Annotated in this window: 57 protein-coding genes, 1 tRNA gene and 2 pseudogenes (1 of these 60 running past the window's edge); 29 read left to right on the top strand and 31 right to left on the bottom strand. The window is 62.0% G+C overall.

Annotated features, from left to right (window positions below; translation table 11 throughout):
- Positions 1–239, top strand: the final stretch of a protein-coding gene (locus B3P22_RS09320) for a DUF934 domain-containing protein (RefSeq protein WP_296270754.1). The gene continues 259 nt to the left of window position 1, outside the view; only the last 239 of its 498 coding nucleotides appear in the window; its start codon lies beyond the left edge, outside the window; the stop codon is at positions 237–239.
- A gap of 135 nt (positions 240–374) precedes the next feature.
- Positions 375–776 carry a transcriptional regulator gene (locus B3P22_RS09315; RefSeq protein ID WP_275545163.1) on the top strand — a complete coding sequence of 134 codons (402 nt, stop codon included), beginning with the start codon at positions 375–377 and terminating at the stop codon, positions 774–776.
- A 130-nt stretch (positions 777–906) separates the two neighbouring features.
- Here the strand turns inward: B3P22_RS09315 and B3P22_RS09310 are convergent, their stop codons facing one another.
- Complete coding sequence (locus B3P22_RS09310) at positions 907–2586, bottom strand: DEAD/DEAH box helicase (RefSeq protein ID WP_296270753.1); 1680 nt, start codon at positions 2584–2586, stop codon at positions 907–909.
- A gap of 330 nt (positions 2587–2916) precedes the next feature.
- The gene (locus B3P22_RS09305; RefSeq protein WP_296270752.1) at positions 2917–3690 is read right to left on the bottom strand and encodes a spermidine synthase; all 774 of its coding nucleotides are present in this window, start codon (positions 3688–3690) and stop codon (positions 2917–2919) included.
- A 286-nt stretch (positions 3691–3976) separates the two neighbouring features.
- On the opposite strand from B3P22_RS09305, the gene B3P22_RS09300 reads away from it, so the two are divergent.
- The 3 genes from B3P22_RS09300 (at position 3977) to B3P22_RS09290 (ending at position 6890) form a co-directional block, all read left to right on the top strand.
- Entirely contained in the window at positions 3977–5323 is a 1347-nt protein-coding gene (locus B3P22_RS09300) for a class II 3-deoxy-7-phosphoheptulonate synthase (protein WP_296270751.1), read from the top strand.
- A 159-nt stretch (positions 5324–5482) separates the two neighbouring features.
- Complete coding sequence (locus B3P22_RS09295; protein ID WP_296270750.1) at positions 5483–6238, top strand: M48 family metalloprotease; 756 nt, start codon at positions 5483–5485, stop codon at positions 6236–6238.
- Between the two features lie 262 nt (positions 6239–6500).
- Positions 6501–6890 (top strand): lysozyme inhibitor LprI family protein, encoded by a 390-nt coding sequence (locus B3P22_RS09290; RefSeq protein ID WP_296270749.1) that lies wholly within the window; start codon positions 6501–6503, stop codon positions 6888–6890.
- On the opposite strand, the pseudogene B3P22_RS09285 reads toward B3P22_RS09290, so the two are convergent.
- The 4 genes and pseudogenes from B3P22_RS09285 to B3P22_RS09270 all read right to left on the bottom strand — a co-directional run bounded on the left by B3P22_RS09285 (position 6887) and on the right by B3P22_RS09270 (position 9757).
- A pseudogene (locus B3P22_RS09285) lies at positions 6887–8079 on the bottom strand (winged helix-turn-helix domain-containing protein). The gene B3P22_RS09290 and the pseudogene B3P22_RS09285 overlap by 4 nt on opposite strands.
- A 14-nt stretch (positions 8080–8093) precedes the next feature.
- Positions 8094–8540, bottom strand: coding sequence for a DUF3291 domain-containing protein (locus tag B3P22_RS09280; RefSeq protein WP_296270748.1), 447 nt, complete (start codon positions 8538–8540; stop codon positions 8094–8096).
- Between the two features lie 25 nt (positions 8541–8565).
- Positions 8566–9510, bottom strand: a complete 945-nt coding sequence (locus tag B3P22_RS09275) for a DMT family transporter (protein ID WP_296270747.1) — start codon at positions 9508–9510, stop codon at positions 8566–8568.
- 52 nt (positions 9511–9562) lie between these two features.
- Entirely contained in the window at positions 9563–9757 is a 195-nt protein-coding gene (locus B3P22_RS09270) for a DUF1127 domain-containing protein (protein ID WP_296270746.1), read from the bottom strand.
- A 97-nt stretch (positions 9758–9854) separates the two neighbouring features.
- On the opposite strand from B3P22_RS09270, the pseudogene B3P22_RS09265 reads away from it, so the two are divergent.
- Positions 9855–10710, top strand: a pseudogene (locus B3P22_RS09265) (LysR family transcriptional regulator).
- Here B3P22_RS09265 and B3P22_RS09260 read toward each other — a convergent pair.
- Positions 10705–11472, bottom strand: coding sequence for a sulfite exporter TauE/SafE family protein (locus tag B3P22_RS09260; protein ID WP_296270745.1), 768 nt, complete (start codon positions 11470–11472; stop codon positions 10705–10707). The pseudogene B3P22_RS09265 and the gene B3P22_RS09260 overlap by 6 nt on opposite strands.
- 99 nt (positions 11473–11571) lie before the next feature.
- Here B3P22_RS09260 and B3P22_RS09255 point away from each other — a divergent pair, with 99 nt between their 5' ends.
- The gene (locus tag B3P22_RS09255) at positions 11572–12534 is read left to right on the top strand and encodes a LysR family transcriptional regulator (protein WP_275545174.1); all 963 of its coding nucleotides are present in this window, start codon (positions 11572–11574) and stop codon (positions 12532–12534) included.
- A gap of 94 nt (positions 12535–12628) precedes the next feature.
- Here the strand turns inward: B3P22_RS09255 and efp are convergent, their stop codons facing one another.
- From efp to B3P22_RS09230, 5 genes are all read right to left on the bottom strand, one after another.
- Positions 12629–13201: an elongation factor P gene (efp, locus tag B3P22_RS09250; RefSeq protein ID WP_197855771.1), complete on the bottom strand. Its 573-nt coding sequence runs from the start codon at positions 13199–13201 to the stop codon at positions 12629–12631.
- Between the two features lie 34 nt (positions 13202–13235).
- Positions 13236–14375 carry an elongation factor P maturation arginine rhamnosyltransferase EarP gene (earP, locus tag B3P22_RS09245; RefSeq protein ID WP_296270744.1) on the bottom strand — a complete coding sequence of 380 codons (1140 nt, stop codon included), beginning with the start codon at positions 14373–14375 and terminating at the stop codon, positions 13236–13238.
- Positions 14376–14482: 107 nt separating this feature from the next.
- Complete coding sequence (locus B3P22_RS09240) at positions 14483–14689, bottom strand: hypothetical protein (protein WP_275545176.1); 207 nt, start codon at positions 14687–14689, stop codon at positions 14483–14485.
- A gap of 380 nt (positions 14690–15069) precedes the next feature.
- Complete coding sequence (locus B3P22_RS09235; protein ID WP_183894914.1) at positions 15070–15471, bottom strand: type II TA system antitoxin MqsA family protein; 402 nt, start codon at positions 15469–15471, stop codon at positions 15070–15072.
- Between the two features lie 2 nt (positions 15472–15473).
- Complete coding sequence (locus B3P22_RS09230; RefSeq protein WP_296270743.1) at positions 15474–15770, bottom strand: type II toxin-antitoxin system MqsR family toxin; 297 nt, start codon at positions 15768–15770, stop codon at positions 15474–15476.
- Between the two features lie 357 nt (positions 15771–16127).
- Here B3P22_RS09230 and B3P22_RS23850 point away from each other — a divergent pair, with 357 nt between their 5' ends.
- From B3P22_RS23850 to B3P22_RS09220, 3 genes are read left to right on the top strand one after another with little or no spacing between them, the layout of a single operon-like run.
- Complete coding sequence (locus tag B3P22_RS23850) at positions 16128–16433, top strand: DUF389 domain-containing protein (RefSeq protein WP_419096302.1); 306 nt, start codon at positions 16128–16130, stop codon at positions 16431–16433.
- A gap of 17 nt (positions 16434–16450) precedes the next feature.
- Complete coding sequence (locus tag B3P22_RS09225; RefSeq protein ID WP_296270742.1) at positions 16451–16927, top strand: hypothetical protein; 477 nt, start codon at positions 16451–16453, stop codon at positions 16925–16927.
- 45 nt (positions 16928–16972) lie between these two features.
- Positions 16973–17527, top strand: coding sequence for a hypothetical protein (locus tag B3P22_RS09220; protein ID WP_296270741.1), 555 nt, complete (start codon positions 16973–16975; stop codon positions 17525–17527).
- A gap of 14 nt (positions 17528–17541) precedes the next feature.
- On the opposite strand, the gene B3P22_RS09215 is transcribed toward B3P22_RS09220, so the two are convergent.
- From B3P22_RS09215 to B3P22_RS09205, 3 genes are all read right to left on the bottom strand, one after another.
- Positions 17542–18309 carry a hypothetical protein gene (locus B3P22_RS09215; protein ID WP_296270740.1) on the bottom strand — a complete coding sequence of 256 codons (768 nt, stop codon included), beginning with the start codon at positions 18307–18309 and terminating at the stop codon, positions 17542–17544.
- Between the two features lie 24 nt (positions 18310–18333).
- Entirely contained in the window at positions 18334–19050 is a 717-nt protein-coding gene (locus B3P22_RS09210) for a hypothetical protein (protein ID WP_296270739.1), read from the bottom strand.
- A 96-nt stretch (positions 19051–19146) separates the two neighbouring features.
- Positions 19147–19422 (bottom strand): helix-turn-helix domain-containing protein, encoded by a 276-nt coding sequence (locus B3P22_RS09205; RefSeq protein ID WP_071557459.1) that lies wholly within the window; start codon positions 19420–19422, stop codon positions 19147–19149.
- A 127-nt stretch (positions 19423–19549) separates the two neighbouring features.
- Between B3P22_RS09205 and B3P22_RS09200 the strand changes: the two genes are divergently transcribed.
- The gene (locus tag B3P22_RS09200; protein ID WP_296270738.1) at positions 19550–19738 is read left to right on the top strand and encodes a DNA-binding protein; all 189 of its coding nucleotides are present in this window, start codon (positions 19550–19552) and stop codon (positions 19736–19738) included.
- 192 nt (positions 19739–19930) lie between these two features.
- Here B3P22_RS09200 and B3P22_RS09195 read toward each other — a convergent pair.
- Both B3P22_RS09195 and B3P22_RS09190 read right to left on the bottom strand, forming a co-directional pair.
- Positions 19931–20020, bottom strand: a tRNA-Ser gene (locus B3P22_RS09195).
- A 92-nt stretch (positions 20021–20112) separates the two neighbouring features.
- Complete coding sequence (locus B3P22_RS09190; RefSeq protein WP_296270737.1) at positions 20113–20331, bottom strand: hypothetical protein; 219 nt, start codon at positions 20329–20331, stop codon at positions 20113–20115.
- 184 nt (positions 20332–20515) lie between these two features.
- Here B3P22_RS09190 and B3P22_RS09185 point away from each other — a divergent pair, with 184 nt between their 5' ends.
- A complete protein-coding gene (locus tag B3P22_RS09185) occupies positions 20516–21205 on the top strand; it encodes a crotonase/enoyl-CoA hydratase family protein (protein ID WP_296270736.1) in 690 nt (229 codons plus the stop codon).
- A 100-nt stretch (positions 21206–21305) separates the two neighbouring features.
- Here B3P22_RS09185 and B3P22_RS09180 read toward each other — a convergent pair whose 3' ends face one another.
- Positions 21306–21698 carry a hypothetical protein gene (locus B3P22_RS09180; protein WP_349681629.1) on the bottom strand — a complete coding sequence of 131 codons (393 nt, stop codon included), beginning with the start codon at positions 21696–21698 and terminating at the stop codon, positions 21306–21308.
- 153 nt (positions 21699–21851) lie between these two features.
- On the opposite strand from B3P22_RS09180, the gene B3P22_RS09175 reads away from it, so the two are divergent.
- The 13 genes from B3P22_RS09175 (at position 21852) to cobA (ending at position 37178) form a co-directional block, all read left to right on the top strand.
- Entirely contained in the window at positions 21852–22166 is a 315-nt protein-coding gene (locus B3P22_RS09175) for a transcriptional regulator (protein ID WP_197855793.1), read from the top strand.
- 361 nt (positions 22167–22527) lie between these two features.
- A complete protein-coding gene (locus B3P22_RS09170; RefSeq protein WP_296270734.1) occupies positions 22528–23811 on the top strand; it encodes a CmpA/NrtA family ABC transporter substrate-binding protein in 1284 nt (427 codons plus the stop codon).
- Between the two features lie 12 nt (positions 23812–23823).
- A complete protein-coding gene (gene ntrB / locus B3P22_RS09165; RefSeq protein ID WP_296270733.1) occupies positions 23824–24675 on the top strand; it encodes a nitrate ABC transporter permease in 852 nt (283 codons plus the stop codon).
- A gap of 129 nt (positions 24676–24804) precedes the next feature.
- On the top strand, positions 24805–25596 hold the full coding sequence (locus tag B3P22_RS09160; RefSeq protein ID WP_296270732.1) for an ABC transporter ATP-binding protein: 792 nt from the start codon (positions 24805–24807) through the stop codon (positions 25594–25596).
- Positions 25597–25689: 93 nt separating this feature from the next.
- A complete protein-coding gene (locus B3P22_RS09155) occupies positions 25690–26379 on the top strand; it encodes a polysaccharide lyase family 7 protein (protein ID WP_296270781.1) in 690 nt (229 codons plus the stop codon).
- Between the two features lie 48 nt (positions 26380–26427).
- Positions 26428–26871: a thioesterase family protein gene (locus B3P22_RS09150; protein WP_296270731.1), complete on the top strand. Its 444-nt coding sequence runs from the start codon at positions 26428–26430 to the stop codon at positions 26869–26871.
- A 147-nt stretch (positions 26872–27018) separates the two neighbouring features.
- Positions 27019–27174, top strand: a complete 156-nt coding sequence (locus tag B3P22_RS09145) for a hypothetical protein (protein WP_275545202.1) — start codon at positions 27019–27021, stop codon at positions 27172–27174.
- 423 nt (positions 27175–27597) lie between these two features.
- Complete coding sequence (locus B3P22_RS09140; RefSeq protein WP_296270730.1) at positions 27598–28809, top strand: nitrate/nitrite transporter; 1212 nt, start codon at positions 27598–27600, stop codon at positions 28807–28809.
- A gap of 4 nt (positions 28810–28813) precedes the next feature.
- The gene (locus B3P22_RS09135) at positions 28814–30478 is read left to right on the top strand and encodes a bifunctional protein-serine/threonine kinase/phosphatase (protein ID WP_296270729.1); all 1665 of its coding nucleotides are present in this window, start codon (positions 28814–28816) and stop codon (positions 30476–30478) included.
- A 302-nt stretch (positions 30479–30780) separates the two neighbouring features.
- On the top strand, positions 30781–33237 hold the full coding sequence (gene nirB / locus B3P22_RS09130; protein ID WP_296270728.1) for a nitrite reductase large subunit NirB: 2457 nt from the start codon (positions 30781–30783) through the stop codon (positions 33235–33237).
- On the top strand, positions 33234–33560 hold the full coding sequence (gene nirD / locus B3P22_RS09125; RefSeq protein ID WP_296270727.1) for a nitrite reductase small subunit NirD: 327 nt from the start codon (positions 33234–33236) through the stop codon (positions 33558–33560). The genes nirB and nirD overlap by 4 nt, the downstream gene beginning before the upstream one ends.
- Positions 33561–33658: 98 nt before the next feature.
- A complete protein-coding gene (locus B3P22_RS09120; RefSeq protein WP_296270726.1) occupies positions 33659–36379 on the top strand; it encodes a nitrate reductase in 2721 nt (906 codons plus the stop codon).
- A 55-nt stretch (positions 36380–36434) separates the two neighbouring features.
- Entirely contained in the window at positions 36435–37178 is a 744-nt protein-coding gene (gene cobA, locus B3P22_RS09115; RefSeq protein ID WP_197855804.1) for a uroporphyrinogen-III C-methyltransferase, read from the top strand.
- A gap of 107 nt (positions 37179–37285) precedes the next feature.
- Here cobA and B3P22_RS09110 read toward each other — a convergent pair whose 3' ends face one another.
- From B3P22_RS09110 to ppsA, 8 genes are all read right to left on the bottom strand, one after another.
- Positions 37286–38266, bottom strand: a complete 981-nt coding sequence (locus B3P22_RS09110) for an OmpA family protein (protein WP_197855805.1) — start codon at positions 38264–38266, stop codon at positions 37286–37288.
- A 107-nt stretch (positions 38267–38373) separates the two neighbouring features.
- A complete protein-coding gene (gene sigX, locus B3P22_RS09105) occupies positions 38374–38964 on the bottom strand; it encodes an RNA polymerase sigma factor SigX (RefSeq protein ID WP_275545208.1) in 591 nt (196 codons plus the stop codon).
- Between the two features lie 82 nt (positions 38965–39046).
- Positions 39047–39871 (bottom strand): mechanosensitive ion channel family protein, encoded by an 825-nt coding sequence (locus tag B3P22_RS09100; protein WP_013715734.1) that lies wholly within the window; start codon positions 39869–39871, stop codon positions 39047–39049.
- 1 nt (position 39872) lies between these two features.
- The gene (locus tag B3P22_RS09095) at positions 39873–40124 is read right to left on the bottom strand and encodes a CrfX protein (RefSeq protein ID WP_172825358.1); all 252 of its coding nucleotides are present in this window, start codon (positions 40122–40124) and stop codon (positions 39873–39875) included.
- Between the two features lie 49 nt (positions 40125–40173).
- A complete protein-coding gene (locus B3P22_RS09090; RefSeq protein ID WP_296270725.1) occupies positions 40174–41160 on the bottom strand; it encodes a zinc transporter ZntB in 987 nt (328 codons plus the stop codon).
- Positions 41161–41164: 4 nt separating this feature from the next.
- Positions 41165–41653, bottom strand: coding sequence for a ribonuclease E activity regulator RraA (gene rraA, locus B3P22_RS09085; RefSeq protein ID WP_197855808.1), 489 nt, complete (start codon positions 41651–41653; stop codon positions 41165–41167).
- A gap of 184 nt (positions 41654–41837) precedes the next feature.
- Positions 41838–42824: an alpha/beta fold hydrolase gene (locus B3P22_RS09080; protein ID WP_296270724.1), complete on the bottom strand. Its 987-nt coding sequence runs from the start codon at positions 42822–42824 to the stop codon at positions 41838–41840.
- Positions 42825–42989: 165 nt separating this feature from the next.
- On the bottom strand, positions 42990–45362 hold the full coding sequence (ppsA, locus tag B3P22_RS09075) for a phosphoenolpyruvate synthase (RefSeq protein ID WP_197855810.1): 2373 nt from the start codon (positions 45360–45362) through the stop codon (positions 42990–42992).
- Here ppsA and B3P22_RS23725 point away from each other — a divergent pair.
- Entirely contained in the window at positions 45309–45536 is a 228-nt protein-coding gene (locus B3P22_RS23725; protein ID WP_349681628.1) for a hypothetical protein, read from the top strand. The genes ppsA and B3P22_RS23725 overlap by 54 nt on opposite strands.
- 87 nt (positions 45537–45623) lie before the next feature.
- Positions 45624–46442 (top strand): posphoenolpyruvate synthetase regulatory kinase/phosphorylase PpsR, encoded by an 819-nt coding sequence (ppsR, locus tag B3P22_RS09070; RefSeq protein ID WP_296270723.1) that lies wholly within the window; start codon positions 45624–45626, stop codon positions 46440–46442.
- 65 nt (positions 46443–46507) lie between these two features.
- Here the strand turns inward: ppsR and prpF are convergent, their stop codons facing one another.
- The 5 genes from prpF to B3P22_RS09045 form a co-directional block, all read right to left on the bottom strand.
- The gene (gene prpF / locus B3P22_RS09065) at positions 46508–47695 is read right to left on the bottom strand and encodes a 2-methylaconitate cis-trans isomerase PrpF (protein ID WP_296270722.1); all 1188 of its coding nucleotides are present in this window, start codon (positions 47693–47695) and stop codon (positions 46508–46510) included.
- A gap of 175 nt (positions 47696–47870) precedes the next feature.
- Positions 47871–50480: a Fe/S-dependent 2-methylisocitrate dehydratase AcnD gene (gene acnD / locus B3P22_RS09060; protein WP_296270780.1), complete on the bottom strand. Its 2610-nt coding sequence runs from the start codon at positions 50478–50480 to the stop codon at positions 47871–47873.
- A gap of 14 nt (positions 50481–50494) precedes the next feature.
- Positions 50495–51652, bottom strand: coding sequence for a bifunctional 2-methylcitrate synthase/citrate synthase (prpC, locus tag B3P22_RS09055; protein ID WP_296270721.1), 1158 nt, complete (start codon positions 51650–51652; stop codon positions 50495–50497).
- A 123-nt stretch (positions 51653–51775) separates the two neighbouring features.
- Positions 51776–52663: a methylisocitrate lyase gene (gene prpB / locus B3P22_RS09050; protein ID WP_296270720.1), complete on the bottom strand. Its 888-nt coding sequence runs from the start codon at positions 52661–52663 to the stop codon at positions 51776–51778.
- A complete protein-coding gene (locus B3P22_RS09045) occupies positions 52660–53382 on the bottom strand; it encodes a GntR family transcriptional regulator (protein WP_296270719.1) in 723 nt (240 codons plus the stop codon). The genes prpB and B3P22_RS09045 overlap by 4 nt, the downstream gene beginning before the upstream one ends.
- A gap of 304 nt (positions 53383–53686) precedes the next feature.
- Between B3P22_RS09045 and B3P22_RS09040 the strand changes: the two genes are divergently transcribed.
- A complete protein-coding gene (locus B3P22_RS09040) occupies positions 53687–54223 on the top strand; it encodes an ATP-dependent zinc protease (protein WP_296270718.1) in 537 nt (178 codons plus the stop codon).
- A 5-nt stretch (positions 54224–54228) separates the two neighbouring features.
- The coding region (locus B3P22_RS09035) for a UUP1 family membrane protein (protein ID WP_296270717.1) at positions 54229–55073 on the top strand (845 nt) is incomplete at its 3' end.

The raw sequence follows: 55073 nt of genomic DNA, 5'->3' as shown, positions 1-55073 counted from the left end.
GCCGCCACTCCTCCAGCGCCTACCTACTGCGCACCCGCTATGGCTACACCGGAGAAGTGCGCGCCATCGGCGACGTGCTGCGCGACCAGCTGTTCGCCCTGCGCCGCGTCGGCTTCGATGCCTTCGCCGTGCGTGCCGACAAGGACCCGTACGATGCGTTGAAGGCCTTCGAGGACTACAGCGAGGTGTACCAGGCTTCGGCAGACCAGCCACAACCGCTGTTCCGCCGCCGCGCCTGATCGCGGAGAAGCACCTGAAAACGCCCCGACTGGTTCGGGGCGTTTTGCTTTGCATGGACCGCTCGGCAGTTGAGTCGAACCGTACCGCGTCAGTGAAGTCGGATTCCATAAGCCCATCGCTTAGGGAGATACGCCATGAAACATGACTGGGACCTGATCGAACGCCTGCTGCACGAGGCACAGAACTCCGCCGGCAAACCCTTTGCCCCGCGTCGCTACGCCGAAGACCTGGCCGAAGAGCATGAGAGTGCCGGCGAACACGTGGACGACCTCGACCATCTGCGTGCCGAGGCCGCCCGTTACGAGTCGCGTCTGCTGCACAACGGCTTCATCGAACCGCGCCCGGAGGAAGAAGGCGGCAATGGCGAGAACTTCATCCTCACCCCGCGCGGCGCGCAATTGCTGAGCATGCTCGATAGCAGCATCCCCGGCAGCGAGCACCCGCGCGAAGTGCTCGACGAGGCTGGCGAGGCGGCGCTTACACCCGAGGTGTTCGACCGCCTAGCGCCCAAGGCGAATCTCAGCGAAAGCGGCTGACCGTCCATTGAAACGAGCTGGGCGCCCTTGCGGCATGACCCAGGTTTTCTCCGCACAAATGAAAACGCCGCGCCCTGATCAGGGGCGCGGCGTTTTTTGATCCAGCTGCAAGGCATCAGCCTTGCCGGGATCAATCCTCGCGGTAGCGACGCAGTTTCAGCGCCTTGCCGGCCACGCGGGTGTCTTTCAGCTTGCCGAGCAGACGGTCCAGACCATCTTCCGGCAGCTCGACCAGGCTGAAGGTCTCACGAATCTGAATGCGACCGATGGCGTCGCGAGCCAGGCCGCCTTCGTTGAGGATGGCGCCCAGCAGGTTCTTCGCGGCGATGCCATCACGCGTGCCCAGTGCAGTACGGCAGCGCACACGGCCTTCGGCCAGCGGCATCGGCGCACGACGCTCGCGGTATTCACCACGCTCGCCGCCACGATCATCACGCTCGCGACGCTCACGCGGCGCACCACCAACACCCGGCACCAGCGGCTGTTCGCGCTCGACGCTGGCCAGATCCAGCGCCTGGCCATTGGTGGCCTTCTTCAGCAGCGCAGCGGCGAGTGCGCGCGGGCTGCAACCGATGTCGGCAGTCAGGCGGTCGAGCAGAGCACCATGGCTGGCTTCGGCATCAGCGACCAGCGGCGCCAGGCTGCTGGTCAGTTTCTTGATGCGTGCATCGAGCACTTGCTGGGCATTCGGCAGCTTGACTTCGCCGACCTTCTGTCCGGTCACACGCTCGATCACCTGCAGCATGCGGCGCTCGCGCGGGGTGACCAGCAGCAGTGCACGGCCATCACGACCGGCGCGACCGGTACGACCGATACGGTGTACGTAGGACTCCGGATCGTACGGCATGTCGACGTTGAACACATGGGTGATACGCGGCACGTCGATACCACGGGCGGCGACGTCGGTGGCGACAACGATATCCAGACGACCATCCTTGAGCGACTCGATCACGCGCTCGCGCTGGTTCTGGGCAATGTCACCGTTCAGCGCAGCGGCCTTGAAGCCCTTGGCTTCCAGAGCGGAGGCCAGGTCCAGAGTGGCCTGCTTGGTGCGCACGAAGGCGATCAGCGCGTCGAAATCCTCGACTTCCAGCAGGCGCAGCACGGCGTTGGTCTTTTGATCGGCATGGATCATCAGGTGCGCCTGCTCGATGCGCGAGACGGTCTGAGTCTTGGCGGCGATCTTGATGTGCTGCGGCTCGCGCAGGTGCTTCTCGGCAATGGCGCGGATCGAATGCGGCAGAGTGGCGGAGAACAGCACGCTCTGGCGGCTTTCCGGCATGGCTTCGAAGATGATCTCCAGATCGTCCATGAAGCCCAGCTTGAGCATTTCGTCGGCTTCGTCGAGTACCAGGTGCTGAATGGTGGACAGCACCTTCTCGTCGCGACGCAGGTGGTCGACCAGGCGGCCCGGAGTGGCGACGATGATCTGCGCGCCCTGACGGATGGCCTTGAGCTGCGGGCCCATCGGCGCGCCGCCATAGACCGCGACGACATTAACGCCCGGCATCTGCTTGGAATAGGTTTCGAAGGCGGTGGCCACCTGCAGGGCCAGCTCGCGGGTCGGCGCCAGGATCAGCACCTGCGGCTCACGCTTGGCCGGGTCGATCTTGCTCAGCAGCGGCAGGGCGAACGCGGCGGTCTTGCCGGTGCCGGTCTGCGCCTGGCCGATCATGTCGTGGCCGGCGAGGATCACCGGAATGGCCTGCGACTGGATCGGAGACGGCTCTTCGTAACCGACGGCGGTCAGAGCGGCGAGAATATTGGGGTGAAGTCCGAGCGCGGCGAAGCCGCCGATTTCCTGGGTCATGGGTCTGCCTCAAGTGCATCCGCAAAGACCCATGTTCCAAAGCTGCGCATGCCGTGTAAGACCTTATGGGTCACCCTGGCAGCCTGGTCGGCGGGGATTTGCGAAAACGTGATGAAAGTGAATCGTCAAGGATAGTCCGCTGGGGACTGGCTGCCGGAAGTTAATTTCCCGGGCGAGTTGCACTACCTGAACGTGGCCAGTGAATTGGCCGGCGCGCATCATACCGGAAATTCCTGACCAAGGTGCTGTTTTTTATGTCCTGCGCCTTCCTGGGCTGCGCCCTGCCAGTGCTTCCAGGCACTTTTTGCAGGTTTCAGACCATGCGACGCGTCACGTCGCCGGGCGCAATGTCTCGATCAGCGATTGCAGCGAGTAACCCAGGCGCGGCGCCAGTTCGCCAGCGCGCGCCTGCAGACGCCCCATGTCCAGGCACTGGTCGAGGTCGGCCGGAATCAACAGCACCACGTTGCCCTCCTTCACCGGGCACTCCCAGTAGTGCCGGTGATAGAGCCCGCGCAGCAAGGCCGCACCCAGTGGCTTGCCGTCGTTGCCAGCCCATTGGTTGATGATCAGCCAGCCGCCCGGGTTGAGCTTTTCGCGGCAATGCTCGAGAAAGCGCCAAGCCAGATGACCGACGCCAGGCCCCTGGTCGGTGTACAGATCGAGGAAGATCAAGTCGGCGGTTTCCGCACTGTCGAGCAGCTCGGTGGCATCGCCGATGCGAATGGTCAGGCGCGGATCGTCGTCCAGCCCGAGGAACTCCATGGCCAGGCGCGGCACATCCGGGCGCAGCTCGATGGCCTCGACATCCTCCAATGGCAGGAACTTCAGGCAGGCCTGGGTCAGATTGCCGGCGCCAAGGCCGAGGAACAACGCGGTTTCCGGCGCATCGTGGCATAGCGCGCCAAGTAACATGGCGCGGGTGTAGTCGTATTCGAGCCAAGCGGGATCGCCCTGGAACACGCAGCTCTGCTCGATGGCATCACCGAACTCCAGGAAGCGGTAGGCACCGATCTGCACCACGCGAATTACCCCGAAGGCATCGTGCACTTCGGCCAGCAGAACCTCGTCCTGCAACTCGTCGTCTGGCGGCAACCCTGGCATCGATACCTCTCCACAAACATATCCCACAGCATAGAAGCCGGGCTAAAGCGCCGATTGTCATTGAAGAAACGGCCCGGGGTCACGTGATAATTCGACGTCGGCCGCATGGCTGCGGTTATTGCAATCCTGATCCGCCCGTATACCGGTACGCACCGAAGCCATCATCGGCTCCGATCAGGGCATTCCTAACCCGAGTCGATATGGCCGCAGCAGCGCGAAGCCAGTCACGTAGCAGCTCTAATCAGTTACCATGCGCCTCCGCCTGATCAATCGCTAGAGACGCAGCATGTCGCACGCCTGGAGTCCCGATAGCTGGAGGGCCAAGCCCATCCAGCAGCAGCCCGAATATCCCGATGCCGCGCACCTCGCCCGCGTCGAACAGACCCTGGCCGGCTATCCGCCGCTGGTGTTCGCTGGCGAGGCGCGCGAGCTGCGCCGCCAGTTCGCCGAAGTGACTCAGGGCCGCGCGTTCTTACTGCAGGGCGGCGACTGCGCCGAAAGCTTCACCGAGTTTTCCGCCGCGAAGATTCGCGACACCTTCAAGGTGCTCCTGCAAATGGCCATTGTCATGACCTTCGCCGCCGGTTGCCCGGTGGTCAAGGTCGGGCGCATGGCCGGCCAGTTCGCCAAGCCGCGCTCGTCCGGCAGCGAAACCATCGACGGCATCACCCTGCCCGCCTACCGCGGCGATATCGTCAACGGCATTGGCTTCGACGCCGCCAGCCGCGCGCCCGACCCGGAGCGCCTGCTACAGGCCTATCACCAGGCCACTGCCAGCCTCAACCTGCTGCGCGCCTTCGCTCAGGGCGGTTTCGCCGATGTGCACCAGGTGCACCAGTGGAACCTCGACTTCATCGCCAATTCGGCGCTGGCCGAGAAGTACCACCAGCTCGCCAATCGCATCGACGAAACCCTGGCATTCATGCGCGCGGTCGGCATGGACAGCGCGCCACAGCTGCGCGAAGTGAGCTTTTTCACCGCCCATGAGGCGCTGCTGCTGAACTACGAGGAGGCCTTCGTACGCCGCGACAGCCTCACCGGCCGCTGGTACGACTGCTCCGCGCACATGCTGTGGATCGGCGACCGCACCCGCCAGTTGGACGGCGCGCACGTCGAATTCATGCGCGGCATCGAGAACCCCATCGGCGTCAAGGTCGGCCCGAGCATGGACCCGGACGAGCTGATTCGCCTGATCGATACGCTCAACCCGGACAACGATCCGGGTCGCCTGAACCTGATCGTGCGCATGGGCGCCGACAAGGTCGAAGCGCACTTCCCGCGCCTGCTGCGCAAGATCAAGGAGGAAGGCCGCGAGGTGCTGTGGAGCTCCGACCCGATGCACGGCAACACCATCAAGGCCAGCAGCGGCTACAAGACCCGCGACTTCGCGCAGATCCTCGCCGAGGTTCGACAGTTCTTTGCCGTGCATCAGGCCGAGGGCACCTACGCCGGCGGCATCCATATAGAAATGACCGGACAGAACGTCACCGAGTGCATCGGTGGCTCGCGCCCGATCACCGAAGACGGGCTGTCCGACCGTTACCACACTCACTGCGACCCGCGCATGAATGCCGACCAGTCCCTGGAGCTGGCCTTCATGATCGCCGAGACACTCAAGCAGGTACGCCGCTGACCCGCTGCGCCCTGGCTGCTGGCCAGGGCGCGAACCGGCTCGCACTTCTTACGCTATCCGGCATAATGCCGCCCCCAACGCGAGCACCGTGCAGGTGCCGAAGATGCTACCCAGCCGGAAAGGACTCGCGGCCAACACCCCCAACAAGGACGATGATCCATGCAACTGCGCACCACCCTCTCCGCTTTCGCCCTCTCCAGCGCCGCTCTGCTGGCCGGCTGCCAGAACATGTCCCCTGACGCCATGCTGCAATCCGGTCTGATGGCCGTGCAGGCCGCAACCCTCAGCGACGCCGAAGTGCGCAGCATGTCCGACCAGGCCTGCGCCGAGATGGACGCCGAAGCCAACATTGCCAGCCCGAACAGCCCGTACAGCAAGCGCCTGGACAAGATTGCCAACAACCTCGGCCACGAGATCAACGGCACGCCGATCACCTACAAGGTTTACCAGGCCGATGAAGTCAACGCCTGGGCCATGGCCAACGGCTGCGTACGCGTCTACAGCGGCCTGATGGACCTGATGACCGACAACGAAGTGGAAGGCGTACTCGGCCACGAGATCGGCCACGTCGCCCTCGGCCACAGCAAGAAGGCCATGCAGACCGCCTACGCCACCACCGCCGCGCGCAATGCTGCAGCCGCTTCGGGCAATGCCTCCGTCGCGGCCCTGTCCGCCTCGCAACTCGGCGCCCTGGGCGAACAACTGATCAACGCGCAGTTTTCACAGAGCCAGGAAAACGCCGCCGACAACTTCTCCTTCGACCTGCTGACCCAGCGCAACATCCCGCGCGAAGGTTTGGTTACCGCGTTCGAGAAGCTGGCCAAGCTGGGCGGCGGCGAAAGCAGCATGTTTTCCTCGCACCCGGGCTCCAGCGACCGCGCCAGCAACATGCGCACCCGCCTGGCCGCCAAGTAAGCGCGAAGCCCTTCAAGCTTGTCGCCAGTACGTACCGTTATAGTGAGTCATCTGGATTGTAAAAGCTTCGCGGACGAGTCCGCTCCCACACAGTGAACCGTGCCAGCCCAGCGGCTGCCAAGAAGCACCTTCAGTGGGAGCGGGCTTGCCCGCGAAGCTCTTTGACTCACGAACAACACCCGGCATTGCTCTGTGCAACCCTGCATAGCATCCACGGCGTTGTCCTTAACTGAACGGCTGGCTGTTCCATCGAGGAATTCTCATGCAAAGCCTGCATAAACTGCTGATGCCGGTGCTATTGGCCCTGCCACTCAGCACCTGGGCCGACTACGAGCAGCAGTATCAGGCCTGCCTGGACGCCAGCGGGATGATCAACAATGCCAGCGTCGCCGGCTGCGCCGAGGGCGTATCGGAAACGGTAAAGAAGGAGATGAACCGCATCTACCAGCAGTTGTTCCTGAAACTGCAACAAAGCGCGCCGGAAGATGCCGAGCAACTGCAAGCGACGCAGAAGGCCTGGCTGATTTACCGCAATGGCCAATGCGATCTGCAGGGCAAGCACGTCGGCTCGCCGATGTACTACACCTGCCCGATGGAACTGAACATCCAGCGCGTCGAGGAGCTGAAATTTCTGCTGGAGAACGGCGGCTAGCCCAGCAGTCCGCGCAGATTGACACTCGGCGCCAACCACACCTCATCCAAGCCCAGCCAGTGCGCCAGCGCACGCAGTGAATCGCCTAGCGCCAGGCGCGCCTCCTCGCTCAACACAGCCTCCTCCACATGCACCGCATGCACGGCTAGTCGCCCGGCCGCGCGCTCGCTGCGCAGGTCCACCCGCGCCACCAGGCGTTCGTGATGCAGAAACGGCAGCACATAGTAGCCATACACACGCTTGGCCTGCGGGGTATAGATTTCCAGACGGTAGCGGAAGCCGAAAAGGCGCTCGGTGCGCTCGCGCTCCCAGATCAGCGAATCGAAGGGCGACAGCAAGGCGCTATGGCGCACACGCCGTGGAATCCTCGGCTCGCCCCGGCAATAGGCAGGCTGCCGCCAGCCTTGCACCGTGACAGCTCGCAACTCGCCCGCCTCCACCAGTTCGGCGATACGACGTTTGCTGTCGCCGGCATCGAGCCGGTAGTAGTCACGCAGGTCCTTCTCGGTCGCCACGCCCAGGGCATCAGCCGAGCGCAGCAACAGGCGCCGCTGCGCCTCATGCTCATCCAGCTCTGCGTGGTTGAGCTGATCGGCCGGTATCACCCGTTCCGGCAGGTCATACAAACGCTCGAAGCCGCGCCGCCCGGCAACCGTCACCTCGCCTGCGGCGAACAGCCACTCCAGCGCCGTCTTTTCCGCGCTCCAGTCCCACCAGGGGCCGGCCCTCTCCGTACGGGTGCTGAGGCTGCCGGCCCCGAGAGCGCCGCGTTCACGCACGGCCTGCAATACGGCAGTGATCACCTCGCGTTGCTCAACACCGAATTTTGCCAATTGCCGGTAGATGCCCTGGCGTCGGCGGCCCTGCGCATGCGCCAGCGCAGCAGCGGGTAGAGATCCAGCGGCAACAATGAGGCTTCATGCCCCCAGTACTCGAACAGACGTCGGCGCCGCGCCCGACCCCAGGCCAGTTCGTCGAGATGTTCGGCCTGGTAATGGCCAAGGCGGGAAAACGCCGGCACATAATGCGAGCGCACCAGGGCGTCGACCGAATCGATCTGCAGCACGCCGAGACGCTCGATCTGCGCCTGCAAGTGCTTATGGACGATAGCGCCACGCGGCGTACGGCCAAAGCCCTGCGCAGCCAAGGCCAGGCGCCGTGCTTCGGCCAGGGAAAGAGAGTCTGTCATGGCGACTCAGCCTATCAGGCCGGCGCCGCGAACGCATGGCGGAAGGTAAAGGCGTGCTCCGTAGCGCCGTGCTCGCGAACATGTGCCAGTCGCTCGGCCGCCTCGACCACGCTCGGGCGATGATCGGCCGGCACCCACCACAGCACCTGGTGCATCTGCTCGACGCGCTCGAACCATTCACGGCGGCGCTTGAGCATCTCGGTGTGCGCAGATTTGTAGACGTAATCGCTGAGCGACTGAACGTCCTGCCAGACAGACATATTGACCAAAAAATCGTCGCCAAAGGGGCGGATCGCCGTGGCGTCGCCCGCCTCGTCCTGCAAACGCCAGACGTAGCCTGGCGAGCTCTCGGCCAGGGCGTTGATGCGCTCGAGGTTGGCAACGAAATCAGCCATTTGCGGCGACTCAAGCGGCGCCGTCATCAAGGCGATGTTCAGTTGGGCCAGATGATAAGTGGACACTTCAAGCCTCCTTGCGCATGAATGATCAGGGTTGCTGCGGCACGCCACGCCTGTCGGCCAGGCGACGGCGCAGCCAGGCTTCGCTGCTGACCAGGGTGATGCCCGACAGCACCAGTACCGCGCCGATGACGAAGTTCAGGGTAAGTGGTTCGTCCAGCACCAGCACGCCAAAGGTCACACCGAACAGCGGCGTCATGAAGGAGAACACCGCCATATTCGAGGCCAGGTAGCGACGCAGCAGCCAGAACCACGCCAGATAGGTGAAGAACGACACCACCACGCCCTGGAGCACAATGCTGGCGATGGCGAGCGGTGTCCAACGCACTTGGTCAAGGTCGACTACCGCCAGCGCGTAGCCGAGCAGCAGCACGAAAGCCACTGCCAGCTGATAGAACAGCGTCAGCCCGGCCGGCGCCTCGGACAGGCGAGAACCCCGCACCACCACCGTGGTGGCGCCCCAGGCCATACCAGCGCACAGCCCCAGCGCGTCACCGAGCAGGATGCCGGCATCGATCTCCGCCCAGCTGCCGCCGACACCGAAAGCCATTACCACACCGCCGAAGCACAGCGCGATACCCAACCATTGCAAGCGTCGCAGGCGCTCGCTGGGCAGCAGCAGGTGCAGCCCCAGCGCCGAGAAGATCGGCGCTGTATACAGAAACACCGCCATATGCGAGGCCGTGGTATGACGCAGGCCCAAGGCGATGAAGAAGAACTCCAGCGCGAACAGCACACCCGCCAGCACGCCGGCCAGCCAGGTAGAACTCAGCCATTCACGCCAACCGCCCTGCCACAGCAGCAGCATGCCGACCAGTAAGGCCGCGATGCCGGAACGCAGCGCCACCTGCAGCATGGGCGCAACATCGTCGGCAGCCAGCTTGATCGCCACCTGCTGGCTGCCCCAGATGGCGCACAGCAACAGCATCAGCTGGAACAGAAAAGTGTCGGCGCCTTTGCGTACCGCGGTCATTCAACAACTCCAGTATTGCCACTCATTTTTTCAACGGATCATCCCAGAACGGTCACTCCGCCTCCTGCAACGCATCGGCTCGGGACAAGCCCAGATCCTTTAACGCCATGTCGCCCAATTGGGCCAACTGCTGCCGCTCACGAGCCAGTTGGCGCCAGCGCCGCAGCATACGCCAAACACTGGTCAATGACGGCAGTCGTTCAAAGTGGATGGCCTGCGCCAGCGCGTAACCTTTTTGACCTTTCATCTTCTCGCCCTCCCTGTGGGGTTGGCGTCAGTGTCAGCCCGAGCTTATGATCAATCCAACGAATGTTTCTTATGCAATCCATCTCGAGGATTGATGAATGGCTTACCATCCCAGTATCGATACCGAACTGCTGCGCAGCTTCGTGGCCATCGCCGACACCGGCGGCTTTACCCGCGCCGCGGAAACGGTCAATCGCACCCAGTCGGCCGTGAGCATGCAGATGAAGCGGCTGGAGGGAAGATGTGGTGCAGCGCCCGCTGTTCGAGCGCGACGGCCGCCAGGTGCGGCTGACACCTGAAGGCCAGGTGCTGCTGGGCTATGCGCGGCGCATCCTCAAACTGCATGGCGAGGTACTCAATACTCTGCGCGAGCCACATATGGTCGGCGCCGTGCGCATCGGTACGCCGGACGACTACGTGATGCGCTTTTTGCCGGAGATTCTCTCGCGCTTCGCTCAGGCCTATCCGCTGGTTCAGGTCGAGGTTCATTGCGAACCGTCCGGCCAGTTGCTGCTGCGCCAGGATCTCGACCTGACCATCGTCACTCGCCAGCCCGGCATGGAGATCGGCCAACTGCTGCGCCAGGAGCGCTTCGCCTGGGCCGTGGCCCAGGGTTTCGCGCCACACGAACAGAACCCCATGCCGCTGGCCATGTTCAACGCCGACTGTTTCTGCCGCGAGTGGGCTTGTAACGCGCTGGATGCGATGCACCGGCCCTATCGCATCGCCTACACCAGCCCGAGCCTGTCGGCGATCTTCGCCGTGGTGCGCGCCGGCCTGGCCGTCACCGCGCAACTGCAAAGCCTGATCACCCCGGACCTGCGCATCCTCGGCGAAGCCGAAGGTCTGCCATTGCTGCCGCTGACCAGCATCGTGCTGCTACGCAACGAGAGCAGCCAGTCACCCGTCACCGAATGCCTGGCCGATCACATCGTCGAAGGTTTCCGTTTATAGGCTGCCGCCTGACTCCAGCGCGAGCATCAGCGCACAAAGCAGCAGGAAGCCGCAGAACAGGCTGCGCAGCAGGCGCTCAGGCAGCGAGTGTGCCAAACGCACGCCCCAGCTGATACTGAGCAGTCCACCGACAGCCAGCGGCACGCCCATCCACCAATTGACGTGGTCATGCAACGCGTAAGTGAACAGCGTGACCCCAGTACTGGGCAGCGCCAGCGACAGCGATAGCCCCTGCGCCACCACTTGGGTGGTGCCGAACACGCTGGTCAACACCGGCGTCGCCACTACCGCGCCGCCTACACCAAACAGGCCGCCCATGGCACCGGACACCCCGCCCAGCACGCCAAACCAGCCCCAGTGGTGACGCAGCTCGCCGCTGGCCGCCGCCTGGGCCATCAGCATGCGCAACAGGTTGTACGCCGCCAGCGCCAGCAGGAAACCGACGAAGGCCCAGCGCATGGTGCGCGAATCCACCTCCACCGCATATAACGAGGCCAGCCAGGCACAGAGGAAACTGGTGACGCCCAGCAGCAGTGCATGCCGCAGGTTGATGCGATTGCGCTGGTGATAGCGCCAGATCGCCAACATCACATTCGGCACCACCATGACCAGCGCGGTGCCCTGCGCCAGTTGCTGATCCAGCCCGAAGACAATGCCCAGCACCGGAATGGCGATCAGGCCGCCGCCGATTCCGAACAGGCCGCCCAGGGTTCCCAGGCCCAGGCCCAGCAACAGATTCAGCAACAGGTCGAACAGATTCATGAGACCTCCAGATAGTGCGCGCATGTTACTTAGTGACGGCTAGCGCGGAAACGCACAACAACGCAAAATGGCTTTGCCGATTAAGCACAAGCAAGCGCCATGAACCCCGATGCCCTGACCGATCAGCTGGAACTGTTTCTCGACGTACTGGAAACCGGCAGTTTCTCTGCCGCTGCCAGGCGCCATCCGCTCACGCCCTCGGCAGTTGCCCGGCGCATCGACGCACTGGAGCGCGCGATGGGCAGCAGTCTGTTCAGCCGTACCACCCACGCCGTACGGGTGACGCCGGCGGGCCTGGCGTTCGCCGAACGTGCCCGGCGCATTCTCGCCGAGCTGCACCTGGCGCGTGCCGAGGTGGTATCGCTGACCAGCGCGCCGGAAGGTCTGATTCGCATCGACGCGCCCTCACCCTTTGGCCGTCGTCATCTCGCCCCGGCGATTGCCGATTTCCTGCGCGCCAATCCCGGGCTGGACGTGCAACTGCGCCTGATCGACAGTTTCATCGACCTGCAGGGCGAGCACCTGGGCGAAGTGGACATCGTCGTACGCATCGGCCCGCTGCCCGACAGCCGCCTGGTCGCCACGCCGCTGGCATCGATGACCCGCATCCTCTGTGCCAGCCCGGACTACCTGCGCCGCCGCGGCATTCCGCGTAGCCCGTTAGAGCTGGAGCAACACGACGGCCTCGACTGGGACAGCCTCGCGCCGCCCTATGCCTGGCGTTTCGAGGTGGACGGTAAACTGCAGCTGTGCAAGCCCAAGCGCTTGCGCCAGACCAGCAATAACGCCGAAACCCTGCTGTTCAGCGCCCTCGCCGGCCTGGGCATCGCGCACTTGCCCACCTGGATGAGCAGCGAGCACCTGCAACGCGGCGAGCTGATCCCGCTGTTCTGCGAGCAAGGGCTGCCGGCCACCGAGCCTGTATGCATCTACGCCCTGCGCCTGGAGCGCGAAGCCAGCCCGCGCACGCGCCTGTTGCTGAGTTTTCTCAAGCAGCGCTTCGGCTTCCCGCCGCCCTGGGATCAGGCGCTGCAAGCCAGTCTCGCCACCCCACAGCAGTAAGGCTTGTGTGGGAGCGGCTTCAGCCGCGATAGCGCCCTGAAAACCAGACACAAAAAACCCGGCGCCTAGGCCGGGTTCTTCGTAGCGTTCAAGCTCAGGCCGGAGCCTGGGTGCGGCCCTTGTAGGAACCGTCACGGGTATCGATCTCGATCCAGTCGTCGATGTCGACGAACTCGGCAACCTTGATCTCGGTACCGTTGCGCAGCTTGGCAGGCTTCATCACCTTGCCGGAAGTGTCGCCACGAGCAGCGTTCTCGGTGTAGACAACCTGACGCACGATGGTGGTCGGCAGGTCGACGGAAATCACTTTGCCTTCGAAGAACACGGCTTCGCAGACGTCGGCCATGCCTTCTTCGATGAACGGCAGAACGCTTTCCAGATCTTCGGCACGCAGCTCATAGGAGTTGTACTCCGGATCCATGAACACGTAGTCCTCACCGCTGATGTAGGACAGGTTCACTTCCTTGCGCTCGAGAATCACCGGCTCCATCTTGTCGTCGGCTTTGTAGACGGTCTCGGTCTTGGAACCGTTGAGCAGGTTCTTCAGCTTCATCTTGACGATGGCGCTGTTACGACCGGACTTGGTGAACTCGGCCTTCTGGATCAGCCACGGCTGGCCATCGATCAGGGCCACGCTGTTGACTCTCATTTCTTGTGCAGTTTTCATGCGGATATCCGAAATATGCGGGAGGTACAGAAATCTAGGCCGCGTATGATAGCCAATTTCGGTAAAACTGTTCCAGCGCTGTGGCGAGGTCCGGCCGAGCGGCCTGCAAATCGCACCAGCGCTCGGCATGTTGCTGCAGCGTCGGCCATGCATCTTGCAGCTCAAGCCACGCCTGCTCCATACCGCTTCCCTCATTCCATGCACGCCAGAGGGCGGCATAAGCGGCCGATATTTCCGATGGCAGCTCAGCGCCATAAAGCGCGAGAAAAGCCTCCAGCTTATCCCAGTGCGCCCCTTCTTCCTGCGGGTAAATGTGCCAGAGCAATGGCCGACCGGCCCACTGCGCACGAATGAAGGAATCCTCGCCACGCACCGCATTGAGATCGCAGCACCACAGCAGACGGTCGTAATCGTCCTGCGCGACGAACGGCAACACGTGAATCTGCAGACTGCCACGGCGATGCTGATCACCCGGTGCCAGCTGCGCCTCCCCGAGCCAGACTTGCAGATCGCCGAGAACCTTGCCCTGCGGCACCAACAACTGGCTCGACTGCGTATCAGCTGCAAGAGCGTCGAGCCAGCCCGCCAGCCCTGCATTCTCGTAGGCGAACAGCGAAATCAGCCGCGCCCCGGCCTCACGCACCACGCCAAGCGAGCGCAAAAACGCCTGTTGCGCCGACGCATCGGCCTGAAATGCGCGGCGTCGCGTCAGCAAGTCAGCGTCACGCAGCAATCCCCCCGTGCCCGCCACGAACCCGGGAAAGAAGAAGAACTTCTGCAAACCGCCCGGCTGCGGCGACGGCAAGCCATGACAGCCCGCCACCCAGTCCTCGGCACTGAGGTATTCCAGGTTCAGCCACAGACGTCTGGAGTCGTCAGTCATCGCCTCTATATAGGAAGGCGGCAACTGACAGGCAAAAGCCTCGATCACCACATCGGCCGGCGCTACCGCCGGGAACGGCTCAGGCCACTGGCGCACCTCGACACCCGAGTGGTGCTGCCACTCGGCGCTGGTACTGGCGCCGGGGCACAAGCGCACGAACGCATCCAGCTCATCGACCCACAGGCGCACCGCATGGCCCTGCTCGGCAGCCAGTTGCCGGGCCAGCCGCCAGGTCACGCCAATATCACCGTAGTTGTCCACTACGCTGCAGAAGATGTCCCACCTGGCCACGCTGCGCCCCTTGAAGAAATGTTCGCCATTCTACCCGCCAGGCAAGAAAAAGCCCGCCAGAGGCGGGCCAAGGGGAGCGCTGGAGCAAGCGCGGGGTAAACGGGGGATCAGGCCAGCAGCGAATCACTTTCGCGGCGAACGCCGCTGCTGAGTAGCCAGACAGCCTGGCAAGCCAGCGCAGCCTCGCGGGAAGCGAACGGACCGGCCTTGGGCTGGCCATCGACCATCAGCAGCCAGCAGGCCATATGACCATCGGATCGCAGCTCGGCAGGCACGGCGCTACCAACAAGGGAAACCACATCGATACGGGACATAATGACCTCCAATCCAACTCAATCTCTGTTGGGATCAACTTTATGCCGCGGCCTCGCCAGGCAGAAATCAGTGGTTTCGATAGTGATCATGGATATTGCCAATGGATAGCCGGATGGACTGAAGCCGGCCAGACACGAGTTCAGGCGAGCCATGACGCAAGCGAATACGCGACGTGCTGACGTAGGCCGGCAGAAAGACAGCAAACAAAAGCCCCGAGGACTTTTCAGCTCTCGGGGCTTGATGTATTGCGAAAGTGGCGGTGAAGAAGATATTTGAACCCGTTTCGGTAGCGTGTCAGTCCGTGCCAAACCCGCTCATTACGGGTCTTGGACTCCCCTCACCTGCTCGATTCGTCGCTATTCGGCTCTAGATTTCGGCATCAACCTGCACGCAGCTCGTTGATCAACTCCGGGTGCCGGCCCAGGATCTTGAACAACTGCACCAGCGGTTGCGGTGCTTCCGTGCTGCCTCGCTCGTAGCGAGAAAACGCATTCGGCCCACCGCCGAACAGCTCTGCCGCTTCGCGCTGGCTCAACCGTAACTGCTTACGCACACTGCGAATCAGCTCCTGATTGCCGTCCTGGGCGTTCACCTGCTGACGAAACTCGTTCATGGCACGCATAACGCGCTCACTCTCAGTCGGCCCAGTCAGGGACTCGCCGCAGGCATCGCACCAGTCAGCCGTTACCGCAGTAATTTGGGTGGTCTGCCCCTTGTAGGTGAAGGGCATATCGCGGGTGTCGTGAACCAGTTCCGCCCCGCCGCATACTGGACATTTCATGGTCACTTCTCCTTAAAGGAAACGATCAGCAGATCGGCCACCAGCGTGAACTTCAGGTAGACCTGCCCGAATTCGGTATCGGGTCGGTAAACGTCCTGCCAGGGAGTATGATCCGCATGGGTTGTCATGCTCTTAAAAAAGTCGCGGCTGCTCAGGGCACTGATGACGGCCAGCATGTCGGCCATCTCCATACCCAGCTCAGCGCCCCCTTCAAGGGCTACGCGGGTGAAGCGATAACGCTGGTCGGCTACGGCCTGCTTCACTAGCTCAAGCTTGAAATGGGGTTTGCGCTTTTCCATGCCACACAAAATAACCTTTTAGGTTAATTTCTTCAAGGGAGCATCCATGCCAGACGACAGCCGTACACGATTGCGCAACGGATTGCTTGCTGGTGCCGCATCCAAGCCCGCAGAGCCTGCTGATCGCCATTACTTTGGCCATCTTCGTCAGCGCGTGCTGCACAAGAGATTATCCCGATGAGAAAGCCTAGGCTGCTCTGGTAACGTCGTGGCACATGCTTTTTGCCTTTCAATACTCACTTCGTCTCGGTTTAACGCAGTGTTTTTGGCAAATCGCTACATAGTCGCTGGACAAACCTCGATGCAAGCAATAGCGTCTGGCCACTAATCCTTTCTATTCCACATGCTTGGAAAAAAATGCGCCCAATCCCGCTTCACAATCCATGGCCTGAACGTCGGCGCAAGTTGCTGATGGCGTTTCTTTTGACCGTTGTAGCCATAACGTGCACTCGGCCAACTAGCTTAGTTGGATTGGCTATAGCGCTCGCAACCATCCCGCCGCTATGCCTCGCGCTTCTTTCTTTGCGCTGGTGGTGGCACCGAAAGTTTGGCGGCAGCAAATTTATGGTTTTGATTAGCTGGCTGCTTGCTATGTCTATTGTAATTGCTGCCCTTACCGTCAAGGATGTGCTATCTCCCTACATAGGTCATCACTTCAGCTAAGTATAGGAGAATTACAATTGATCAACGGAAGATCACTGAAGCAACACGACTTCCCCGTCGCCTTGGGCCTTACCCACCTGACAACCGCAGCTTTCCTACTTAGCAGTGGCGAAGCTCTTCCGTCCTGGGTCACGTCATACAGCTACTTCACGGCGCTGACGTGCATCGTCCTCTGCCTGATCTTCAAGCCTCATAAGGGATTTCTTACTGGCCTCGCCGTGGCATTCGCCACCACGGTAATGATCAGGGCAATCAACATGTCACTGGTTAGCCTCCATGGCCCTGGGGTGGACCACCTGCTTGGGCTGATGGGTGCGATAGCAGGCACAGTTGCCGCCCTGATCTACTCCAAATTCAAGCCCAGTCAAACCGCCGAGAAAGGCTTTGTCGTGGGGTCTATCGGAGCCTTGGGCGGCTACCTCCTCAGCATGTTTATTTCGTGCAACACCGTAATTTATTGCGGACCGGTTTTCTCGTGGGGCACTTACCCATAGGGCCAAGAAGAACGAAACAGCCCCCTACCCAATTGAGACTATTGTATGCCCAGCACGTTCGAACCTTCAGCCGCTGTCAGTCTTAAGCCCGCCTCTACTTCTCTCGCGGCCAACGCCTTATTGTTATTGCTTGCAGCTATCACAATTTACCTGCTTTGGGGTGACGTCAATTATTTTCTTGCAACCCAAAAAGGAACGCTTGCTAAAGCCAGCAGCGTTTCGTTCCTACATCATTTGTATCTATCAGTGATACCTCGTGAAATAGCCTACTTCAGGCTAGCCACCAGCGCACTAATTTTAGCCTTCATTATTTTTTCGTTACGAAACCATCAGGTATTTTCAATCCACACACTGCCTGTATACCTATACGGTGTCGCTCAACTTACGTTCTACATCTTGGCCATGACAGCAATACTTGAGATTCTAAATCAGGTCTCAGGCAACAAGCTATTTGACGCAGCTTATTGGTCTGGCCCAACAGCAACCTCTTTAGCCAAATCCATACTGGTTATTCTCGCAATGCACCTGATTCCGCCAGTAGCCTTCCTGACCACTTGCTATGCGGCAAGAGCTAGAGTCGTTAAACAAGCTAAAATCTAAAGCCGCCCCAAGCACTAACCCATTGGATTAAAACTACTCGCCGCAGAGCAATAGCGCGTCTTCATGCGATCACTGCTTGTCTTGCGGTCACTGTCATAGCGGGCACGCCAGGTTCTGCACTGATCGTGAAAGTGCTGTTTGGCGGCCTTGCGGCATTCTCGGTAGTCGATTGATCCGCGCCGGTGATTGGCGCAGACGCTGGTGCTGTCGATGTAGTTGTTCACCGATAGCCACTCAGCCAGGTAGTTAGTGCCGCCATTCCAGCTCTTGATCCACTTGGATGTGTGCTCGCGGTTTACCTGCCTGGTTTGGCGTTGCTGCGTTTGCTGGGGTGCCTGGGCTATGCGATGGGTTGCGGGTGGTGTGTAGGTGCTGGCCGGCTGCTTGGGCGTGTAGTTCTTGTCACTGAACGCATTTTGCGCACTGGCAATAGCTCTCGCCTTTTCTTCCTCTGTCCACTCCATCGAGGCATATGGCTGAGGCTGTGCCAATGCTTGATAATTCTGCTGCACAGTACCCGGTTCAAAAGCCTCTAAAAGACTTGCTGGCGGTTCTGGCTCGCTGTAGGGCTGTGTCGCCGGTTGCTGGCTGAACAGGGGTTTGCCGTCTACGTGTATCGCCTGCGTGAGCTGGTCAACATTGGTCACGATTGGCTTGGCAAACAGTGCGATCACGCCCCAGGTAATCGCGGAACCCACACCCAGGATGGCCACCATTCGCCATGGGCCGGGCTTTTTCTTGCTGCGTAGATAGTCTGGTGCGTCGTCCCAGTTGGATTTCATATCGCCTCCATGCTTTCAAAAACTCTAACTACCGCAGATAGCACTCATAAACGGTGTTGAAATCGCGTGCACTCCGCCAGCAACAGTCACAACTGCAGCTGCAAGATTTATTGCATCAACAAAGCTTTTTCCAACATCTGTTTCAGACAGTGTCTTTTTATAGGCCTCATCGTGCACCGCCCTCCCCAAGGCCATATCAATAGCATCAAGCATTTCCACACTACCTGCTATTTTATAATCATCTACAGCCATTATTATTTTTAATACAGCTCTTGACAAATACCTCTTCACCTCCTCTGAAACATTGCAGTCCAGCAATTCTTCCTGTACTTTCAAAAAAGCATTACGCACCTTGCTGAGGTCGTCATCGCTAATTTCATCAGAAGCCGTTTTACCCTCTATTAGATCGGAGGTAATGATAAGGAAATCTAACGCAGTGCTTGATATATGCCCTATAAAGCTCTCCCAGCTAGAACTTAAATTTTGCTTTTCAAATGCAGTTCTTACTGGAACAGCCCAATGCTTTTGTAAAGGCACCCTGTTGGGAAACTCCTTTTCAACAATATTCATTATTTGTTCTGGCAGCATCATTACCTTTGCCATTTTGCGCAAAAGCTCTGGACTATTTTGATCCACCCCAAGAAATTCTCCCCAAGCAAACTTGCAATTTGTTTGATTAGGTATCCTTTTCCCAACAGTCAATAATGTGTGTAGTCTTCTTGCAGGATTGATATAGTCCATACCCGTTTGCAGCCTCACATTCGTTTTTTATTTTAACCCTGCCAGCCCACTTTTATTACCGGGCGATCCAGCGCTTAGCTACTTCCTTTGTAATCGCTATCCCGCGTTTTGATTGGGCAAGTTTGAATTGGCTTGATCGTATTCGGGGCTTGTTTGTCCTGCTTCTGGCGCGACCTCGCCACTGACTACCCACAAAGCGTATTGAGGAAAGAGCTTAACGATAGCTTCGATCTCCTCTGCCTTGATTTCGCGCTTTCTGGCGGTGTTCTTCAGGTTGTTCCAGGTGTAGCGACTGATGCCAGTGCGCTCCTCCAGCTCAGGAAGCCGAATCCCGGAGCTTTTCAAAATAGTTATAACGCGCTCTTTAATCATAGCCACTTGATCTATAGTTGATATATCCAATATGGATCAACAATGACATTATCCGTTTCAACATCATCCATTTTGGATAACGCAATACTGAATCACTGGCATTGACACGAATAGTGACGGAACGAGCATGGAACTGGAAGAGCTGGAACCTTCGAAGCTGATAGGCCCGCAACAGGACGTGGAAACCGTCGAGTCCTGGGCCGACCGCAACGGCCTGACCTACGGCACCGCGCGTGCCTGGGCGATGAAAGGCGTTCTCCCCACCGTAAAGCTAGGCAAGCGCCGCATGGTCAACAGCGCCCTGCTCCGCACTTGACTGCTGGAACTGAGTGCACGCCGTATCGGGATGCGCTCAGGCAGCAATGCCTAAAAGGCCGATATGAGATCAAGCTCATTCGCACCCTGTCAGGATGCTGCGTGTACGCATCCTGGGTACGCATAGCGTAAAAATTTGGGTATCAGAAAAGCAAAAACCCCTGCAGGTTTCCCTGCAGGGGTTTTGCGAAAGTGGCGGTGAAGAAGAGATTCGAACTCTTGATACGGTTTCCCGTATACACACTTTCCAGGCGTGCTCCTTCAACCACTCGGACACTTCACCGGATCTCGACGTTTTGGCCTGTAGCCCGTCGAGGTGCGCTAATGTAGTCGAATGTTTTCCGAATGGCAAATTTTTTTAAAGGATTCATGCGCTTAAGAGCGCAGCGGGTTTTCCTCGGGGTCGTCGGCAGGCGTTTCGTCGAAACGCAGGTGGCCGAACAGCAGGAAACCCAGGGACATGAACAGCCCCGCACCGAACAGAAACAGCACACCGGCGGGGCTGCGCAGGCAGAGCGTTTCGCTGAGCGTGACCGAGCCCAGCAGTAGGCCGATCACGGCGAGGGTATAAAGGATGGAATACAGGATGTTCATGGACAGCTCCTTCGCTTCGCCGCCACCTTAATAGCCAGGCTTCGCTGCCCGCCAATTGCCATCCGGCATCGCCACGATAGGCAAAACCGCTGACCCGCCAGTCAGTCACGGCGCTTTACCGGAGCGATTGGGCTGAGTACCTTCTGCCGACATTCAGCCTGCGGCTCCAACAAGGAAAACTGCCATGAGCGACCTGATCAGCTATCAACTCGAAGACGGCATCGCCACCCTCACCCTGAGCAATGGCAAGGTCAACGCCATCTCGCCTGACGTGATCGCCGCCTTCAATGCTGCGCTCGACCGCGCCGAGCAGGATCGCGCCATCGTCATCATCACCGGCCAGCCGGGCATTCTTTCCGGTGGCTACGATCTGAAGGTAATGACCTCCGGCCCGCAGAACGCGATCAACCTGGTCGCTGCAGGTTCTACCCTGGCGCGGCGCATGCTCGCCCACCCCTTCCCGATCATCGTCGCCTGCACTGGCCATGCCGTGGCCAAGGGTGCATTTATCCTGCTGTCGAGCGATTACCGCATCGGCGTCGAGGGCCCGTTCAGCATCGGCCTGAACGAAGTGCAGATCGGCATGACCATGCACCATGTCGGCATCGAGCTGGCCCGTGACCGTCTGCGCAAGTCGGCCTTCCACCGCTCGGTGATCAATGGCGAGATGTTCGACCCGGCTGGCGCCGTGGATGCCGGCTTCCTAGACAAGGTGGTGCCGGCCGAGCAATTGTTGGCCACCGCCCAGGCTGCGGCGCAGCAGATGAAGAAGATCAACATGACGGCGCACAAGAACACCAAGCCGAAGGTGCGCAAGGCGCTACTGGAAACCCTCGATGCTGCCATCGAGATGGACAAGCAGCACCTGATGTAAGCACGCGACACATCGCGCCTAGAAAAAAGCGCCGCTTCCGTTGAGGTCGCGGCGCTTTAGTTTTTTGCCTGTTGCTCTGAGGGCAAAGGTTGCTGCGTGTTCAGCCGGAGTAGTCCAGCGCCGTCCAGGCCCTGCTCATACCCTGGGCCAGTACGCAGCCAGGCTTGCTCAATTGCTCATTGAAGGCTGTCGGCAGCAGCGTGGTTTCGCCCTCGGCAGCGCCATGGCGCTCGGTAAGCCATTGCAGCCTGCCGCAATTGGGCGTTTCGATCACATAGCTGGCGGCGATATTGGAGTGGTGGCTGGGCAGGTGGATCACGTCGAGTACCACGCCTGCCTCTTCAACCCGCTGACCATTGGAGACCAGCACGGCCCAGGCCTGCTCGCCCTCGATCACCAGATAGGCACCGTTGGCCTGTGGTCGCTCGATCTGCGGTTGCGCGCAGCCACTCAACAGGGCCAGTAGCACAATCGTCATCAGCATATGTTGCATTGCCAATACCCCCTTGCAAGGCGCCCACATCTGCATGGTGGGCGGGTCGTTGTCGCCTGAATGAGGCCACTATCACCCAATACTGTTTATTTGTACAGTATTTTTCGATTACCCTATTCGCAGGCAAATGACCGAGCACATAGGAGCGCCATCATGCTGGACGTACTGCAGCTGAAACACCGAGTGAACCGCATGCCGCTGGAGCGCGTTCGCGAGATGGTCGACGAGTTGCTGCTTGAAGGCATCGTCACCGAGAGCCGCACGCCCTTTAATCGTCAGCACTTCAATACCTGCTTCGCCGAGATCGAGGCATTGTTGCAGCGCGCTGGCTATCACCGGCAACTGGATGTGGTCGGTTATCAGGGGCTGGCCTATGCGCTGTTCGATCCGGCCCGCTGGGAAGCCGTCGAGGTGCTGCGCTGGTTGCGCGATTACGTCGAAGAAGCCCATGTACAGCCGGCCTCCTGAGCCGACAAGGCGAACCAAAAACGCTCAGTGACGCACGGCCATGCACGGCATTGGCTCAATGGCAGGCCCGCAACAATGGCGCCTGCGCAAAGCCGCAAAGGTTCCAATCGATCTCATCACATAGCTGCAAGCCATTGATTTATAAAATCTAGCCTCTTATCCGCAGTTCCGTTCGCGTATCGCCGAGTGCTGCGAGCGAAAGCTGGCAAGCCCCTTGCTAATGCCCTGTCAACATCCTGCGTAGCACGCCAACGGCGGCGGGCCGGGATCACGGACAACGGCGTCCGTCAGGTCACCTCCTCTTAACGAGGTGGCCTGGCGTACGCCGTTTTTGTTTATGCGCCTGACAAGGATTAGACCCATGACCGATCGTGATTCGACCAAGCCCTTCGGCACCAGCCGCCGCAATTTCCTCAAGCAATCCATCGCCCTGGCCGGCGCCGTAGGCGGTATCGCCGCACTCGGCCTGTCCGCCCCCGCATCGCTACGCAGTGCGGCCTGGGCTGCCGGCTCCGACGCACCGGAGAAATCCGCGCTGACGGTCGGCTTCATTCCCCTGACCGATTGCGCATCGGTGGTAGTGGCAGCCACCCAGGGTTTCGGTGAGAAGTACGGCCTGACCATCAAGCCGAGCAAGGAGGCCTCCTGGGCCGGCGTGCGCGACAAGCTGGGCACCGGCGAGCTCGATGCCGCCCACGTGCTCTACGGCATGATGTACGGCGCCCAGCTCGGCCTGGCCGGCCCGCAGAAAGACATGGCGGTGCTGATGGGGCTGAACCAGAACGGCCAGGCCATTACCCTGTCCAAGCAGTTGCGCGAAGCCGGGATAACCAACGGCGCGCAACTGGCCGAGCACGTGAAAAAAGGCGGTAATCCGCTGACCTTCGCCCAGACCTTCCCCACCGGCACCCATGCCATGTGGCTGTACTACTGGCTCGGCAGCCTGGGCATCAACCCGATAAGCGACGTGAAGACCATCGTCGTACCGCCGCCGCAGATGGTCGCCAACATGCGCGTCGGCAACATGGACGGCTTCTGTGTTGGCGAGCCCTGGGGCGCGCGGGCGATCTTCGACAAGATCGGCTTTACCGCCACCACCACCCAGCAGATCTGGCCGGACCATCCGGAGAAGGTGCTCGGCACCACCCGCGCCTTCGTCGAGCAGTACCCCAATGCGGCGCGCGCGCTGATCATGGCGATTCTCGATGCCAGTCGCTTCATCGAGGCCAGCGAGGAGAACCGCAAGAGCACCGCCAAGCTGATTTCCGGCAAGGCCTACGTCAACGCACCGGTGCAGGTTATCGAGCCGCGCTTCCTCGCCCAGTACGAGGACGGCCTCGGTAACAGCTGGAAGGACGAGCACGCCATGGCCTTCTGCAAGGACGGCAGCGTCAACTTCCCCTATCACTCCGACGGCATGTGGTTCCTGACCCAGTTCAAGCGCTGGGGCCTGCTCAAGGACGCGCCGGCCTACGCCGCCGTGGCCGCGCAGATCAACCAGACCGCGCTCTACGCCGAGGCTGCTGGCGCGCTCAAGGTGGCGGTGCCGAGCAGCCCGCTACGCAGCAGCACGTTGATCGACGGTGTGGTATGGGACGGCAGCAACCCGGCCGCCTACGCCGATTCCTTCGCCATCAAAGCCTGACCGGAGGTGATCATGAACGCGCCCCTGAAAACGCCCCTTCCCACAGTCAGCAAACCGCGTCTTTCGCCTGCCGCCCCGCTGCCGAGCGCAACGACCCTCGGTCACCTGGCCAAGGCCGGTATCGCCCCGCTGCTGGGCATCCTCGCCTTCATCGGCTTCTGGTCGCTGCTGGCGCAATACAGCGAAGGTCTGCCGGGGCCGCTGAGCACCTGGCAGGCTGCCCTGGTGCTGTTCGCCGACCCGTTCTACGACAACGGCCCCAACGACATGGGCATCGGCTGGAACATCCTCAATTCGCTCGGTCGAGTCGGCATCGGCTTCGGTCTCGCTGCGCTGGTAGGCATTCCCCTGGGTTTCGCCATCGGCCGCTTCGCCTTTCTCGCTGGCATGCTGGCGCCGATCATCAGCCTGCTGCGTCCGGTCTCGCCGCTGGCCTGGTTGCCGATCGGCCTGCTGGTGTTCGAGGCAGCGGGGCCGGCGTCGATCTGGGTGATCTTCATCAGTTCGATCTGGCCGATCATTCTCAACACCGCGGCGGGCGTTGCCAGCGTGCCGCAGGATTATCTGAATGTGGCCCGCGTGCTCAAGCTGTCGGAGTTCAAGGTGCTGACGCGCATCCTATTCCCCGCCGTGCTGCCGCACCTGATGACCGGCATCCGCCTAGCCATCGGCGTGGCCTGGCTGGTGATCGTCGCCGCGGAGATGCTCACCGGCGGCATCGGCCTGGGCTTCTGGGTGTGGGACGAGTGGAACAACCTCAACGTCGAGCACATCCTCATCGCCATCATCATCGTCGGTCTGGTAGGCCTGGCGCTGGAGCAGACGCTGCTGCTGATCGCCAGACGCTTCGACTACGCAAGCTGATAAAGGCTTACAAGACATTACGCCAACTCATTGTTTTAAATGAAGAGTAGCCTGGATTATATTCAGGTCGCCATGACCAGAATCCTCCGGATTGCATCCGGGCTACGGCGAGAGAATGGGAGAATTTCGATGGACAAATTCGTAGAGCTGACCCAGGTATCCAAGCATTTCGATACCAAAAAAGGCCGCTTCCAGGCCCTGGCCGACGTCAACCTGAGCATCGCCCGCGGCGAGTTCGTGGCGCTGATTGGCCATTCCGGTTGCGGCAAGTCGACCGTACTCAATCTGATCGCGGGCCTGCTTGAGGCCAACGAAGGCGGGTTGATCTGCAATGGCCGCGAGATCGACGGCCCCGGCCCGGAGCGCGCCGTAGTGTTTCAGAACCACAGCCTGCTGCCCTGGATGACCTGCTTCGGTAACGTCCATCTGGCGGTGGAACGGGTATTCGGCGCGCAGGAAAGCAAGGCCCAGCTCAAGGCCCGTACCGAACAGGCGCTGAACATGGTCGGCCTCGGCCATGCCATGCACAAGCATCCCAGCGAGATCTCCGGCGGCATGAAACAGCGCGTCGGCATTGCCCGCGCCCTGGCTATGGAGCCCAAGGTGCTGCTGATGGACGAGCCGTTCGGTGCCCTCGATGCGCTCACCCGCGCGCATCTGCAGGACGAGCTGCTGCGCATCGTCGGCCAGACCCGCAGCACCGTGGTGATGGTCACCCATGACGTGGACGAGGCCGTGTTGCTGTCCGATCGCATCGTGATGATGACCAATGGCCCGGCGGCCACCGTCGGCGAAATCCTTGCCGTCGAGCTGCCGCGCCCGCGCGACCGCCTGGCGCTGGCCAACGACCCGCAGTACCACAGCTATCGCACCGCCGTGCTGGAGTTCCTCTACCAGCGCCAGCAGCGTCCCGCTGCCTGAACCGCTGACATCGCTCCGGATCGAGGACCGGAGCGGGAACCTCTGGCCTGTTGCATGGACGAACAGGTGCCTTCAACCGACGTAGAGAACGCTGTGCTAGACCTCACCACTTGGAACCTGTCGATCCCCACCGACCCCGCGCCCACCACCATCAGCACCGAGCGCCTGAACAACGGCTACGAAAGCCGTTACTTCCGGCGCAACGGCGACGGCAGCGTGACCTTCTGGGTCCCCGTGACCGGCTCGACCACCGCGGATGCTCGCTATCCGCGCAGCGAGCTGCGCGAAACCCAGCGCGACGGCAGCCTGAGCAACTGGCAGCACGCCAGTTCGGACAACTACCTCAGTGCCGTACTGCAGGTAGAGCGGGTGCCCAGCCGCAACAAGGTGGTGATCGGCCAGATCCACAGCACCGACGTGCCGGGCAGCCAGAACGACCCGCTGGCCAAGCTGCAGTATCACTATCGCCGCGGCGTCGGCCGCGTCGAGTTGTTGCTGCGCGCCCGCCCCGGAGACAGCAAGGTGCAGAACATCCTGCTGGCCGAGAACGTGCAGCTGGGCGAACGTTTCGGCTACGACCTGCGCGTGACGCCCAGCGGACGCCTCGGGGTCAGCGTGGCCAGCAGCGACGGTGACGAGGGCGCGGTCTACCGGCAGCTCAGCAGCCGCTGGAACACCCAGTACCTGTACTTCAAGGCGGGCGCCTATATCCAGGACAATTCCGGGCCGGACAACGAAGGCGGCCGGGTGACCTTCCATCATCTCAACAGCCTGCACCGCTGAGGCACGCGGCAGCATACAATCGCCGTTTTTCTCGACAACGGTTCGACCATGGCGCGCCTGACCCTCGACTTTCCCGAAGACCAGTACTGCTACAGCACCCACCTCACCGTGCGCGTCACCGACATCAACGGCGCCAACCACCTGGGCAACGACTCGATGATCTCGATGATTTCCGAGGCGCGCGCACGTTTTCTCTACGAATTCGGCATCCGTGAAACCGATGGCAGCGGCACCGGCATCATCGTCACCGATCTGGCCACCACCTACCGGGCCGAGGCGCATGCCCGTGACCAGTTGCTGTTCGAAGTCGGCGTGATGGATTTCAACAAGTATGGCGGCGACATCACCTTCCGCATCACCCGCCCAACCGACAGCACGCTGGTGGCCATGGCCAAGTCCGGCTTCGTGTTCTTCGACTATCGCCAGTCGAAGGTGGTGCCGATGCCGGACACCTTCAGTGGCAAATTCCCCAAGGTCAATCGGCTCGACTGACTGCCGCTGGCGTACCGCCGAAGACGCGCACTGCAGCCCGGCCTGGTCGTTCTGACGAAAACTTGCACAGTTATTGCTGCCGGCTCCGTGACACATCGCTATTCATCTGCTACGCCTAGCTCATAAACAGAAAAAGGGGGATCGAGGATGACCGACACCTACCGCCGCGCCCGTCAGGCCGGATTGCTGAGCAACCTGCTGGCAATCGCCCTGCTGACCCTGCCGCTACCAACCCACGCCACCAGCGCTGCCCAATCTTCCACAATCGAATCGCAGGTCGCATTCAGCACGCTGCGCAGCTGAACCAAACGCTCGCCCCGTTGGGGTGCAGCCAATGTGAAACCGCCTCGTTTTGCGGCAGCGCTGCGTCGGCTGAATTTGCCCAACGCCCGATCTTAGAGCTTTTGATCGATTGGCCCGGCCCTTGCTTGGTCCCTGGTACCAGGTAGCCAACGGCGGCCACCTCCCTCACGACAAAGACGTCGCCTCACCTCGCCTTCATGGCCTGTGGTGAAGCGGCGTTTTTTTTCGTGTTCGCCCCAGCGTTCGGGGCCGGAGCAGGTTTCGTGATCCGAGCCTGCACCGCGATCGTTCAAACCTGTTGTGGCCTTGGCCGCTGGGCTCTGCATTACCCCGTGCACGGCCTCCCCGACAGGTGCGGCAGTCGTGTCCACGACCACGATCTGCTGCGCCATGTCGGGCTTCTTCTCGCTGATGAGGTGATCGATGAATACAAGTTTCTGGAAAGCCGGCCACGCCCCCACACTGTTCGCCGCCTTTCTCTATTTCGACCTGAGCTTCATGGTCTGGTACCTGCTCGGCCCGCTGGCAGTGCAGATCGCCACCGACCTTGACCTCAACGCCCAACAACGCGGCCTGATGGTGGCCACACCGATTCTCGCCGGCGCCGTGCTGCGCCTGTTGATGGGTTTTCTCGCTGATCGCCTGTCGCCGAAAACCGCTGGCTTGCTCGGCCAGGTGGTGGTGATCGTCGCGCTGTTCTGCGCCTGGCAGATCGGCATCGGCAGCTACGAGCAGGCACTGCTGCTCGGCCTGTTCCTCGGTTTCGCCGGCGCCGCCTTTGCCGTCGCCCTGCCGCTGGCCTCGCAGTGGTACCCGCCACAGCACCAGGGCAAGGCCATGGGCATCGCCGGCGCGGGCAATTCCGGCACCGTGCTGGCAGCACTGTTCGCGCCTGGGCTGGCCGCGCTTTCCGGCTGGCAGAACGTGTTCGGCTGGGCGCTGATCCCGCTGCTGGCGACCCTGGTGATCTTCGCACTGGTGGCCAAGAACGCACCGGAGCGGCCCAAGGCAAAAGCTTTCGGCGACTACCTCAAGGCCCTCGGCGACCGCGACAGCTGGTGGTTCATGTTCTTCTACAGCGTCACCTTCGGTGGCTTCATCGGCCTGGCCAGCGCACTGCCTGGCTACTTCAGCGACCAGTACGGACTCAACCCGGTCACCGCCGGCTACTACACCGCCGCCTGCGTGTTCGCCGGCAGCCTGCTGCGCCCGCTCGGCGGCGCCCTGGCCGACCGCATTGGCGGCATCCGCTCGCTGCTGATGATGTACACCATCGCCTCGCTGTGCATCGCCGTGGCGGGCTTCAACCTGCCCAGTTCGACCGCCGCCCTGGCGTTGTTCGTAGCCGCCATGCTTGGCCTGGGCGCCGGCAATGGCGCGGTGTTCCAGCTGGTGCCGCAGCGTTTTCGCAAGGAGATCGGCGTGATGACGGGGCTAATCGGCATGGCCGGCGGTGTTGGCGGTTTCTTCCTAGCCGCGGGCCTGGGCACGATCAAGCAGCATACCGGCGACTACCAGCTCGGCCTGTGGCTGTTCGCCAGCCTCGGCGTACTGGCCTGGGTCGGCCTGCATGGGGTCAAGCAGCGCTGGCGCACCACCTGGGGCAGCGCCGCGGTGACCGTCGCGCGGGTGTGAGCGAATGACCCTGCAACTGAGCATCGGCGAAACCAGCGCCATCGGCCCGCGCAGCGAGAATCAGGACGCGCTGCGTGTGGTCACCCCGGCGCCGGCCCTGACCGCCAGCAAGGGCTACCTGCTGGGCCTGGCCGATGGCGTCAGCCAGTGCGCTGACGGCGGCCTGGCGGCGCGCGCCACCCTGCAGGCGCTGGCTTTGGACTACTACTCCACGCCTGAGACCTGGCCGGTGCAGCACAGCCTGGACCGCCTGCTGCTCGCGCATAACCGCTGGCTGCAAGCCAATGGCGGCGGCCAGCCGCTGCTCACCACCCTTACCGCGCTGGTGCTGCGCGGCCGCCGCTACACCCTGGCGCATATCGGCGACAGCCGGGCCTACCTGTGGCGTGACGGCCACCTGCTGCGCCTGACCGAGGACCACGTATGGGAACAGCCGGGCATGCAGCATGTGCTCAAGCGCGCCATGGGCCTGGATCAGCACCTGGTGGTGGACTACCGCGACGGCGAGCTGCGGGCCGGCGACCGCTTCCTGCTGGTCAGCGACGGGGTCTGGGCCTGCCTCAGTGACAAGCGCATCGGTGAACTGCTGCGAGGCGAAGACGTAGAGAGGATCTGCCAGGCGCTGGTCGCCGAGGCTCACCGCGCCGGCAGCCAGGACAACGCCAGCGCCCTGCTGGTGCACGTCGAGCAGCTTCCCGACGCCGCGCTGGCCGACACCCTGGCCCAGCTCGATCACTGGCCACTACCGCCGCGCCTGCGCGTCGGCCGGACATTCGAGGGCTGGCAGGTCGAAGGCCTGCTCGGCGAATCGCGCCAGTCGCTGATCTACCGCGTGCGCGACGCGCACAATCAGCCCTGGCTGCTCAAGACGCTGCCGGCCAGCCGCGCCGGCGAGGAGCAGGCCGGCCCGGCGCTGCTGCAGGAGGAATGGTTCCTGCGCCGCGTCGCCGGGCGCCATTTCCCCGAACTGCACGCCCTGCCGCAGCGCCAGCACCTGTATTACGTGCAGCGTGAATATGCCGGCCAGACTCTGGCCGCGCGCCTACGACAGACCGGTCTGCTGAGCCTGGCCGACTGGCAGGACCTGGCGCCACGGCTGATCAAGGCCCTCGGCCTGCTGCACCGGCGTAATATCATCCACCGCGACATCAAACCGGAGAACCTGCTGCTCGGCGACGACGGCGAGCTGCGCGTGCTCGATTTCGGCCTCGCCTACTGTCCAGGTCTGACCCGCGACGAGGCCCACAGCCTGCCTGGTACGCCCAGCTACATCGCCCCGGAGGCCTTCGCCGGCAGTCCGCCCAGTGCGCAGCAGGATCTCTATGCCGCTGGCGTAACCCTCTATCACCTGCTGACCGGGCACTATCCATATGGCGAGATCGAGGCCTTCCAGCACCCGCGCTTCGGTCAGCCGCTACCCGCCAGCCGTTACCGCCCGGACCTGCCGGCCTGGCTCGATGAAATATTGAACCGCGCGGTCGCCGCCAGCCCGGCGCAGCGCTTCGAAACCGCCGAAGAGTGGCTGCTGGCCCTGGAAAGCGCTGAGCGTCAGTCGCTGAACAGCCGCCCTCGGCCACTGCTCGAGCGCGAGCCGCTGCTGGTCTGGCGAACGGTGGCGCTGGTATCGCTGCTGCTCAATCTGCTGCTGGCGGTGCTGCTGCTCAAATGACTCGGCTCGCACCAAAGCAGCGCAAAAAAGCCTCGCAACGGTGCACGCGCTAACTCACGTGACCCCGCAACGTGGCTGCAACGCCTGAAAAACCGTATTCGGCAGAGTTGGCACAAGGGCTGCATTGTTTCTGACACAACATAAAGTGCGGCCTTCAACGAAGAAGGCTGCACCTCCCGACAGAACGGGACCTGGACAAAGGCGTCCTCGCTAGGTGACTAGCGGGACGCCTTTTTTGTTTTCTGGCCTGCCATTTACGGCAGCCAATTTTTCCGTGATCAACGATTCAGGAGATGGCCGGCATGCAAAAACTCAAGCTGGTGATGATCGGCAACGGCATGGCGGGTGTACGCACCCTCGAAGAGCTGCTCAAGCTCGCCCCCGATCTCTACGACATCACCGTGTTCGGCGCCGAGCCGCACCCCAACTACAACCGCATCCTGCTTTCGCCGGTGCTGGCCGGCGAGCAGACCTTCGAGGAGATCGTGCTCAACGATCTGAACTGGTACGCGGAAAACCACATCAAGCTGCTGCTCGGGCGCAAGGTGGTCAAGATCGACCGCAAGAAGCGCCTGGTCATCGCCGATGATGGCAGCGAGGCCGAATATGACCGCCTGCTGATCGCCACCGGCTCCAATCCCTTCATCCTGCCGATTCCGGGCAAGGATCTGGCTGGCGTGATCGGCTATCGCGACATCGCCGACACCCAGATGATGATGGACACCGCCAAGACCCATAAGCACGCGGTGGTCATCGGCGGCGGCCTGCTCGGCCTGGAGGCGGCCAACGGTCTCAAGCTGCGCGGCATGGACGTCACCGTGGTGCACATCGGCGACTGGCTGCTGGAGCGCCAGCTGGACCGCACCGCCGGCGAGCTGCTGCAAAAATCACTGGAAGACCGCGGCCTGAACTTCCTTCTGCCCAAGCACACCGCCGAATTGCTGGACAACGGCGAAGGCCGCGTCTGCGCGGTGAAGTTCAAGGACGGCGAGTTGATTCCTGCCGACCTGGTAGTGATGGCCGCCGGTATCCGCCCCAACAGCGAGCTGGCCGAACAGGCCGGCATCGCCTGCAACCGCGGCATCCTGGTCAACGACACCATGCAGACCTATGATCCGCGCGTCTACGCCATCGGCGAGTGCGCCAGCCACCGCGGCATCGCCTACGGCCTGGTGGCGCCGCTGTTCGAGCAGGCCAAAGTCTGTGCCAACCACCTTGCCCTGCTCGGCTACTCCCGCTATCAGGGCTCGGTGACCTCGACCAAGCTCAAGGTTACCGGCATCGACCTGTTCTCCGCCGGCGAATTCATGGGCGGCGAAGGCACCGAAACCATCACCCTCTCCGACCCCATCGGCGGCGTGTACAAGAAGCTGGTGATCAAGGACGACGTGCTGGTCGGCGCCTGCCTGTACGGCGACACCGCCGACGGCGGCTGGTATTTCCGCCAGATCCGCGAGAGCCAGAACGTCAGCGAGATTCGCGATCACCTGATGTTTGGTGAAGGTGCGATCGGCGACGTCGGCCACCAGGGCGCGGACAAGACCGCCAATATGCCCGACAGCATGGAAATCTGCGGCTGCAACGGCGTGTGCAAGGGCACCATCGTCAAGGCGATTCAGGAGAACGGCCTGTTCTCGGTCGACGAGGTGAAGAAGCACACCAAGGCCGCCAGCTCCTGCGGTTCCTGCGCCGGCCTGGTCGAGCAGATTCTGATCAGCACAGTCGGCGGCGCCGCCGACGTCAAGCCCAAGAGCGAAAAGGCTATCTGCGGCTGCAGCGACCTCAACCACGGACAAATCCGCAAGGCGATCCGCGAGCAGCACCTGACGTCCATGACACAAACCATGGAATACCTGAACTGGGGCACGCCCAATGGCTGCGCTACCTGCCGCCCGGCGCTCAACTACTACCTGATCTCAACCTGGCCGGGCGAAGCCAAGGACGACCCGCAGTCGCGCCTGATCAACGAACGCGCCCACGCCAATATTCAGAAAGACGGGACGTACTCCGTTGTTCCGCGTATGTGGGGCGGCGTGACCAATCCGTCGGAGCTGCGCCGCATCGCCGACGTCGCCGACAAGTACAACGTGCCCATGGTCAAGGTAACCGGCGGCCAGCGTATCGACCTGCTGGGGATCAGGAAGGAAGACCTGCCGGCAGTGTGGAAGGAGCTGGACATGCCGTCCGGCCACGCCTACGGCAAGTCCATCCGAACGGTGAAGACCTGCGTCGGCAGCGAGTTCTGCCGCTTCGGTACGCAGAACTCGACCCAGCTGGGCATCGACCTGGAGCACGACCTGTTCAACATGTGGTCGCCGCACAAGGTCAAGCTGGCTGTCTCCGGCTGCCCGCGCAACTGCGCCGAGGCCGGTATCAAGGACGTCGGCATCATCGGCGTGGACTCGGGCTTCGAGCTGTACATCGGCGGCAATGGCGGGATCAAGACCGAGGTGGCCGAGTTCTTCGTCAAGGTCAAGACCGCCGAAGAGGTGCGCGAATACAACGCCGCCTTCCTCCAGATGTACCGCGAGGAAGCTTTCTACCTCGAACGCACCGTGCACTACATGCAGCGCGTCGGTATGGAGCATATCAAGAAGGCGGTGCTGGAAGACGAAGCCAATCGCAAGGCCCTGGCCGCGCGCCTGCACTATGCCCTGTCGTTCGAACAGGACCCGTGGAAGGAGCGCCTCGAGACGCCGCAACTGAAAAAAGAGTTCGACACCATCAAGGTCGTGCAAATCGAGGAGGCCACCGTATGAACTGGCTGGATATCTGCGCTCTGGACGAAATCAACGTCCTCGGCTCGCGCATCGTCAGTGGCCCCAAGGGCGATATCGCAATCTTCCGTACAGCCGGCGACGAGGTCTTCGCCCTCGACGACCGTTGCCCGCACAAGGGCGGCCCGCTGTCCCAAGGGCTGATCTATGGCAAGCGCGTAGCCTGCCCGCTGCACAACTGGCAGATCGAGCTGGAATCCGGCGAAGCCGTGGCACCGGATGTGGGCTGCGCGCACCGGCATCACGCCCGCGTGGAAAACGGCCGCGTGCTGCTGGCCCTGAATACCGCCGCGAAATGTGCGTAAGCCGTAGGGTGGAAAACCGCGAAGCGTTTTCCACCGGTAACCCCACGCATTGGTGGACAAGCACAGCGTTGTCCACCCTACGCCTGTAGGAGCCCGACATGGCCAGCCCCACTCAAGTCACCGCCTCCACCTGCTGCTATTGCGGCGTGGGCTGCGGCGTGCTGATCGAGCACGACGGCGAGAAGATCCTCGGCGTCGCCGGCGACCCCAGCCACCCGGCCAACTTCGGCAAGCTGTGCAGCAAGGGGTCGACCCTGCACCTGACCGGCGATCTCGACGCCCGCGCCCTCTACCCCGAGCTGCGCCTGGGCAAGGGCCTGGCCCGTTCACGCACGGACTGGGACAGCGCCCTGGATCACGCTGCGGCGGTATTCGCCGAAACCATCCGCGAACACGGCCCGGACAGCGTCGCCTTCTATATCTCCGGCCAGCTGCTGACCGAGGACTACTACGCCTTCAACAAGCTGGCCCGCGCCCTGGTCGGCACCAACAACATCGACAGTAATTCGCGCCTGTGCATGAGCTCGGCGGTGGTCGGCTACAAGCGCAGCCTCGGTGCCGATGCCCCGCCCTGCAGTTACGAGGACATCGAGCAGAGCGACTGCCTGCTGATCGCCGGCTCCAACATGGCCTACGCGCACCCGGTGCTGTTCCGCCGCCTGGAAGAAGCCAAGGCACGCCGCCCGGAGATGAGGGTGATCATCATCGACCCACGACGCACCGACACCTGCGAACTGGCCGACTTGCACCTGGCAATCCTGCCCGGCACCGACGTCGCGCTGTTCCACGGCATCCTGCATATCCTGCTGTGGGAGGGCTGGATCGACCGCGCCTATATCGATGCTCACACCGAAGGCTTCGAGGCGCTGAAGAACCTGGTGCGCGACTACAGCCCGGCGGCCACCGCCGATATCTGCGGCATCAGCCTGGACGCCCTGCAGCGCTGCGCCGAGCTGATCGGCCGCGCGCCCTCCTTCCTTTCACTGTGGTGCATGGGACTCAATCAGTCTTCGTCCGGCAGCGCCAAGAACAGCGCGCTGATCAACCTGCACCTAGCCACCGGACAGATCGGCAAGCCCGGCGCCGGCCCCTTCTCCCTGACCGGCCAGCCCAACGCCATGGGTGGTCGCGAGACCGGCAGCCTGAGCAACCTGCTGCCGGGCCATCGCGAGGCCGGCAATGCCGAACACCGCGCCGAAGTCGCCGCCTACTGGGGCGTCGACGCCTTGCCGGAGGCGCCCGGCCTGTCCGCCATCGAGCTATTCGATGCCGTGCACGACGGTCGCATCAAAGCCTTGTGGATCGCCTGCACCAACCCGGCGCAATCGCTGCCGAACCAGAACAAGGTGCATGAGGCCCTGGCCGCCTGCCCTTTCGTTGTCGTTCAAGAAGCCTTCTTTACCACCGAGACCTGCCGCTACGCCGACCTGCTGCTGCCCGCCGCCAGCTGGGGCGAAAAGGAAGGCACGGTGACCAATTCCGAGCGCCGCGTCAGCCACGTGCGTCGCGCCGTGCCAGCGCCCTTCGATGCGCGGCCCGACTGGTCGATCACCTGCGACTTCGCTTTTCGCCTGGAAACTCTGCTCCGCCCCGGCCTGCCAAGCCTGTTCGATTTCGCCGACAGCGAGTCGCTGTTCGAGGAATACAAGCACCTGACCGCACAGCGCGATCTCGACCTCTCGGGGCTGAGCTACGCGCTGCTCGATGACCAAGGTCCGCAGCAATGGCCGTTTCCGCCCGGCGCGCGCCAGGGCAGCGCACGGCTCTACGCCGACGGCCGCTTCCCCACTGCCAGCGGGCGCGCGCAGTTCCACGCCGACCCGTACCGTGCTCCGAAGGAAAAGCGCGAGGCGCGTTATTCACTCACCCTCAACACCGGCCGCCTGCGCGACCAGTGGCACGGCATGAGCCGCACCGGCACCGCCGCGCGTCTGTTCGGCCATGTCGAGGCCGCCGTACTCGGCCTGCATCCGGATGAGCTGCGTCGCCGCCGTCTGCAGAACGGCGATCTGGTCAAACTGCGCAGTCGCCGTGGCGGCCTCATCCTGCCGGTGCAGAGCGACGACTCGGTGCGGCCTGGCCAGGCCTGGCTGCCGATGCACTGGGGCGATCGTTTTCTCAAGGGGTTGGGCACCAACGTGCTGACCCAGCCGGCTTTCGATCCATTGTCGAAGCAGCCGGAGCTCAAGCATTCCGGAGTCGAGGTGGACAAGGTCGAGCTGCCCTGGCAACTGTTCGCCCTGGTCGAGGGTGAGGTGCAAAGCCGCTTCGAAGCGTTGCGCCCGCTGTTCGAGGACTTCGCCTACGCCAACCTTACCCCTAGCGGACGCGACCGCCCCGCCCTGCTGATCCGCGCCGCCAGCGCCGTGGCGCCGCAGCCCGAGTTGCTGGCGCAGATCGACCGCCTGCTGCGCCTGCATGAAGGTCCGGTGCTGGCCTATGACGATCCGCGCCGTGCGGTGGGTAAACGCGTGCGCATCGAGCATGGCCGTATCGTCAGTATCCGCCTGGCCGGCGAAACCGCTGCCAGCGAATGGCTGCGCAGCCTGTGGCTGGACGGCCAGGCCGACGCCGACCTGCGTCGCTGGCTACTCGCCCCGGTCTCCGCGCCGCCGGGCAATGCTGGCGCCACCGCCCGTGGCAAAACCCTTTGCAACTGCCTGAACGTCAGCGAAGGCGCCGTGTGCGCCGGCATCGAGCGCGGCCTGGACCTGGACGGACTCAAGCAGGAACTCAAGTGCGGCACCAGTTGTGGCTCCTGCGTACCTGAAATCAAGCGCTTGCTGGCCAACCAGCAGGTGGCTGTAAGGGCCTGTTGATCGCGCCTACGTTCTGTGGGGACCAGCGGAAAAAGATATGAGAGAGGTGGTGAACATGAGCGCAAAAGTCTGGCTGGTAGGCGCTGGCCCCGGTGACCCCGAGCTGCTAACGCTCAAGGCGGTCAAGGCACTGAAGCAAGCCGAGGTCGTGATGATCGACGATCTGGTCAACCCGGCCGTGCTCGAACACTGCCCGAGCGCCCGGATCGTCTCGGTGGGTAAACGCGGCGGCTGTCGCTCCACTCCGCAGGCCTTCATCCATCGCCTGATGCTGCGCTATGCGCGTCAGGGTAAATGCGTGGTGCGCCTCAAGGGCGGCGACCCGTGCATCTTCGGCCGCGGCAGCGAGGAAGCCGACTGGCTCGTCGCACAGGGTATCGAGGTGGAGCTGGTCAACGGCATCACCGCCGGGCTGGCTGGCGCCACCAATTGTGGCATCCCCCTGACCCTGCGCGGCGTTGCCCGAGGCGTTACCTTGCTCACCGCCCATACCCAGGACGACAGCTCTCTGAACTGGCAGGCGCTGGCGCAGAGCGGCACGACGCTGGTGATCTACATGGGCGTCGCCAAGTTGGCGGATATCCAGACCGGCCTGCTCGACGGCGGCATGAGCGGCGAAATGCCGGTGGCGATGATCGAGAACGCCTCGCTGCCCGAGCAACGCGAATGCCGCAGCTCTCTGGGCGCCATGATGAACGATGCCGCAGCGTTCGCCCTGAAGAGCCCGGCCATCCTGGTGATTGGCGAAGTCGCCCGCGCCAGCAGCGAGATTGGCATGCCGCAGCTTTTGCACGCCTGACTCAATCCACGTTCTGCTTGCCTGCCCGCCGTCTCATGGCGGGCTTTTTTATTCCGCAAAAGAAAAAACCCGGCCGAGGCCGGGTTTTCCTTAAAGCACCAGGAGCATTACTGCTGGACCTGGGCTTCCACTTCAGCTTCAACGCGACGGTTGACGGCACGGCCGGAGTCGGTGGCGTTGTCAGCTACCGGGCGGGTTTCGCCGTAGCCAACAGCGTTCACGCGGCTGCCGTCTACACCGTACTGATCGACCAGCACGTTACGTACGGCATTGGCACGACGCTCGGACAGACCCTGGTTGTAGGCATCGGTACCGACGGAGTCAGTGTGACCTTCCACGGTGGTGGTGGTCTGCGGGTACTGATTCATGAAGTCAGCCAGGTTCTTGATGTCGCCGTAGCTTTCTTCTTTAACGCGGTCTTTGTCGAAGTCGAACTTGACGTCCAGCTCAACACGAACGTTTTCCATCGCCGGCTCCGGAGCAGGCTCAGGCATCGGCTCGGGAGCTGCGGCTACAACAGGAGCCGGGGCCGGCTTGCTGCCGCCACCGAAGTTCAGACCAACACCCACGCCGGCTTGCCATTCGGTGTCGCCCTGGTCGATGTTGTACAGAGCGTCAACGCCAGCACGGGCGTAGAACATTTCAGTGAAGTAGTACTTGGCACCCGCGCCAGCGATGGCCAGGGTGGAGTGGTTACGACCACCGCCATTGGCGTCGCCGATGCTCTGATGGCCAAAACCGGCAGAGACGTAAGGACGCAGACCAACGCCCGGCTGACCGAAGTGGTAGATAGCCTTCAGGTCGGTCAGGTTGCCTTTGATGTCCTTGCTGCCGCGAGAGCCTTCGCCACGCAGGTCGTGGTACTCGCCATAGGACAGCGCCAGCTCGACGTCGTCGGTCAGGTAGTAGCCGATGCTGCCACCGAACAGATTGCCTTCGTCGTGAGCGAAATCACGCTGAGTGTCGGTGAAGTAGCGATTGACGAAGCCCTCCACCTCGACAGCGCCTTGGCCTTGCGCCAGCGCGCCGAAGGAGGTTGCGGCAACGAGAGAGCCAATGACTACGCCCAAGGTGTTTTTTACTTTCATCCGTTAAATCCCCATCTTGGTGGTTAATAAGTCACCGTTACTTCAGTCGGCAACTTGTCGGCGATTTTATCAGGTTTCGCCACTCCCTTAGTGGTCAGGAAGCTGAACTAAGTTTCGGAAGTTTCCGAAAATTTATCCCGCAACCGATCCAATGCTCGCTTGTAGCGCATCTTCGTTGCGCTCAAGCCCATGTGCATGATGTCCGCAATCTCTTGAAACTCAAGTTCTGCGACAAAACGTAGCACAAGAATCTCGCGATCGATCGGGTTGACGTGTACCAACCATCGATCAAGACCGCCTCGCTCCTCGACTTTGGGTGTCTTCTCGTCGGAAGCCTCTTCGAGCGGATCCAAACTCAAGGCGTCAATCAATCGACGCTTGCGCCGCTCTTTTCGATACTGGGTAATGCATTCATTGTAGGTGATGCTGTAAAGCCAGGTTTTGAATTTGGATTTACCCTCAAAGTTTTTAAGGCCATAAAGTACTTTGAGCATCACCTCCTGACAGACATCGTCCGCATCCCTTTCGTTCCCTAAATAACGTGCACAAACGTTAAAGAGAGTTCGCTGGTAGCGTCGCATCAGCTCTTCATAAGCACGAGTGATGTGAAACAGCTCGTCGTGGGCGCGCGCCACCAGCTCTTCATCGGTGAGCTCGCGGGGGTCATAGCGCGTGGGCGGGGTTTGAGCTTTGTTCAAAACGAGTCGGGCCGACGGTCAGGACGAAAAGTGCCCGGCAGGTCACGCCTGCCGGGCAGCTACATAAAATAACAGATTGGCGTCAGCGACTGTTCACGCGTTGTTCGAGCATCACTCGATTGGCTACCGATACCAGCTCACCGGTATCGGTCAACAGGGTGGTCTTCACTGTGCCGATCTCTTCGATCTGGCCTTCGACCTCACCAACCTGCACTTGTTGCCCGACCTGATACAACTCGCGCACATAGATGCCGGCCAGGATCTGGCTGGCGATATCGCGGCTGCCCAAACCCAGTGCCAGCGCCACTGCCAGGCCGACGGAGATCAGCACGATGGCGATGACGTTGTTGAGCAAATCGGTCTTGACCTCCAGCTGGCCGATGGCCACGGAGATGCTGATGATGATCACCAGCCCCTGCGCAACGCGCCCCAGGCCATTGGCGTATTCGAGGCCCACGCCTTCGGCGGCGCCACGCACCAGGCTGCTGACCAGCTGCGCCAGGAGCACGCCGGCGAGCAGCACCAGGGCCGCGCCGAAGACCTTGGGCAGGTACAGCGCCAGCACATCGAGGGTCGCGGAAACCCGTTGCAGCCCCAGCGATTCAGCAGCGGAAACCAGGAAGATCAGCAGCACGAACCAGTAGACGATCTTGCCGATCAGGGTCGAGACCGAGGCGTGGATACCGACGCGAGCCAGCAGCTTGGTCAGACCGGTACCCATCATCAGGCGATCCAGGCCAACCTTGCCGAGTAGCTTGGACAGCAGGGTGTCGAGCAGTTTGGCGACGACGAAGCCAAGCAACACCAGCACCAATGCGACGAACAGGTTGGGAATGAATCCGGCAACCTTGGTCCACAGTGCGGTCATCGCGGAGATCAGGCTTTGGGTCCAGGGGTCGAGTTCCATTTCAGTCGGCCTTATCAGCAGAAGCAGAGGATTGGGTACGGCGCGATACCGGCGCGACATGCGCCGAACCGTTGTTCAGGGCGATCATCAAGGCCTGCGCCCAGTGGCCCATCAGGCTGAACAGGTCACCAGCGCCGACCTGCCGGTTGGCGGTCTTGAGAACGCGGTGCAGGCAGGCATCGTCGTCATGGCTGGACGGCGAGGACTTGAGCAAATCGCGTAGAGACTCTTCGAATGGATCGTGCATGCGCACCTCACGGGATGTCACGGCTAGACGCAGTAGCCGGCGGATGAGTCACACATCACAGCCAACGCCAACGGCGAAAAAGCAGCAATTGCCCCACCGCCAGAACGACCATCAGGCCGCAGGCGATGAAGAAACCGATCGGATTGTCCGCCCCGGGAATGCCGCCAACGTTGATACCCAGCAGCCCGGTGAGGAAGCTCAAAGGCAGGAACAGCCCGGTGATCACCGTGAAGCGGTACATGATCCGATTCATGCGTTCGCCAAGCCGGCTGCTCTCCGCCTCGAGCACCAGACCAACCCGTTCCCGAATCAGCTCCAGCTCCTCCAGATAGCGCGTCAGCCTGTTGTTGAGTTCATTCCAATAATCGTCATCGTCTTCGACGAACCAGGGCTGCTTGTTGCGTGCCAGCTGCGCATAGAGATCACGCTGCGGCGAGAGAAAGCGACGCAAGCTGGCCGCACGCCGACGCACCTGCAGCATCAAGCCGTGATCGGGACGATAGCGCTCATCGCCATCGAGACCATCCTCCTCGCCGTCGAGCTGCTCGCTCAACTCGGCGACCAGATCATCGACGCGGCTGGTCAGGTGACGCGCCAGCTCCAGCAGCAGCTCGGAAGAGGTTTTTGGCCCCTTGCCCGCCAGCAGATCGGCAATCAGTGCATCGGTCGCCAGCAGCGGTCGCAGGCGCAGGGAAATCACCCGCCGGGCATCGGCAAAAATGCGCACCGACACCATGTCTTCGGGCTCGGCGCCCGGGTTACGGTTGACCCCGCGCAGGAAGATCAACATCTCGTTGTCCGGCAGCGGCAAAAGACGCGGCCGGGTGTTCTCTTCCAACAGCAGGTCGCAGCTGAATTCGTCCAGCCCACTACTCTCGCGCAACCAGCGCTGTGACTGCGCCTGGCTGCGATCCCAATGCAGCCAGAGGCTCTCATGCTCGCCCAGCTGCAGGCCGTCCAGTTCGTCGCGACTGATGCTGCGCGCACCGCCACGGCCATCGAGTACGAAGGCGTGCAGCAGCGCCGAATCCTGATCCAGCATCGGCTTATTCCGGCATCTTGAGAGCTTGCGGGGAGACGATTACACCGTTGTTGTCGGCGTACAGGTAATCGCCCGGCTTGAAGGTCACGCCGCCAAAGGTGACTGGCACGTTCAGGTCGCCAATGCCGCGCTTGTCGGTTTTCATCGGGTGGCTGGCCAGCGCCTGCACGCCCAGGTCGGTCTGGGCGATGACGTCAACATCACGAATGCAGCCATACACCACGATGCCTTCCCAGCCATTCCTGGCAGCTTTCTCGGCCAGCATGTCGCCCAGCAGCGCGCGCCGCAGCGAACCACCACCATCGACGACCAGCACCTTGCCCTGCCCGGGCAGATCGACCTGCTCCTTCACCAGGGAATTGTCCTCATGGCACTTGATGGTGACGATCTGACCGCCGAAGGAATCGCGGCCGCCGTAATTGGCGAACATCGGCTCGACCACCTGGATCAGTTCCGGGTAGGCATCGCACAGATCGGGGGTGATGTAGTGCATGACACAACTCCTTGCGACAATGGATGAAAAGGCAGCCACCTTCATGGACCCGCTCGAGGCGGTGCAAGCGCAACACCTCGCTCGCAATGAACGGCGAACGAGCGCCAGCCCTGGAAATGACCACGCGCACACGATGCGTCACATAGTACCGGTAAGCATCCGCTGAAGAAACGTCCTTGGCCGCTCAAGCACCTGCTATAGAAGCCTCGACGAACTCGGCAGGCAAGTGCAGATGCCGTAGCCAATGTTCGGCAATTGGCCAAACCTCGCGCTGGGCCTCCTTGCTGACCAGCATTTCGATATGCCCGAAGTCACTGGCGAAACCTTGGTTCTTGCCTAACAGCAGAAAGTGCCTCCGCGCGGCGCTGCACTGCTCAAGCAGCTTGCGGCAAGCCCAGGCAGGATCATCGGAATCAGCCGCAGCCGCCACGGCCAGAATCGGTACGCGCACCTGGGCAAGACCCGCCCACCAGTCCTGCTCGCCGTCGCCGAATCGCCCGAACAGCCTGAGCCAGCGCAGGGTTTCCCGTGCCAGGCCGATCGGCTCGTCTTCAGGCCCACGCTTCAGGCGACGCCCGGAAAGATAGGGAAAGGCGCGCAGCAGCAGGCGCGCGCCCCACTCTACTGGCGGCACCTTAAGCGGCCAGTAGATGCGGCTGATCTGGCTGCCGAACAGCGCAGCCGAGCGCGCGCGAGATTGCTCGAGATAACCGCCGCCCAGTGCAGCTGCCAGAATTACCCCTCCCAGGGAGTGGCCGACCCAGTGCGCAGGCTGCCCGGACTGCTCGAAAATGAAATCGGCGATGGCCGGCAGGTCGTAGCGCACGTACTGCGCCACGCTGTTGTCGCGATAGTCTTCGTTGCGCGGCGACAGACCATGGCCGCGCATTTCGGCGATCCACACGTCGAACCCGGCGCGCGCCAGATAAGCGCCGAGGCCGATGCCCTTGGGCGAATACCAGAAACGTCGGTTGGAGAAGCTGCCATGCAACAACACCACGGGCACGCCGCGCGCACCTTCGGCGCCTGGCCGGCCAAGCCGGGTCAGGGCCAGCTCGACGCTGGAGTCCGGGCTATTGTTGGGCTTGAGAAGGTAGACGTCCTCGCTGAGGTCGCCACGTAGTTCGGCGCTGATCAGGGCGACGGGGAAAAGCTCACTACTGCTTTGCATGGATCGAAAAACCGCAATGGCGCTGCGCCACAAAGAAGAACGGAACCCACAAAAAACCGCCGGAGCGACTGTGAAATCGCTGGCGACGGCTCTGGTGACTGTCAGGGCTGAACAACCAGAAAAAAGGGCGGGATCGACCCGCCCTTCTTCCGGCCGCTACTGATCTCAGGCGGGCTGCGCCTCGGCCAGGAAGAACCAGGTGTCGAGGACCGAATCAGGGTTCAGCGAGACGCTCTCGATGCCCTGCTCCATCAGCCACTTGGCCAAGTCCGGGTGATCCGAAGGGCCCTGGCCGCAGATGCCGATGTACTTGCCGGCCTTGTTGCAGGCGGCAATGGCATTGGCCAGCAGCTTCTTCACCGCCGGGTTACGTTCATCGAACAGGTGAGCGACGATGCCGGAGTCGCGGTCCAGGCCCAGGGTCAGCTGGGTCAGGTCGTTGGAACCGATGGAGAAGCCATCGAAGAACTCAAGGAACTCTTCGGCCAGAATGGCGTTGGACGGCAGCTCGCACATCATGATGACCTTCAGACCATCCTGACCGCGCGCCAGGCCATTGCTGGCCAGCAGTTCGACCACTTGCGAGGCCTCGCCCAGGGTGCGCACGAAGGGCACCATGATCTCGACGTTGGTCAGGCCCATCTCGTTGCGCACTTTCTTCAGCGCCCGGCACTCGAGTTCGAAGCAGTCACGGAACGATTCGCTGATGTAGCGCGAGGCGCCACGGAAGCCCAGCATCGGGTTTTCTTCTTCCGGCTCGTACAGCTTGCCGCCGATCAGGTTGGCGTACTCGTTGGACTTGAAGTCCGACAGGCGCACGATGACTTTCTTCGGCCAGAACGCTGCGGCCAGGGTGCTGATGCCCTCGACCAGCTTCTCGACGTAGAAGTCGACCGGATCACCATAACCGGCGATGCGCTTCTCGACGCTGTCCTTGATCTCCGGCGGCAGGCTGGAAAAGTTCAGCAGCGCCTTCGGGTGCACGCCGATCATGCGGTTGATGATGAATTCCAGGCGGGCCAGGCCCACGCCTTCGTTGGGCAGCTGGGCGAAATCGAAGGCGCGATCCGGGTTACCGACGTTCATCATGATCTTGAACGGCAGCTCGGGCATGGCGTCGACCGAGTTCTTGCGGATGTCGAAGCCCAGCTCACCTTCGAAGATGAAGCCGGTATCGCCTTCAGCACAGGAGACTGTGACACCCTGGCCATCCTTCAGCACGCTGGTGGCGTTGCCGCAACCGACCACGGCCGGAATGCCCAGCTCGCGGGCGATGATCGCCGCGTGGCAGGTACGCCCGCCACGGTTGGTGACGATGGCGCTGGCGCGCTTCATCACCGGCTCCCAGTCAGGGTCGGTCATGTCGGAAACCAGCACGTCGCCCGGCTGCACCTTGTCCATTTCGGACACATCGTGGATCACCCGCACCTTGCCGGCGCCGATGCGCTGGCCGATGGCGCGACCTTCCACCAGAACGGTGCCCTTCTCTTTCAGCAGGTAGCGCTCCATCACGGTGGCGCTGGAGCGGCTCTTCACGGTTTCCGGACGGGCCTGCACGATGTACAGCTTGCCGTCATCACCGTCCTTGGCCCATTCGATGTCCATCGGGCGGCCGTAGTGTTTCTCGATGATCAGCGCCTGCTTGGCCAGCTCGCTGACCTCGGCGTCGGTGATACAGAAGCGTGCGCGCTCGGCACGGTCAACCTCGACGGTCTTGACCGAACGACCGGCCTTGGCTTCGTCGCCGTAGACCATCTTGATCGCCTTGCTGCCCAGGTTGCGACGCAGAATCGCCGGGCGGCCAGCCTCCAGGGTCGGCTTGTGCACGTAGAACTCGTCGGGGTTCACCGCGCCCTGCACCACGGTCTCGCCGAGGCCGTAGGCCCCGGTAATGAACACCACGTCGCGGAAGCCGGACTCGGTATCGAGAGTGAACATCACGCCGGCGGTGCCGGTTTCCGAACGCACCATGCGCTGCACACCGGCGGACAGGGCGACCAGCTTGTGGTCGAAGCCCTGGTGCACGCGGTAGGCGATGGCGCGATCATTGAACAGGGAAGCGAACACTTCCTTGGCAGCGCGGATCACGTTGTCCACACCGCGGATATTGAGGAAGGTTTCCTGTTGGCCTGCAAAGGAGGCGTCGGGCAGGTCTTCGGCGGTGGCGGAGGAACGCACGGCCACGGCCATGTTGTCGTTGCCGGCGCTCATTTCGGCGAAGGCCTTGCGAATATCCGCATCGAGTTGGGCCGGAAATTCGGCGTCCATCACCCACTGGCGAATCTGTGCGCCAGTCTTGGCAAGAGCGTTGACGTCGTCGACATCGAGTGCGTCGAGCGCAGCGTGGATCTGCGCGTTCAGGCCGCTCTGCTCGAGAAAGTCGCGATAGGCCTGAGCCGTAGTGGCGAAACCGCCGGGAACCGAGACGCCGGCGCCAGCCAGGTTACTGATCATCTCGCCGAGGGATGCGTTCTTGCCCCCCACATGCTCAACATCGTGATTGCCGAGCTTATCGAGGGAAACTACGTACTCTACCAAGGTGATCTCTCCACTAAGATGTTGGAAAAGCTCAGAATTCGCGTAAAGCCAGCTGCGCATCGGCCATGCTGCGTTAATAGCAGGCTCCAGCTCGCAAGCCTTTGCACAAATTCTCGGGGGGCTGGATGCTCTGGCGGCGAACTGCCGCAAGATTGTGGCCTTGCCCTTGAATAAGTAACAATGCCGAAACCCCATGGGGCCGGCGGAAAACGCGGCCTATCATAGCCAAGAATCGATCTCAGCTTAAGGCCTTTGGCGCAAATGAAACGAACCGCTTTCTTCATCTCCGACGGCACTGGCATCACGGCCGAAACCTTGGGCCAGAGCTTGCTCGCGCAGTTCGAGAATATTCAATTCACCAAACTTACGCGTCCTTATATCGACAGTGTCGATAAAGCGCGCGCCATGGTACAACAAATCAACGCCGCCGCCGAAAGGGACGGTGTACGCCCGATCATCTTCGACACCATCGTCAATCGCGATATTCGTGCGATCCTCGACACCGCAAATGGTTTCATGATCGACATCTTTTCCACCTTCCTCTCGCCACTTGAACAGGAGTTGAGCTCGCACTCCTCCTACTCCGTCGGCAAGTCGCACTCCATTGGTCAGCATTCCAACTACATGGAGCGCATCGAGGCGGTGAACTTCGCACTGGACAATGACGACGGCGCGCGCACCCACTATTACGACAAGGCTGATTTGATCCTGGTGGGCGTCTCACGCTGCGGCAAAACGCCCACCTGCCTGTATATGGCCATGCAGTACGGTATTCGCGCCGCCAACTATCCGCTGACCGAAGACGACATGGAGCGCCTGCAGCTTCCCGATTCGCTGAAAAAATACCGCGAAAAGCTGTTCGGCCTGACCATCGATCCGGATCGCCTCACCGCTATCCGCCACGAGCGCAAGCCCAATAGCCGCTATGCCAGCTATGCCCAGTGCGAGTTCGAAGTGCGCGAAGTGGAGAGTCTGTTCCGCCGTGAAAACATCGCCTTCATCAACTCCACGCATTTCTCGGTCGAGGAAATCTCGGCCAAGATCCTCGTCGAGAAAGGCGTCGAGCGCCGGCTCAAATAAGCTGTAGGAGCGGTTTTATTCGCGGAATCCAATCGCGAATAAATTCGCTCCTACAGGCCTGCCGCTCATAACTGCTCTACTGGCACTCGCACCCAGCCTTCCATCAGGATGCGCGCACTGCGGCTCATCACCGCCTTGGTCACGGTCCACTGACCATCGACGGACGCGGCCTGAGCACCGACACGCAAGGTGCCAGATGGATGGCCGAAACGCACCGCCTCTCGCTCACCGCCGCCTGCGGCCAGGTTGACCAGCGTCCCCGGTATCGCCGCCGCGGTGCCAATGGCCACCGCGCAGGTGCCCATCATCGCGTGGTGCAGCTTGCCCATGGAAAGCGCACGCACCAGCAGATCGACCTCGCCGGCCTTCACATTCTTGCCACTGGATGTGCGGTAATCCTTGGGCGGGCTGACGAAAGCGACCTTCGGCGTGTGCTGACGTGTCGCAGCCTCCTCAGCCGTTTTTATAAGTCCCATCCGTAGCGCTCCGGCAATGCGGATCTGCTCGAAACGCGCCAGTTGCGCCGGGTCGCCGTTGATGTCTTCACGCAGCTCGGTGCCCTGATAGCCGATATCCACGGCATTGACGAAGATCGTCGGAATGCCGGCGGTGATCATGGTCGCCTTCAGGGTGCCGATGCCTGGCACATCGAGGTCATCGACCAGGTTGCCGGTGGGGAACATCGAGCCACCCTCCTCGCCGTCATCCGACGGATCGAGAAATTCCAGCACGATCTCCGCCGACGGGAAGGTTACGCCGTCCAGCTCGAAGTCGCCGGTTTCCTGCACCTGGCCGTCAGTAACTGGCACATGGGCGATGATGGTTTTCTGAATATTGGCCTGCCAGATACGCACCTCGCAGGTGCCGTTGTCGGGTATCCGTGCAGGATCGACCAGACCGGCATGGATGGCGAAGGCACCGGCAGCGGTGGACAGGTTGCCGCAGTTGCCGCTCCAGTCGACGAAGGCCTTGTCGATGGAGACCTGACCATAGAGGTAGTCGACATCGTGCTCGGCCTGGCTGCTTTTCGACAGGATCACGCACTTGGAGGTGCTCGAGGTGGCGCCGCCCATGCCGTCGATCTGCGCCGCGTAGGGATCGGGACTGCCGATCACGCGCATGAACAGTTTGTCACGCGGCTCGCCCGGCACTTGGCAAGGCTCGGGCAGATCCTGCAGGCGAAAGAACACGCCCTTGCTTGTACCGCCACGCATATAGGTGGCGGGAATTTTCACTTGCGGCAGATAAGCCATGAGTGCAGTCCTGATAGGAAATGATGATGCTCCTCGGATTTCATCCGAGCTACGCGCTAGCGCTTTTTGTAGGAGCGAGCTCTGCTCGCGAATAGCCTCGCTGAGAAGCTTCGTTCGCGAGCAGAGCTCGCTCCTACAGAAGGCGTACCGACCCGCTTACGGGCCGGTCGTCACATCACGCCACCGCGCCTTCAAGGAAATCCTTGGCGAAGCGCTGCAGCACGCCACCGGCGTTGTAGACGCTGACATCGGCTGCGGTATCCAGACGGCAGGTCACCAACACCCGAACCACTTCACCATTGCGGCGATTGACCACCAGGATCAGGTCGCAACGCGGCGAGATATCGCCCTCGATGTCATAGGTCTCGGTGCCATCCAGGCCCAGGGTCAGGCGTGTGGTACCTGGCTTGAACTCCACCGGCAGCACGCCCATGCCCACCAGGTTGGTGCGGTGAATGCGCTCGAAGCCTTCGGCAACGATCACCTCCACCCCCGCCAGGCGCACGCCCTTGGCCGCCCAGTCCCGCGATGAGCCCTGGCCGTAGTCGGCGCCGGCGACGATGATCAGATTCTGCTTGCGGTTCATGTAGGTCTCGATGGCCTCCCACATGCGCATCACCTTGCCCTCGGGCTCGACGCGGGCCAGCGAGCCCTTCTTCACCTGCCCGTCGACCACGACCATCTCGTTGACCAGTTGCGGGTTGGCGAATGTGGCGCGCTGCGCGGTGAGGTGATCACCACGGTGGGTGGCGTAGGAGTTGAAGTCCTCCTCCGGCAGGCCCATTTTCGCCAGATACTCGCCCGCAGCCGAGTCCGCCAGGATGGCGTTGGACGGCGACAGGTGATCGGTGGTGATGTTGTCCGGCAGGATTGCCAGCGGCAGCATGCCCTTGAGCGTGCGTTCACCGGCCAGTGCACCTTCCCAGTACGGTGGGCGGCGGATATAGGTCGACATCGGCCGCCAGTCGTAAAGCGGGCTCTCGGCCTCCTGCACGTTGCCCAGGTCGAACATCGGGATATAGATCTGCTTGAACTGCTCCGGCTTTACCGACGCGGCGACGATGGCATCGATTTCCTCGTCGCTCGGCCACAGGTCCTTGAGGGTAATCGGATTGCCCTGCGCATCGCTGCCCAGCGCATCCTGCTCGATGTCGAAACGCACGGTGCCGGCGATGGCGTAGGCCACCACCAGCGGCGGCGACGCCAGGAACGCCTGTTTGGCATAGGGATGGATGCGCCCGTCGAAATTGCGGTTGCCCGAGAGCACGGCGGTGGCGTACAGGTCGCGGTCGATGATTTCCTTCTGGATCACCGGGTCGAGCGCGCCGGACATGCCATTACAGGTGGTGCAGGCGTAAGCGACGATGCCGAAACCGAGCTTCTCCAGCTCTGGCAACAGGCCAGCCTCTTCCAGATACAGCTTGGCGACCTTGGAGCCCGGCGCGAACGACGTCTTCACCCAGGATTTGCGCACCAGGCCCAGCGCGTTGGCTTTCTTCGCCAACAGACCGGCCGCAACCACGTTGCGCGGGTTGGAGGTGTTGGTGCAGCTAGTGATGGCGGCGATGATCACCGCGCCATCGGGCATCAGCCCTTGCGCTTCTTCGCCCTTGCCAGCTTGCAGTTTGGCTTCGTCGGCGATGCCGCGCTCGGCCAAAGCCGCAGTCGGCAGGCGGCGGTGCGGGTTGCTCGGGCCGGCCATATTGCGGCCCACGCTGCCCAGGTCGAAGCGCAGCACGCGCTCGTACTCGGCGGTTGTCAGCGCGTCGCTCCACAGCCCGAGGGTCCTGGCATAGTTCTCCACCAGCGCTACCTGCTCCGGCTCACGGCCGGTGAGCTTGAGGTAGTCGATGGTCTGGCCGTCGATATAGAACATCGAAGCAGTGGCGCCGTATTCCGGGCACATGTTGGAGATGGTCGCGCGGTCGCCAATGGACAAGCTGTCGGCGCCTTCGCCAAAGAACTCGACCCAGGCACCGACCACGCGCTCCTTGCGCAGGAACTCGGTCAGCGCCAGGACGATATCGGTGGCGGTAATGCCAGGCTGACGTTTTCCGGTGAGCTCGACGCCGACGATATCAGGCAGGCGCATCATCGACGGATGGCCGAGCATCACCGTCTCGGCTTCCAGGCCGCCAACGCCAATGGCGATCACGCCCAGGGCGTCGACGTGCGGGGTATGGGAGTCGGTGCCGACGCAGGTGTCGGGGAAGGCGATACCGCCGCGCGCCTGGATCACCGGGCTCATCTTCTCCAGGTTGATCTGGTGCATGATGCCGTTGCCGGCCGGGATCACGTCGACGTTCTTGAACGCGGTCTTGGTCCAGTCGATGAAGTGGAAGCGATCCTCGTTGCGGCGATCCTCGATAGCACGGTTCTTCTCGAACGCATCTGGGTCGAAACCCGGCGCTTCCACGGCCAACGAGTGGTCGACGATCAACTGGGTCGGCACCACCGGGTTGACCTTGGCCGGATCACCACCCTTTTCGGCGATGGCGTCGCGCAGGCCGGCCAGATCGACCAGTGCGGTCTGGCCGAGAATGTCGTGGCAGACCACGCGCGCCGGATACCAGGGGAAATCCAGGTCACGCTTGCGGTAGACCAGTTGCTCCAGCGCGGCACTCAGGTCCTGCGGGTCGCAGCGGCGCACCAGTTGCTCGGCAAGCACGCGCGAAGTGTACGGGAGCTTCGCCCAGGCGCCGGCCTGGATCGCCTCGACCGCCTCACGGGCGTCGAAGTAATCCAGCGCGGTGCCGGGCAGGCGCTTGCGGTATTGGCTATTCACGGTGTCGTTCATGGTTATTTACGATCCTTGAGCGGCACGAACTTCAGGTCTTCGGGGCCTGTGTAGTTGGCGCTCGGACGGATGATCTTGCCGTCGATGCGCTGCTCGATGACGTGAGCGGACCAGCCGGCGGTGCGGGCGATGACGAACAGCGGGGTGAACATGGCGGTGGGCACACCCATCATGTGGTAGCTCACGGCGCTGAACCAGTCGAGGTTGGGGAACATCTTCTTGATCTCCCACATCACGCTTTCCAGGCGCTCGGCGATGTCATACATCTTGGTGCTGCCCTGCTCCACGGACAGCTCGCGGGCCACTTCCTTGATCACCTTGTTGCGCGGGTCGCTGACGGTGTAGACCGGGTGACCGAAGCCGATCACCACTTCTTTGCGCCCTACCCGTTCGCGGATATCGGCCTCGGCCTCGTCCGGGCTGTCATAGCGCTTCTGCACCTCGAAGGCCACTTCGTTGGCGCCGCCGTGCTTGGGGCCGCGCAGTGCGCCGATGGCGCCAGCGATGCAGGAGAACAGGTCGGAGCCGGTGCCGGCAATCACCCGCGAAGTGAAGGTCGAGGCATTGAACTCGTGCTCGGCGTACAGGTTGAGCGAGGTATGCATGGCGCGCACCCAGGAATCGCACGGCTTCTCGCCATGCAGCAAATGCAGGAAGTGGCCGCCGATGGAGTCGTCGTCGGTTTCAACGTCAATGCGCTTGCCGTTATGGCTGTAGTGGTACCAGTACAGCAGCGCCGAGCCGAGGGAGGCCATCAGCTTGTCGGCAATGTCGCGGGCGCCCGGATGGTTGTGATCATCCTTCTCCGGTGCCAGGCAGCCAAGCACGGATACCGCGGTGCGCATCACGTCCATCGGGTGCGCCGAGGGCGGCAGTTGCTCCAGAGCCGCCTTCACCCCGGCCGGCAGACCGCGCAGGGCTTTGAGCTTGGCCTTGTAGCCAGCCAGCTCGGCGACGTTGGGCAGCTTGCCGTGCACCAGCAGATGGGCAATCTCCTCGAACTCGCAGCGGTTGGCGAAATCGAGCACGTCATAGCCACGGTAGTGCAGGTCGTTGCCGGTGCGACCGACGGTGCACAGCGCGGTGTTACCGGCGGCGGTGCCGCTCAGAGCGACGGATTTCTTCGGCTTGAAGCCAGGGGTGGTTTCGGTGGCGCTCATGGTTATCTCCTCGACTCTTCTTGTTCTGCTTAATGTCAGCGGTAGCGGGCCGTAGCGCAGGAGCGGATTCATCGGCGAATCGCGAATAAATTCGCTCCTGCATAAGCGAACCCGTGTGCAGCTTTACTTCTTGCCAGCGGCGAACAGCGCGTCGAGCTTCTGCTCGAAGGCGTGGTAGCCGATGCGGTCGTACAACTCGGCGCGGGTCTGCATCAGCTCGATCACGTCTTTCTGGTGGCCGTTCTGGCGAATGGAGGTGTAGACACTTTCCGCCGCCTTGTTCGCCGCACGGAACGCGGACAGCGGATACAGCTGGATGGCGACGCCGACCGAGGCCAGCTCGTCGCGGGTAAACAGCGGCGTGGCGCCGAACTCGGTGATATTGGCCAGCACCGGCACCTTCAGCGCCTCGACGAAACGCTTGTAGGTCGGCAGGTCGTAAGCGGCCTCGGCGAAGATTGCATCGGCGCCGGCCTCGACATAGCGCTGGCACCGTTCGATGGCGGCGTCGATACCCTCAGCCTGGATCGCGTCAGTACGAGCGATAAGAAAGAAGTCTGGATCGGTCTTGGCGTCAGCAGCGGCGCGCACCCGGTCGCACATTTCCTCGCAGGAGACGATCTCCTTGCCCGGACGGTGGCCGCAGCGCTTGGCGCCGACCTGATCTTCGATATGCGCGGCGGCGGCGCCGGCCTTGATCAGGTTTTTGATGGTGCGCTCGATGTTGAAGGCCGAAGGACCAAAGCCGGTATCGATGTCTACCAGCAGCGGCAGATCGCAGACATCGGTGATACGGCGTACGTCGGTGAGCACGTCATCCAGGGTGTTGATGCCCAGGTCCGGCAGCCCGAGCGAGCCGGCCGCGACGCCACCGCCAGACAGGTAGATGGCACGAAAGCCTGCGCGCTTGGCCAGCAGTGCATGATTGGCGTTGATCGCGCCGATCACCTGCAGCGGTTGCTCTTCGGCGAGGGCCTGGCGGAAACGCTGGCCGGCGGAAAGCTGGGTCATGAATCACCTCGGGTCTTGGATGAAGTAGCGAGCGCTTCGGTGTAGTGGCGCTCGATATTGCGCTTGGAGGCGCCGATGTGACGGCGCATCAGCAGTTCGGCCAGTTCGCCGTCACGGTCGGCGATGGCATCGAGAATGCGGTGGTGTTCGGCGAAGGCCTGGTGCGGCCGATTAGGCGTCGCGGAGAACTGCAGGCGGTACATGCGCACCAGTTGGTACAGCTCGTCGCACAGCAGCTTGGCCAGGGTGCGGTTGCCGCTGCCCTGGATGATCCGATAATGGAAGTCGAAGTCGCCTTCCTGCTGGTAGTAACCGACGCCAGCCCTGAACGCGGCGTCCTGCTCGTGCAGCTCCAGCACCCGGCGCAGTTCGTCGATCTCGTGCTGGGTCATGCGCTCAGCGGCCAGGCGGCAGGCCATGCCTTCGAGGGACTCACGGATTTCATACAGCTCGATCAGCTCGGCATGACTGAGCGACACCACCCGCGCGCCCACATGCGGTACGCGCACCAGCAGTTTCTGCCCTTCCAGGCGATGGATCGCCTCGCGCAGCGGCCCCCGGCTGATGCCGTAGGTACGCGCCAACTCCGGCTCGGAAATCTTGCTGCCGGGGGCGATCTCACCTTTGACGATGGCAGCCTGGATCAGGCGAAAGACGTGCTCGGAAAGTGTTTCCGAATCCACCTGAGGCGTTGTTGGCGCTTCCGATTCAAGCAACATGATTGTCGACACCAAGAGCTTTCAGTGGCAATAAAACTACGCCACAAAGCCAAAACCGTCAAAGCAGACCAAAGTATTGTCGACAATATTTTATTCTCGCCGCCGTGCCCGAGCCTTGACCTTACTTGCAGAAAGCTACATAAGCTGCTGTCAGCACGGAAAATCCCCATGTTAGAATCCGCGCATTCACGCCCGGCTAACGCCTGTTGCCATGCCTGCTAGACTTCCCGGCAGACGGTTATATGGCAGTATGCCGCCAGACGCTGTCGCTCACCCGCCCCTGGCAACACCTTCTCAAGGACCCATGAGACTGAAACCCTTCTCCCTGTTGCTCTGCCTGCTGACCTTGTCCTGCCCGGCTCTGGCCATGGGCAAGTCGATCTATGGCCTGAACGAATACATTCACATAGAAGAACTGGACCTGCAGGTAGCGGCCAAGCTCGACACCGGCGCCAAGACCGCGTCCCTCAGCGCTCGCGACATCAAACGCTTCAAGCGTGACGGAGAAACCTGGGTGCGTTTCGTGCTGGCCATCGACGACGCCCACGAGCGGACCATCGAGCGTCCGCTGGCGCGTATCAGCAAGATCAAACGACGTGCGGGCGACTTCGACCCCGATGAAGACAAGACCTACACCGCACGCCCGGTCATCGACCTCGAACTGTGCATGGGGCATACCCTGCGCACGATCGAAGTGAACTTGACCGACCGAAGCGCATTCCAATACCCGCTTCTGATCGGCTCCGAAGCGCTCAAGCACTTCGAGGCCATGGTCGATCCAAGCCTTAAATACGCGGCCGGCAAACCCGACTGCACCGACGACGCAACCCCTGGCGAGTAATTCCCATGCGCTCTCTGAACCTGCATCTGAAAGTCCTGATCACCCTGCTGGTGACCTTGGGCGTTCTGATTACGGCATACCAAATCTTCATTCTCGGCATCCCGATGACCGAGGACGAGACCGACGATCTGTGGAACATCGACGCCAAGGTCGAATTCCAGGCGACCCCGCGCGAGCCGGTGAAGCTGCAGATGTTCGTACCGCCGTTGAACCAGGATTACGTGAGCCTCAACGAAAGCTTCATTTCCAACAACTACGGCGTCAGCGTCAACCGTGTCGACGGCAACCGCCGCGTCACCTGGTCCGCCCGTCGCGCCAGTGGCAAGCAGACCCTCTACTACCGCCTGGTCCTGACCAAGCGCTACAGCGGCGAACAGCCGCCGGCCAAAGGCCCGATCTTCCGCGACAGCATCCCGGTCGAAGGCCCCGAGAAGATCGCAGCCGAAGCCCTGCTCGCGCCGATCCGCCAGCATTCGGCGGACGTCGAAACCTTCATCAGCGAGACCATCAAGCGCGTTAACAACGTAGGTGACGACAACGTCAAGCTGCTGCTCGGCGGCGACGCTTCCACCGCCAACAAGGCCAAGGTGGTCGACCTGCTGCTGTCCATCGCCCACGTGCCGATGGAGCGCGTACACACCATTCGCCTGCTGGCCGAAGTGGCTCAATCGCCAGAGCTGTGGCTGCGCAGTTTCAACGGCCAGAAGTGGCTGTATTTCAACCCGGAAACCGGTGAACAGGGCCTGCCGGCTGACCGCCTGGTCTGGTGGATCGGCGATGGTGAACTGGTCAGCCTCGAGGGCGGCCGTCAGGCCGCCGTCAGCTTCAGCCTGAACAACAGCGAGATGAA

The sequence above is a fragment of the Pseudomonas sp. UBA6323 genome (assembly GCF_002439135.1).
Lineage (GTDB): Bacteria > Pseudomonadota > Gammaproteobacteria > Pseudomonadales > Pseudomonadaceae > Aquipseudomonas.
The sequence above is the reverse complement of the archived record's forward strand: the minus strand, read 5'-3'. Positions and strand labels throughout refer to the sequence as shown.

What these genes read in the sequence shown, in the direction of transcription:
- B3P22_RS09315 (WP_275545163.1), top strand. Translation starts at nt 375, where the DNA reads ATGAAACATGACTGGGACCTGATCGAACGCCTGCTGCACGAGGCACAG.
- B3P22_RS09310 (WP_296270753.1), bottom strand. Translation starts at nt 2,586, where the DNA reads ATGACCCAGGAAATCGGCGGCTTCGCCGCGCTCGGACTTCACCCCAAT.
- B3P22_RS09305 (WP_296270752.1), bottom strand. Translation starts at nt 3,690, where the DNA reads ATGCCAGGGTTGCCGCCAGACGACGAGTTGCAGGACGAGGTTCTGCTG.
- B3P22_RS09300 (WP_296270751.1), top strand. Translation starts at nt 3,977, where the DNA reads ATGTCGCACGCCTGGAGTCCCGATAGCTGGAGGGCCAAGCCCATCCAG.
- B3P22_RS09295 (WP_296270750.1), top strand. Translation starts at nt 5,483, where the DNA reads ATGCAACTGCGCACCACCCTCTCCGCTTTCGCCCTCTCCAGCGCCGCT.
- B3P22_RS09290 (WP_296270749.1), top strand. Translation starts at nt 6,501, where the DNA reads ATGCAAAGCCTGCATAAACTGCTGATGCCGGTGCTATTGGCCCTGCCA.
- B3P22_RS09275 (WP_296270747.1), bottom strand. Translation starts at nt 9,510, where the DNA reads ATGACCGCGGTACGCAAAGGCGCCGACACTTTTCTGTTCCAGCTGATG.
- B3P22_RS09270 (WP_296270746.1), bottom strand. Translation starts at nt 9,757, where the DNA reads ATGAAAGGTCAAAAAGGTTACGCGCTGGCGCAGGCCATCCACTTTGAA.
- B3P22_RS09260 (WP_296270745.1), bottom strand. Translation starts at nt 11,472, where the DNA reads ATGAATCTGTTCGACCTGTTGCTGAATCTGTTGCTGGGCCTGGGCCTG.
- B3P22_RS09255 (WP_275545174.1), top strand. Translation starts at nt 11,572, where the DNA reads ATGAACCCCGATGCCCTGACCGATCAGCTGGAACTGTTTCTCGACGTA.
- efp (WP_197855771.1), bottom strand. Translation starts at nt 13,201, where the DNA reads ATGAAAACTGCACAAGAAATGAGAGTCAACAGCGTGGCCCTGATCGAT.
- B3P22_RS09240 (WP_275545176.1), bottom strand. Translation starts at nt 14,689, where the DNA reads ATGTCCCGTATCGATGTGGTTTCCCTTGTTGGTAGCGCCGTGCCTGCC.
- B3P22_RS09235 (WP_183894914.1), bottom strand. Translation starts at nt 15,471, where the DNA reads ATGAAATGTCCAGTATGCGGCGGGGCGGAACTGGTTCACGACACCCGC.
- B3P22_RS09230 (WP_296270743.1), bottom strand. Translation starts at nt 15,770, where the DNA reads ATGGAAAAGCGCAAACCCCATTTCAAGCTTGAGCTAGTGAAGCAGGCC.
- B3P22_RS23850 (WP_419096302.1), top strand. Translation starts at nt 16,128, where the DNA reads ATGCGCCCAATCCCGCTTCACAATCCATGGCCTGAACGTCGGCGCAAG.
- B3P22_RS09220 (WP_296270741.1), top strand. Translation starts at nt 16,973, where the DNA reads ATGCCCAGCACGTTCGAACCTTCAGCCGCTGTCAGTCTTAAGCCCGCC.
- B3P22_RS09215 (WP_296270740.1), bottom strand. Translation starts at nt 18,309, where the DNA reads ATGAAATCCAACTGGGACGACGCACCAGACTATCTACGCAGCAAGAAA.
- B3P22_RS09210 (WP_296270739.1), bottom strand. Translation starts at nt 19,050, where the DNA reads ATGGACTATATCAATCCTGCAAGAAGACTACACACATTATTGACTGTT.
- B3P22_RS09205 (WP_071557459.1), bottom strand. Translation starts at nt 19,422, where the DNA reads ATGATTAAAGAGCGCGTTATAACTATTTTGAAAAGCTCCGGGATTCGG.
- B3P22_RS09200 (WP_296270738.1), top strand. Translation starts at nt 19,550, where the DNA reads ATGGAACTGGAAGAGCTGGAACCTTCGAAGCTGATAGGCCCGCAACAG.
- B3P22_RS09190 (WP_296270737.1), bottom strand. Translation starts at nt 20,331, where the DNA reads ATGAACATCCTGTATTCCATCCTTTATACCCTCGCCGTGATCGGCCTA.
- B3P22_RS09185 (WP_296270736.1), top strand. Translation starts at nt 20,516, where the DNA reads ATGAGCGACCTGATCAGCTATCAACTCGAAGACGGCATCGCCACCCTC.
- B3P22_RS09180 (WP_349681629.1), bottom strand. Translation starts at nt 21,698, where the DNA reads ATGCAACATATGCTGATGACGATTGTGCTACTGGCCCTGTTGAGTGGC.
- B3P22_RS09175 (WP_197855793.1), top strand. Translation starts at nt 21,852, where the DNA reads ATGCTGGACGTACTGCAGCTGAAACACCGAGTGAACCGCATGCCGCTG.
- B3P22_RS09170 (WP_296270734.1), top strand. Translation starts at nt 22,528, where the DNA reads ATGACCGATCGTGATTCGACCAAGCCCTTCGGCACCAGCCGCCGCAAT.
- ntrB (WP_296270733.1), top strand. Translation starts at nt 23,824, where the DNA reads ATGAACGCGCCCCTGAAAACGCCCCTTCCCACAGTCAGCAAACCGCGT.
- B3P22_RS09160 (WP_296270732.1), top strand. Translation starts at nt 24,805, where the DNA reads ATGGACAAATTCGTAGAGCTGACCCAGGTATCCAAGCATTTCGATACC.
- B3P22_RS09150 (WP_296270731.1), top strand. Translation starts at nt 26,428, where the DNA reads ATGGCGCGCCTGACCCTCGACTTTCCCGAAGACCAGTACTGCTACAGC.
- B3P22_RS09145 (WP_275545202.1), top strand. Translation starts at nt 27,019, where the DNA reads ATGACCGACACCTACCGCCGCGCCCGTCAGGCCGGATTGCTGAGCAAC.
- B3P22_RS09140 (WP_296270730.1), top strand. Translation starts at nt 27,598, where the DNA reads ATGAATACAAGTTTCTGGAAAGCCGGCCACGCCCCCACACTGTTCGCC.
- B3P22_RS09135 (WP_296270729.1), top strand. Translation starts at nt 28,814, where the DNA reads ATGACCCTGCAACTGAGCATCGGCGAAACCAGCGCCATCGGCCCGCGC.
- nirB (WP_296270728.1), top strand. Translation starts at nt 30,781, where the DNA reads ATGCAAAAACTCAAGCTGGTGATGATCGGCAACGGCATGGCGGGTGTA.
- nirD (WP_296270727.1), top strand. Translation starts at nt 33,234, where the DNA reads ATGAACTGGCTGGATATCTGCGCTCTGGACGAAATCAACGTCCTCGGC.
- B3P22_RS09120 (WP_296270726.1), top strand. Translation starts at nt 33,659, where the DNA reads ATGGCCAGCCCCACTCAAGTCACCGCCTCCACCTGCTGCTATTGCGGC.
- cobA (WP_197855804.1), top strand. Translation starts at nt 36,435, where the DNA reads ATGAGCGCAAAAGTCTGGCTGGTAGGCGCTGGCCCCGGTGACCCCGAG.
- B3P22_RS09110 (WP_197855805.1), bottom strand. Translation starts at nt 38,266, where the DNA reads ATGAAAGTAAAAAACACCTTGGGCGTAGTCATTGGCTCTCTCGTTGCC.
- B3P22_RS09100 (WP_013715734.1), bottom strand. Translation starts at nt 39,871, where the DNA reads ATGGAACTCGACCCCTGGACCCAAAGCCTGATCTCCGCGATGACCGCA.
- B3P22_RS09090 (WP_296270725.1), bottom strand. Translation starts at nt 41,160, where the DNA reads ATGCTGGATCAGGATTCGGCGCTGCTGCACGCCTTCGTACTCGATGGC.
- rraA (WP_197855808.1), bottom strand. Translation starts at nt 41,653, where the DNA reads ATGCACTACATCACCCCCGATCTGTGCGATGCCTACCCGGAACTGATC.
- B3P22_RS09080 (WP_296270724.1), bottom strand. Translation starts at nt 42,824, where the DNA reads ATGCAAAGCAGTAGTGAGCTTTTCCCCGTCGCCCTGATCAGCGCCGAA.
- B3P22_RS23725 (WP_349681628.1), top strand. Translation starts at nt 45,309, where the DNA reads ATGCTCAACATCGTGATTGCCGAGCTTATCGAGGGAAACTACGTACTC.
- ppsR (WP_296270723.1), top strand. Translation starts at nt 45,624, where the DNA reads ATGAAACGAACCGCTTTCTTCATCTCCGACGGCACTGGCATCACGGCC.
- prpF (WP_296270722.1), bottom strand. Translation starts at nt 47,695, where the DNA reads ATGGCTTATCTGCCGCAAGTGAAAATTCCCGCCACCTATATGCGTGGC.
- prpC (WP_296270721.1), bottom strand. Translation starts at nt 51,652, where the DNA reads ATGAGCGCCACCGAAACCACCCCTGGCTTCAAGCCGAAGAAATCCGTC.
- prpB (WP_296270720.1), bottom strand. Translation starts at nt 52,663, where the DNA reads ATGACCCAGCTTTCCGCCGGCCAGCGTTTCCGCCAGGCCCTCGCCGAA.
- B3P22_RS09045 (WP_296270719.1), bottom strand. Translation starts at nt 53,382, where the DNA reads ATGTTGCTTGAATCGGAAGCGCCAACAACGCCTCAGGTGGATTCGGAA.
- B3P22_RS09040 (WP_296270718.1), top strand. Translation starts at nt 53,687, where the DNA reads ATGAGACTGAAACCCTTCTCCCTGTTGCTCTGCCTGCTGACCTTGTCC.